This window comes from Fredinandcohnia onubensis (genome assembly GCF_002734215.1).
GTDB classification, from domain to species: Bacteria; Bacillota; Bacilli; order Bacillales; family Bacillaceae_L; genus Ferdinandcohnia; species Ferdinandcohnia onubensis.
The window spans coordinates 204748-259478 of the sequence record NZ_NSEB01000003.1; the positions used below are offsets into that span (position 1 = coordinate 204748).

The 54731-nt window shown below is 38.2% G+C and carries 55 protein-coding genes; 37 read left to right on the top strand and 18 right to left on the bottom strand.

What is annotated here, in order from left to right; genetic code table 11:
* Nucleotides 1-184: 184 nt before the first annotated feature.
* The 9 genes from CKK03_RS02850 (at nt 185) to CKK03_RS02890 (ending at nt 8538) form a co-directional block, all read left to right on the top strand.
* The gene (locus CKK03_RS02850; protein ID WP_099361116.1) at nt 185-772 is read left to right on the top strand and encodes a DNA-3-methyladenine glycosylase; all 588 of its coding nucleotides are present in this window, start codon (nt 185-187) and stop codon (nt 770-772) included.
* A gap of 145 nt (nt 773-917) precedes the next feature.
* Complete coding sequence (locus CKK03_RS02855) at nt 918-1265, top strand: lmo0954 family membrane protein (protein WP_099361117.1); 348 nt, start codon at nt 918-920, stop codon at nt 1263-1265.
* A gap of 43 nt (nt 1266-1308) precedes the next feature.
* Complete coding sequence (locus CKK03_RS02860) at nt 1309-1956, top strand: PspA/IM30 family protein (RefSeq protein ID WP_099361118.1); 648 nt, start codon at nt 1309-1311, stop codon at nt 1954-1956.
* A 107-nt stretch (nt 1957-2063) separates the two neighbouring features.
* A complete protein-coding gene (liaF, locus tag CKK03_RS02865; RefSeq protein WP_099361119.1) occupies nt 2064-2798 on the top strand; it encodes a cell wall-active antibiotics response protein LiaF in 735 nt (244 codons plus the stop codon).
* Nucleotides 2795-3835, top strand: a complete 1041-nt coding sequence (locus CKK03_RS02870) for a sensor histidine kinase (RefSeq protein WP_099361120.1) — start codon at nt 2795-2797, stop codon at nt 3833-3835. The genes liaF and CKK03_RS02870 overlap by 4 nt, the downstream gene beginning before the upstream one ends.
* Entirely contained in the window at nt 3828-4460 is a 633-nt protein-coding gene (locus CKK03_RS02875) for a response regulator (RefSeq protein WP_099361121.1), read from the top strand. The genes CKK03_RS02870 and CKK03_RS02875 overlap by 8 nt, the downstream gene beginning before the upstream one ends.
* A 293-nt stretch (nt 4461-4753) precedes the next feature.
* The gene (locus CKK03_RS02880; protein WP_099361122.1) at nt 4754-5899 is read left to right on the top strand and encodes an HD-GYP domain-containing protein; all 1146 of its coding nucleotides are present in this window, start codon (nt 4754-4756) and stop codon (nt 5897-5899) included.
* A 169-nt stretch (nt 5900-6068) separates the two neighbouring features.
* Nucleotides 6069-7271: a hypothetical protein gene (locus tag CKK03_RS02885; RefSeq protein ID WP_099361123.1), complete on the top strand. Its 1203-nt coding sequence runs from the start codon at nt 6069-6071 to the stop codon at nt 7269-7271.
* Between the two features lie 37 nt (nt 7272-7308).
* Entirely contained in the window at nt 7309-8538 is a 1230-nt protein-coding gene (locus CKK03_RS02890; RefSeq protein ID WP_099361124.1) for an ATP-binding protein, read from the top strand.
* Between the two features lie 63 nt (nt 8539-8601).
* Here CKK03_RS02890 and CKK03_RS02895 read toward each other — a convergent pair whose 3' ends face one another.
* Nucleotides 8602-9930 (bottom strand): helix-turn-helix domain-containing protein, encoded by a 1329-nt coding sequence (locus CKK03_RS02895; RefSeq protein WP_099361125.1) that lies wholly within the window; start codon nt 9928-9930, stop codon nt 8602-8604.
* Nucleotides 9931-10099: 169 nt separating this feature from the next.
* On the opposite strand from CKK03_RS02895, the gene CKK03_RS02900 reads away from it, so the two are divergent.
* The 3 genes from CKK03_RS02900 to CKK03_RS02910 all read left to right on the top strand — a co-directional run bounded on the left by CKK03_RS02900 (nt 10100) and on the right by CKK03_RS02910 (nt 14501).
* Entirely contained in the window at nt 10100-11641 is a 1542-nt protein-coding gene (locus CKK03_RS02900) for an AbgT family transporter (protein WP_099361126.1), read from the top strand.
* Between the two features lie 96 nt (nt 11642-11737).
* Nucleotides 11738-13051, top strand: a complete 1314-nt coding sequence (locus CKK03_RS02905; protein WP_099361127.1) for an amidohydrolase — start codon at nt 11738-11740, stop codon at nt 13049-13051.
* Between the two features lie 7 nt (nt 13052-13058).
* Complete coding sequence (locus CKK03_RS02910; protein WP_099361128.1) at nt 13059-14501, top strand: M20 family metallopeptidase; 1443 nt, start codon at nt 13059-13061, stop codon at nt 14499-14501.
* A gap of 59 nt (nt 14502-14560) precedes the next feature.
* Here CKK03_RS02910 and CKK03_RS02915 read toward each other — a convergent pair whose 3' ends face one another.
* Nucleotides 14561-14785 (bottom strand): hypothetical protein, encoded by a 225-nt coding sequence (locus CKK03_RS02915; protein ID WP_099361129.1) that lies wholly within the window; start codon nt 14783-14785, stop codon nt 14561-14563.
* Nucleotides 14786-15130: 345 nt separating this feature from the next.
* Between CKK03_RS02915 and helD the strand changes: the two genes are divergently transcribed.
* Nucleotides 15131-17437 carry an RNA polymerase recycling motor HelD gene (gene helD / locus CKK03_RS02920; RefSeq protein ID WP_180271127.1) on the top strand — a complete coding sequence of 769 codons (2307 nt, stop codon included), beginning with the start codon at nt 15131-15133 and terminating at the stop codon, nt 17435-17437.
* Between the two features lie 43 nt (nt 17438-17480).
* Here helD and CKK03_RS24100 read toward each other — a convergent pair whose 3' ends face one another.
* The 4 genes from CKK03_RS24100 to CKK03_RS02935 all read right to left on the bottom strand — a co-directional run bounded on the left by CKK03_RS24100 (nt 17481) and on the right by CKK03_RS02935 (nt 20799).
* Complete coding sequence (locus tag CKK03_RS24100; RefSeq protein ID WP_281254465.1) at nt 17481-17612, bottom strand: hypothetical protein; 132 nt, start codon at nt 17610-17612, stop codon at nt 17481-17483.
* A gap of 56 nt (nt 17613-17668) precedes the next feature.
* Complete coding sequence (locus tag CKK03_RS02925) at nt 17669-18535, bottom strand: permease (RefSeq protein ID WP_099361175.1); 867 nt, start codon at nt 18533-18535, stop codon at nt 17669-17671.
* A gap of 56 nt (nt 18536-18591) precedes the next feature.
* Nucleotides 18592-19047, bottom strand: coding sequence for a MarR family winged helix-turn-helix transcriptional regulator (locus CKK03_RS02930; RefSeq protein ID WP_099361131.1), 456 nt, complete (start codon nt 19045-19047; stop codon nt 18592-18594).
* 195 nt (nt 19048-19242) lie between these two features.
* Complete coding sequence (locus CKK03_RS02935) at nt 19243-20799, bottom strand: ABC-F family ATP-binding cassette domain-containing protein (RefSeq protein WP_099361132.1); 1557 nt, start codon at nt 20797-20799, stop codon at nt 19243-19245.
* A gap of 247 nt (nt 20800-21046) precedes the next feature.
* Here CKK03_RS02935 and CKK03_RS02940 point away from each other — a divergent pair, with 247 nt between their 5' ends.
* From CKK03_RS02940 to CKK03_RS02955, 4 genes are all read left to right on the top strand, one after another.
* A complete protein-coding gene (locus tag CKK03_RS02940; protein ID WP_099361133.1) occupies nt 21047-22375 on the top strand; it encodes a polysaccharide biosynthesis protein in 1329 nt (442 codons plus the stop codon).
* A 235-nt stretch (nt 22376-22610) separates the two neighbouring features.
* Nucleotides 22611-23300, top strand: coding sequence for a Na-translocating system protein MpsC family protein (locus CKK03_RS02945; protein WP_099361134.1), 690 nt, complete (start codon nt 22611-22613; stop codon nt 23298-23300).
* 141 nt (nt 23301-23441) lie between these two features.
* Nucleotides 23442-24122, top strand: a complete 681-nt coding sequence (locus tag CKK03_RS02950) for a Na-translocating system protein MpsC family protein (RefSeq protein ID WP_099361135.1) — start codon at nt 23442-23444, stop codon at nt 24120-24122.
* 118 nt (nt 24123-24240) lie between these two features.
* Nucleotides 24241-25449, top strand: coding sequence for an ATP-binding protein (locus CKK03_RS02955; RefSeq protein ID WP_099361136.1), 1209 nt, complete (start codon nt 24241-24243; stop codon nt 25447-25449).
* Nucleotides 25450-25777: 328 nt separating this feature from the next.
* On the opposite strand, the gene CKK03_RS02960 is transcribed toward CKK03_RS02955, so the two are convergent.
* Both CKK03_RS02960 and CKK03_RS02965 read right to left on the bottom strand, forming a co-directional pair.
* The gene (locus tag CKK03_RS02960) at nt 25778-26149 is read right to left on the bottom strand and encodes an ArsR/SmtB family transcription factor (protein WP_099361137.1); all 372 of its coding nucleotides are present in this window, start codon (nt 26147-26149) and stop codon (nt 25778-25780) included.
* The gene (locus tag CKK03_RS02965; RefSeq protein WP_099361138.1) at nt 26149-26565 is read right to left on the bottom strand and encodes an SRPBCC family protein; all 417 of its coding nucleotides are present in this window, start codon (nt 26563-26565) and stop codon (nt 26149-26151) included. Before CKK03_RS02965 ends, CKK03_RS02960 begins: the two co-directional genes overlap by 1 nt.
* A gap of 245 nt (nt 26566-26810) precedes the next feature.
* On the opposite strand from CKK03_RS02965, the gene CKK03_RS02970 reads away from it, so the two are divergent.
* On the top strand, nt 26811-27539 hold the full coding sequence (locus tag CKK03_RS02970; RefSeq protein WP_099361139.1) for a TerC family protein: 729 nt from the start codon (nt 26811-26813) through the stop codon (nt 27537-27539).
* A gap of 133 nt (nt 27540-27672) precedes the next feature.
* On the opposite strand, the gene mreBH is transcribed toward CKK03_RS02970, so the two are convergent.
* Nucleotides 27673-28680 (bottom strand): rod-share determining protein MreBH, encoded by a 1008-nt coding sequence (gene mreBH, locus CKK03_RS02975; RefSeq protein WP_099361140.1) that lies wholly within the window; start codon nt 28678-28680, stop codon nt 27673-27675.
* A 268-nt stretch (nt 28681-28948) separates the two neighbouring features.
* Here mreBH and CKK03_RS02980 point away from each other — a divergent pair, with 268 nt between their 5' ends.
* The 3 genes from CKK03_RS02980 to treC all read left to right on the top strand — a co-directional run bounded on the left by CKK03_RS02980 (nt 28949) and on the right by treC (nt 31787).
* Nucleotides 28949-29320, top strand: coding sequence for a DnaJ family domain-containing protein (locus CKK03_RS02980; RefSeq protein ID WP_099361141.1), 372 nt, complete (start codon nt 28949-28951; stop codon nt 29318-29320).
* 53 nt (nt 29321-29373) lie between these two features.
* Nucleotides 29374-29748, top strand: coding sequence for a DUF488 domain-containing protein (locus tag CKK03_RS02985; protein WP_099361142.1), 375 nt, complete (start codon nt 29374-29376; stop codon nt 29746-29748).
* Between the two features lie 353 nt (nt 29749-30101).
* Entirely contained in the window at nt 30102-31787 is a 1686-nt protein-coding gene (gene treC / locus CKK03_RS02990) for an alpha,alpha-phosphotrehalase (RefSeq protein ID WP_099361143.1), read from the top strand.
* Nucleotides 31788-31829: 42 nt separating this feature from the next.
* Here treC and CKK03_RS23570 read toward each other — a convergent pair whose 3' ends face one another.
* Nucleotides 31830-31970 (bottom strand): hypothetical protein, encoded by a 141-nt coding sequence (locus CKK03_RS23570; protein ID WP_180271128.1) that lies wholly within the window; start codon nt 31968-31970, stop codon nt 31830-31832.
* Between the two features lie 177 nt (nt 31971-32147).
* Nucleotides 32148-32375 carry a DUF1128 domain-containing protein gene (locus CKK03_RS02995; RefSeq protein WP_099361144.1) on the bottom strand — a complete coding sequence of 76 codons (228 nt, stop codon included), beginning with the start codon at nt 32373-32375 and terminating at the stop codon, nt 32148-32150.
* A gap of 107 nt (nt 32376-32482) precedes the next feature.
* On the opposite strand from CKK03_RS02995, the gene CKK03_RS03000 reads away from it, so the two are divergent.
* From CKK03_RS03000 to CKK03_RS03010, 3 genes are read left to right on the top strand one after another with little or no spacing between them, the layout of a single operon-like run.
* Nucleotides 32483-32962, top strand: coding sequence for a low molecular weight protein-tyrosine-phosphatase (locus CKK03_RS03000; protein ID WP_099361145.1), 480 nt, complete (start codon nt 32483-32485; stop codon nt 32960-32962).
* Between the two features lie 5 nt (nt 32963-32967).
* Nucleotides 32968-33321, top strand: a complete 354-nt coding sequence (locus tag CKK03_RS03005; protein WP_099361146.1) for a YtxH domain-containing protein — start codon at nt 32968-32970, stop codon at nt 33319-33321.
* Nucleotides 33322-33325: 4 nt separating this feature from the next.
* The gene (locus CKK03_RS03010) at nt 33326-34165 is read left to right on the top strand and encodes a YihY/virulence factor BrkB family protein (RefSeq protein ID WP_099361147.1); all 840 of its coding nucleotides are present in this window, start codon (nt 33326-33328) and stop codon (nt 34163-34165) included.
* Nucleotides 34166-34437: 272 nt separating this feature from the next.
* Here the strand turns inward: CKK03_RS03010 and CKK03_RS03015 are convergent, their stop codons facing one another.
* The 3 genes from CKK03_RS03015 to CKK03_RS03025 all read right to left on the bottom strand — a co-directional run bounded on the left by CKK03_RS03015 (nt 34438) and on the right by CKK03_RS03025 (nt 38141).
* Nucleotides 34438-36372, bottom strand: coding sequence for a heavy metal translocating P-type ATPase (locus tag CKK03_RS03015; protein WP_099361148.1), 1935 nt, complete (start codon nt 36370-36372; stop codon nt 34438-34440).
* 298 nt (nt 36373-36670) lie between these two features.
* Nucleotides 36671-36817, bottom strand: a complete 147-nt coding sequence (locus tag CKK03_RS03020; RefSeq protein ID WP_099355480.1) for a BH0509 family protein — start codon at nt 36815-36817, stop codon at nt 36671-36673.
* Nucleotides 36818-36977: 160 nt separating this feature from the next.
* Nucleotides 36978-38141, bottom strand: coding sequence for an MFS transporter (locus tag CKK03_RS03025; RefSeq protein WP_099361149.1), 1164 nt, complete (start codon nt 38139-38141; stop codon nt 36978-36980).
* 148 nt (nt 38142-38289) lie between these two features.
* Here CKK03_RS03025 and CKK03_RS03030 point away from each other — a divergent pair, with 148 nt between their 5' ends.
* The 4 genes from CKK03_RS03030 (at nt 38290) to CKK03_RS03045 (ending at nt 42381) form a co-directional block, all read left to right on the top strand.
* Nucleotides 38290-38676, top strand: a complete 387-nt coding sequence (locus CKK03_RS03030) for an OsmC family protein (protein WP_099361150.1) — start codon at nt 38290-38292, stop codon at nt 38674-38676.
* A 91-nt stretch (nt 38677-38767) separates the two neighbouring features.
* The gene (gene cax / locus CKK03_RS03035; protein ID WP_099361151.1) at nt 38768-39850 is read left to right on the top strand and encodes a calcium/proton exchanger; all 1083 of its coding nucleotides are present in this window, start codon (nt 38768-38770) and stop codon (nt 39848-39850) included.
* Between the two features lie 332 nt (nt 39851-40182).
* Nucleotides 40183-40812, top strand: a complete 630-nt coding sequence (locus CKK03_RS03040; protein ID WP_099361152.1) for a YczE/YyaS/YitT family protein — start codon at nt 40183-40185, stop codon at nt 40810-40812.
* Between the two features lie 750 nt (nt 40813-41562).
* On the top strand, nt 41563-42381 hold the full coding sequence (locus tag CKK03_RS03045; RefSeq protein WP_099361153.1) for a YfkD famly protein: 819 nt from the start codon (nt 41563-41565) through the stop codon (nt 42379-42381).
* Between the two features lie 53 nt (nt 42382-42434).
* Here CKK03_RS03045 and yfkAB read toward each other — a convergent pair whose 3' ends face one another.
* Nucleotides 42435-43556 (bottom strand): radical SAM/CxCxxxxC motif protein YfkAB, encoded by a 1122-nt coding sequence (gene yfkAB / locus CKK03_RS03050; protein WP_099361154.1) that lies wholly within the window; start codon nt 43554-43556, stop codon nt 42435-42437.
* A 133-nt stretch (nt 43557-43689) separates the two neighbouring features.
* On the opposite strand from yfkAB, the gene CKK03_RS03055 reads away from it, so the two are divergent.
* A complete protein-coding gene (locus CKK03_RS03055; RefSeq protein WP_099361155.1) occupies nt 43690-43878 on the top strand; it encodes an SE1561 family protein in 189 nt (62 codons plus the stop codon).
* Between the two features lie 206 nt (nt 43879-44084).
* Here CKK03_RS03055 and CKK03_RS03060 read toward each other — a convergent pair whose 3' ends face one another.
* The gene (locus CKK03_RS03060; protein ID WP_099361156.1) at nt 44085-45290 is read right to left on the bottom strand and encodes a DUF4317 domain-containing protein; all 1206 of its coding nucleotides are present in this window, start codon (nt 45288-45290) and stop codon (nt 44085-44087) included.
* Between the two features lie 136 nt (nt 45291-45426).
* On the opposite strand from CKK03_RS03060, the gene CKK03_RS03065 reads away from it, so the two are divergent.
* From CKK03_RS03065 to pdaA, 3 genes are all read left to right on the top strand, one after another.
* Entirely contained in the window at nt 45427-46656 is a 1230-nt protein-coding gene (locus CKK03_RS03065) for an MFS transporter (RefSeq protein ID WP_099361157.1), read from the top strand.
* Nucleotides 46657-46770: 114 nt separating this feature from the next.
* Nucleotides 46771-48306, top strand: coding sequence for a fumarate hydratase (locus CKK03_RS03070; protein WP_142353994.1), 1536 nt, complete (start codon nt 46771-46773; stop codon nt 48304-48306).
* A 645-nt stretch (nt 48307-48951) separates the two neighbouring features.
* Nucleotides 48952-49713 (top strand): delta-lactam-biosynthetic de-N-acetylase, encoded by a 762-nt coding sequence (pdaA, locus tag CKK03_RS03075; RefSeq protein WP_425432838.1) that lies wholly within the window; start codon nt 48952-48954, stop codon nt 49711-49713.
* A gap of 39 nt (nt 49714-49752) precedes the next feature.
* Here the strand turns inward: pdaA and CKK03_RS03080 are convergent, their stop codons facing one another.
* Both CKK03_RS03080 and CKK03_RS03085 read right to left on the bottom strand, forming a co-directional pair.
* The gene (locus CKK03_RS03080; RefSeq protein ID WP_099361158.1) at nt 49753-50346 is read right to left on the bottom strand and encodes a lysozyme inhibitor LprI family protein; all 594 of its coding nucleotides are present in this window, start codon (nt 50344-50346) and stop codon (nt 49753-49755) included.
* Nucleotides 50347-50447: 101 nt separating this feature from the next.
* Nucleotides 50448-50960, bottom strand: coding sequence for a DUF2269 domain-containing protein (locus CKK03_RS03085; protein WP_099361159.1), 513 nt, complete (start codon nt 50958-50960; stop codon nt 50448-50450).
* 173 nt (nt 50961-51133) lie between these two features.
* Here CKK03_RS03085 and CKK03_RS03090 point away from each other — a divergent pair, with 173 nt between their 5' ends.
* From CKK03_RS03090 to rlmD, 5 genes are all read left to right on the top strand, one after another.
* Nucleotides 51134-51457 carry a DMT family transporter gene (locus tag CKK03_RS03090; protein ID WP_099361160.1) on the top strand — a complete coding sequence of 108 codons (324 nt, stop codon included), beginning with the start codon at nt 51134-51136 and terminating at the stop codon, nt 51455-51457.
* Nucleotides 51458-51811: a DMT family transporter gene (locus CKK03_RS03095; protein WP_099361161.1), complete on the top strand. Its 354-nt coding sequence runs from the start codon at nt 51458-51460 to the stop codon at nt 51809-51811.
* A gap of 210 nt (nt 51812-52021) precedes the next feature.
* Nucleotides 52022-52333, top strand: coding sequence for a cupin domain-containing protein (locus tag CKK03_RS03105; protein ID WP_099355496.1), 312 nt, complete (start codon nt 52022-52024; stop codon nt 52331-52333).
* Between the two features lie 87 nt (nt 52334-52420).
* Nucleotides 52421-53287 (top strand): DNA-3-methyladenine glycosylase family protein, encoded by an 867-nt coding sequence (locus CKK03_RS03110; protein WP_099361162.1) that lies wholly within the window; start codon nt 52421-52423, stop codon nt 53285-53287.
* A gap of 13 nt (nt 53288-53300) precedes the next feature.
* The gene (gene rlmD, locus CKK03_RS03115; protein WP_099361163.1) at nt 53301-54698 is read left to right on the top strand and encodes a 23S rRNA (uracil(1939)-C(5))-methyltransferase RlmD; all 1398 of its coding nucleotides are present in this window, start codon (nt 53301-53303) and stop codon (nt 54696-54698) included.
* Nucleotides 54699-54731 lie beyond the last annotated feature (33 nt).

Below are 54731 nucleotides of genomic sequence, written 5' to 3' on the forward strand. Positions count from 1 at the left end.
CCCTCACATGCCAAAAGCCACCAAAGTGAAGGTGCGAATAAGGCGTAATCATACCCTCACCACCAACAAAGATCTCACACGAGGGTACAAACCGAAAACAACCATATTAACAACCCATACCAAGAATACACCCACCAACCCAATCCCATACTATACCTAAAAACCTAAACTAAAAGGAGCTGCCATGACGGAAATCCTACCTGAATCATTTTTTCATCAACCTACATTAGAACTAGCCAAAGCTCTCCTCGGATGTAAGCTTATAAAAGAAACCGAACAAGGCGTGGCATCAGGTTACATTGTAGAAACAGAAGCTTACAAAGGTCCACTTGATCGTGCGGCGCATTCTTTTAACAATCGAAGGACTAAGCGAACAGAGGTGATGTACGGCAAGCCGGGCTATGTCTATACATATCAGATGCACACTCATTGTCTCGTGAATGTGGTCAGTAACGAAATTGACGTACCGGAAGCAATTCTTATCCGAGCGGTTGAGCCTGACCGGGGAATGAGCCTTATGTATGAACGCCGCGGCCAAATGCCCGCCAAAAATCTAACAAATGGTCCAGGGAAACTAACGAAAGCATTAGGGATAACAATGGAGGACTACGGACGCCCATTTTTTGAACCACCCATTTACATCACAAAAGGCTATATTCCTAAAGACATCTCAATCGGCCCACGAATTGGAATTGAAAATACAGGAGAGGCAAAGGATTATCCGTGGCGATTTTGGATCACTGACAATCCGTTTGTTTCCCGCAAAAGATAAGGGTTTGCTCGTACCTGAGCAGACCCTTTTTTTCATAAAAACTTACGCCTACTAAGCCTCAGGTCCTAGTGAAAAATATAACTGGGGCTCATTATAGCAAATCGAAAATCAGGATAAGATTGAATCATGAAAGGAGGAAGTAAACATGAAAAAATTCGGATTGTTTATTCTTGGAGGTATTGCAGCAATTGTGCTTTTATCGCAGGTTGGACCACTAATTGGTTTAGCAATTAGCCTAGCCATTCTGTATTTTGCATTTAAACAGTTTATGAAGACTGACTCAACATTAGGTAAGGTACTATGGGCAGTTGTTGGGGTTATCGCTCTTATTGCGTCAGCTTCAAATGCACCCGCAATTCTAGGCGTCGTTGCAGCATACATTCTTTATGTTGTTATTAGAAACTGGAAAAAAGAAAAAAAAGAAGTCGTATCTGAATCAACTGACCCATTCACTAACTTTGAAAGACAATGGGCTGAATTGAACAAACGTTAATTTTTCGAAATAAGATTACTCATTAAAAAGGAGAATGATACAAATGGCAAACCTATTAACTCGTATAAAGGACACAATTTTAGCAGACTTTCATGGCGTGTTAGATGAAAAAGAAAAGAAAAACCCAATCGCATTGCTTAACCAGTATCTACGTCAATGTGAGGCAGAGGTTGAGAAGGTTCGCAAGCTTGTCGAACGTCAGCACTCATTAAAGGATCAATTTGCAAGAGAACATCGCGAAGCAGCGGATCTTGCAGAAAAGCGTAAATACCAAGCAGGTGTAGCACAGCAAGCTGGTGAAACAGAATTATATGAGTTCGCTGTTCAGGAACAAGTGTCATATGAAGAACGTGCGGCTAAGTTACAGGAAGCACTAAAAAATACAGCTACAGAACTTATTGGACTTGAGAAAAAGTATGAGGAAATGAAACATAAGCTTAAAGATATGCATATTAAGCGTATGGAATTAATGGGGCGTGAGAACATAGCACGTGCTAATCACCGCATGAACCAAGTGCTTGACACAAATGCATATACGAATAAGGCTTCAAGAACGTTTGAAGAAATGGAATCATATCTTGATCGTCTTGAACATCAAGTAAATTCCTCTTATCATCGCAATACAATCGATGCAAGAATTGCACAGCTTGAAAAAGAAGTGAAAAATGAAGAAACACATTCAATTTCATAGTGAAAACATGGTATTCTAAGAAGGCGTAGACAATCTACGTCTTCTTAGCCCCTATACCTTACGGGCGATAATCAATGCATTCAATGAGATGAAGGGAGGATCCGGACATGTTAAATAAAATCAAATCAGACAATCTAAATGCATTTTTTCTTCTTGGAATCATTTTATTAATCATTGAAGTTACGTTTTTTAATGGCGGAGTCCTTTTCTCTTTTGTAATATCGTTTGGATGTATTTATATTGGTCGTAAAAAATTGCCGCGAACATTTGGCAAAATCCTGTTTTGGTTTGGATGGATTAGTTTAGCTTTTACCATTTTAAATATGATGACAGTAAAATTTTTGATTCTTGCCGTTCTTATTTATTTACTTATTCAATTTTTACAATCTAAGAAAAAACCTCATTATATTAAACCTGAAATAAAAGAATCGGAAAAAACATCAAAACAAGAACCAATTCTTAGACGTCAGCCATTGTTTCAAAACATCGTCTTGGGTCAACAAAAAACACCAGAGTATGTGTATGAATGGAATGATGTAAACATTCAGTCTGGAATTGGCGATACGATTATTGATTTAAGCTACACGGTTTTACCTAAAGGTGAATCAGTAATTTTTATTCGAAATGTGATTGGGAATGTTCAAATCTTTGTCCCGTATGAGGTTGAAGTGAAGGTACATCACTCCGTCCTTTATGGAGCCACAACGATCTTTGAAAATCAGGACGCTAAAACGGTGAACCAAACACTTCATTATCAGACGGAACAATATGATCACACAGAACCCAAGCTTAAGATCGTCACTTCTATTGGAGTGGGGGACCTAGAGGTGAAACGAGCATGAGTACCGTAAAAAAACAAATCATTGTCGGTATTTGTGTCTCGGTGTTTTTATTTGTAATGGCTCATGTTATTGCATTCATGGCCTTTCCTTTAGCCAATTGGTCCGAACTCTGGCAAACAAAGCTAATGGATTTACCGTATATTATTTTAGCTTTAAGTATGAGCTTAATTACTGGGCTTGTTTTTGGGATATTGTCAGGGTATTTATGGAGAAAACAGCTACTCTCTGTCTCTAGCGCGATTTATCAAATGGAACAGGGAAGATCCATTTCTGACATCCCAGTAAACCAAACAGCTGAATTCAATACCATTTGGGAGCGGATTAAAAAGCTACAAACTCATATCGCTGAGCAAACGAAGCTTTCTCAAAAACTTGCAAATGAAAAGGCTGAGGATCAGGAAAAACGAATACAACAAATTGTTTCAGATGAGCGTAACCGGTTAGCGAGAGAACTCCATGATTCTGTTAGCCAACAACTCTTCGCTGCGTCGATGATGATGTCCGCTATCAACGAGTCTAAGCCACGAACAGATGAACGTGAGGCAAGGCAGTTTAAGCTTGTTGAGGAAATGATACATCAATCACAACTAGAAATGCGCGCACTCTTGCTCCATTTACGTCCAGTTGCATTAAAAGGAAAGACACTCCAAGAAGGAATTCAGGAGCTATTAGTTGAATTATCACAGAAGGTACCCGTTACAATTGAAACAAAGATTGAGGACTTTCAAATTGATAAAGGGGTCGAGGACCACTTATTTCGCATTCTTCAAGAGTCAGTTTCAAACACCCTCCGCCACGCAAAAGCAAATCAGTTAGAAGTCCTGTTAATTAAAAGGGATGAATTTATCATTTTACGAATCGTTGATGATGGAATTGGATTTGATGTGGAACAAGCGAAGACTGGTTCCTATGGTCTCCAGAATATGTATGAACGTGCAGTGGAAATAGGCGGTACAATGCGGACCGTTAGTCTTAAAGACAAAGGAACACGGATTGAAGTAAAAGTACCAGTGTTAGAGGGTGGAGAAAATGATTAAAGTATTATTTGTCGACGATCATGAAATGGTAAGGATAGGAGTTTCCTCCTATTTATCCGCACAGCCAGACATTGAAGTCGTTGGTGAAGCGGATGACGGAAAAATAGCGGTTGACTTAGCACTAGAGCTTCGACCTGACATTATATTAATGGACCTCGTAATGAAGGAAATGGATGGCATTGAGGCAACAAGAAGAATCATTGAGAGCTGGCCAGAAGCAAAAATCATCATCGTCACAAGCTTTATTGATGATGAAAAGGTATATCCTGCTTTAGAAGCGGGTGCAACGAGCTACATGTTAAAAACATCGAAGGCGAGTGAAATCGCTGAGGCCGTACGTAAAACCTATCATGGGCAGTCGGTATTAGAGCCAGAAGTAACGGGGAAAATGATGGTTCGAATGAGACAAAAGGAAAAACAGCTTCCACATGAAGAATTAACAAACCGTGAAATGGAAATCTTGCTTTTAATAGCGGATGGAAAAACGAATCAAGAGATCGCGGATGAACTTTTTATCGCACTAAAAACGGTAAAAGTACATGTAAGTAATATCTTAAGTAAGCTCGAGGTACAAGATCGAACACAAGCGGTCATATACGCATTCAAACATTCTCTAGTACAATAAAATAATTTTTCGACAAAAAACGCAGATTTCTTTCTGTGTTTTTATTTTTGTATTAAAATAAAAGAACGTTTTTTATCGAGTGGGCACAAGGGCTCATAAGCTAATTACCATATTTTATGGGATGAAGGAAGATTTTTATACCTAATTAACTATTTAGTTTGTAGGACAGATGGTTTATAATTGAAAAGTCGATATTTGACGAATTGCGTCTGTGACTTTTGTACCTTTTTTGTTATAAAAAAAGGATTATTGCATATATATCTAGAAATATAAGAGAAAATGGAGAAAAAGAGATGCAGAAGATGAATAAAAGATCGGTATTTTTGTATGAGGAGAAAAGGACTGCCGTTTGGTTTAGCCTTTTATTCCTAATTATAATGATAGGGTATGATTTATTTTATTATTTTATATATCCCAGTTATGTAACTAATGTACCATTCGGATTCCCTAATAAGTTTGGATACGTTATCCACATTATTATTGTGCTTTTAATACCTTTAATTTTTTATAATAATAATAAAGATAAGCAGTATTTAACCAAATACTATTTCTTTTTTACTTATACATTATTAAGTTTTATAAATGATTTAGTCACTTATTGGGATAAACCTGATTTATTCTCTAATGGAAATGCTGTGGAGCTTTTCCTAGTATTATTTTCTCCTATTTTTGTTAATAAAAAATATTTCTGGGTAGTTTCAACAGGTTTAACAATTAAATATCTTTTGATTGGTGCAATACTTGGAACAACATTAGTAGCTCTTCCAATTGTTTTAACCCTAGTTCTAGCTATCGTAGCATATATACTACTTACTAGATTCTATGGATATGTGAATGCGCTAAGCACTGCCTATGATCAACAAATGGAGGGTATTGTAAAAGGTGTAATTGCTGCCTTAGAATTAAAAGACCCTTATACAAGAGGTCATAGTGAAAGAGTAGCTAAATACGCAATGGTATTAGCGAAAGAGTTGGGAACATTTTCTCAGGATGAATTAAAATCTTTTAATTATGCTTGTTTGCTGCATGATATAGGTAAGGTCAATATTCCTGATTCTATACTTATGAAACCAGCAAAATTAACGAATGAAGAGTATGAAATTATAAAAACACATCCAGTCGTTGGAGAAGAAGCAGTTAAAAACGTGGAGGGGCTGGGTTCAAGTATAAGTATTATTAGATCACATCATGAAAGATGGGATGGTAAAGGTTATCCCGACCAGCTAAAAGGAAACGATATTCCTTTAAATGCACGAATTACGGCAATTGCGGATGCGTTTGATGCAATGACTTCGTCACGTTCATATCGAGGTGCACTACCTATAGAAGAGGCCTATAATCGAATTCTTCAAGGAGAAGGAACTCAATTTGACCCAAATCTAGTAGCAATGTTTAAAAAAGTTTATCCACAATGGATTGAGATACAGAAAGAGTCATAAACTATCAAAGCAGGAGGTGACGAAATGAAAATCAAAAAACTTAAAAAGATAAAAGCGACATGCTGGTGGTGTGCATGGTTACCAGGTGGCCGACCATAAAAATATTTTCGAAAGGATGCTTACAAAAAGTGGAGCATCCTTTTATTATGAAGAAAAGTAGGTGTGAAGATTGCAATTAACTGCTGATTCTATTTTATGTTTACACGAGTTAGAGATTCGCAAAGATAATAAGAATTACATTATTGAAGATAAAGTAACTCATGAATTTTATGAAATGCCAGTAGTCTGTATTGATGCAATTGAGTTGATTAACAACGGTTTATCGCTTGGTGAAATAGAACACCTACTCATTGAAAAATATCCAAATGAAGAAATTGATTTACTTGATTTTGGCCAACAATTGCTGGATTTAGATTTAGTAGAAATGGTAGGTGGTGCAAAAGTAAGTGTAGAAAAAACACGTACTCATGAAGAATTAGGGCTTAAATGGATATCACCGAAACTAGGGAAGATTTTCTTTAATCGGTTTACTCGTTTTTTCTATCCATTATTTTTGTTAGTGAATCTCTTTCTTTTTGTGAAAGATACCAATCTTTTTCCTCGCTATCAGGATCTATTTGTCTTTGATACAATGATGTTTAATATTCTTTTGTATGCCGGAATTTCAATTGTGTTAATCTTTATACATGAATGTGGACATATTTTGGCTATCCGCTCGTTTAATCTTCCAACACGATTACAAATTGGCAATCGATTGTTTTTTGTAGTATTCGAAACGGACCTTACACAAGGATGGAAGCTCTCTTCAAAGGATCGGAACCTATTATTTTTAGCAGGAATGTATTTTGATAGTTTCATACTTTTAGTTGCCTTAATCTTAAAAATGTCTAACCCATTTTCAAATGAGATTATGAATGGAATTATTGGTTTGATTATTTTCGATATTGTGATTCGAATCATCTATCAATGCTGTATTTATATGAAAACAGATCTTTATTATGTTTTTGAAAATAGTACGGGGAATTATAATCTGATGGAAAGTGGAATTGAATATATAAAAGGACTATTTAATGGAAAACAAGAAACAACATATAACAGAAAGATTGTCTTCTATTCCTTTTTCTTTTTAATAGGAGTTTTGTTGACCTTCTCTATGTTTGGCTTTTACTATTTACCTCAATTAGTATATATTATGATAAATGTTCTCCTTGGGTTTACTGAGTCATTATCATCAATAAAGTTCTGGGATGCTTTCGTTTTCAGTGCGCAGATGTTGATTTTCCTTTTACTTCTTTCGTACTCATTGTTTAAAAAATTCGAAAATAAGAGAGGATATAGGACTATATACTCAGGTGAAGAAAATAATATATAATGAAAAAGCATAATCATTTAACTAAGTGAGGATAGATATGTCTTATCTAAAACATAACTCTCTTCTTTTGCATGAAGAGAAGAAGGCGCTACGTTTATATTTAATATTGTTTTATAGCATTTTCGTGCTATATGATTTCTTCTATTATTTTATATACCCTATATTTATTCACGCAAAGATTGGCCTACCTACTGATTTTGCATATGTGGCCTATATATTAATAATAATCCTTATTCCAGTCTCATTCTATTTAAAGAAAATAGGTAAGCTGCATTTGATTAAATACTTTTATGTGTTGTCTTATCTTTTAGTCACTGGAATTGATGATGTAATCACTTATTGGGGAAGTAATGCAGAGTTTAAGAGTGGAAATGCAGCTGAAATTGCCTTTGTGCTATTCTCTCCTATCTTCATAAATAAGAGATTCTTTTTGACAGTTTCCATTGCGATTACAATGAAATATGGATTGATTGGTCTATTATTAGGAAATGGTGTTGTATTGGCACCAATCCTCCTAATTGGTATGTTTGGGCTTATTGCATACATCCTCCTAACCCGTTTCTACTCGTATATCGAAGCATTGTCGGAAACGCATGAGGAGCTCCGCAAGAAGGAGAAGCTTGCGTTTGTAGGGCAGATGGCGACGACGGTTGGACATGAAATTCGTAATCCGTTGGCGTCCTTAAAAGGGTTTACCCAGCTTCAGCGGGAAAAACATAAAGAGGATGAAGTACAATATATGATCATGGAGCAGGAAATTGATCGAATTAATTCAATCCTTAATGATTTACTGGTTATCGGCAAACCAAGGCAAATTAATGTGACGAAATGTAATCTAAAGGAACTTCTTGAATATGTCCTTTCGATCATTGAGCAATCTGAGAACGCGAGGAATGTTGTAATTGATCTGAAAATGGATGAGGTTGTTCTGGATATCGATTGTGATGAAAAACAAATGAAGCAGGTTTTCTTAAATCTCATTAAAAATGGTTTTGAGTCCATGCCAGAGGGCGGTAAGCTAACGGTTAATGGCAGCCAAACTGCCAATAACATGGTGTCAATTATCATTAGTGATGAGGGCTGTGGAATTCCTGTGGATGTACAAGAAAAGCTGTTCGAACCATTTTTTACAACAAAGGATTATGGAACGGGTCTAGGCTTAATGGTGTCTAAAAAAATCATCGAAGACCATCATGGGAAAATTAGCATTAATAGTAAACCTGCAAAAGGAACAAAGGTAGAGATTATATTACCGATTACGCAATAAAAAAGTCGACTCTGGGAGTCGGCTTTTGTTTTTAACTATAAAAATGTATTCATTTTTCAAAAATTAAGATAATTTTGCTAAGAAATCAATATGATAAACTTTCTTGGGCCTACCACGTAATTTTTTTTGTTTTTTATAAGAGACTTCAGCTACTCCCTTTTCCTCAAGCTTTTGTAAGATACGGTTTGCTGCTCTTTGAGATATTCCAAAATGAATGGCAAGATCATCTGAAACAATCTCATTTGTTTGAAGCTTTTCCAAAACGGCCATTATTTTTTGTATATTTAATGCAGACATGCCTATTTGGCTGCTAAACTTCTCAATTTGGATGTTCAGTTGATTGGGAATCTGTAAACATGTCTCATCACCAAGAGGTCCAATTAATTGTTCATCTTCGGTCATTATATAGGACGTCCCGCGATCGATTCTTCTTTCTTTGTTTGCATGTTCAGCATTGAGACGAGCCTCTTGTAACGAATTGCCAATTCCCCAACCAATATCTATTTCGTAAGGTAATGTTTGCTTAAGATAAGACAAGAGCGAACATTGTGTAAACTCATTTGTAATGTCTATCAATGCCTTATAGTTTGTAATGACCTCAAAATTAAGGAAGTTTCTCTGGATAATAAAGCCGTGTTGATTGTTACTATTGTAATCTAACAGTGCTTGATTCAACAGTAACATTTTCCGTTCAAGGTCATGATTCATATCAGGGCTTATTGTTATTTGTGAAATAGCAATATTACCGATAGCTACTTGATTTTCAGTTAAACGCATCATTTTAATTTGATTAATAAAATCATTCACTTTTTTAATCATTGATTCTAAGGAAGGATAAACAATAACATGTTTGATGCCGTTTTCAGTTAATTTTTTTGATATACTACTAACCCTCGTAAAAGAAAGATCGATTTTGCCAGCTTCAAATAAGCTTACATGCTGCTGAAACACGTCATCATATACTGTCTCTGTGTCAAATGACTCAATATCCTCGTTATGAAAATAGGGAAACTCTTCTTCTTCTAACCATTCCTTTAATCCTAGAAAATTATTTTGCTCAAAAATAAAATCAATTAATGTTCTTGAAATATCAAAATTCTTTTCTTTTAAAATTGTTTTGCATAATGTTTTATAAAAATCACTTTCATTTAAATCAAAGTAGATGGTAGGTTTTTCAAAGTACGTTAATTCCTTTTTCATATAAAAATAGGGGACCTGACCACTAAAGATGATTCCGTCCATAAATAGGGCGTTTTTTTCATACATTTCTTTAATTTCATTAAAGTTTTCGTATGGAAGAAACGTAAATTGACATTGATTTTCAAAAAAGTCTTCTAATTCTTGAATCCACGTTAATGAATTTTTTGCAGTGATGATTCCTATTTGAAACATCTATTAACTCCTTGTTTTTTCTTTTATTATACTATAGCAAAAATAGACATTATAGAAAATAGTCAGAATCTTACATTGTAATTATTTATTTTTTCTATTATGATAGAAACTATATTAGGAAGTGGACAAAAGGTGTCCGAAAATAAACCAAAATAAAAGAGGTGATGTGATGGCTCAACCAACAGTTGAAACTCAGAACAATCAAAATCAAAAAGGATATATGCGAATATTAAACTTTATTGAAGTGTTAGGTAACAAACTACCACATCCATTTATGTTATTCGTATATTTAGCAGGATTTATGATTCTGTTTTCTTGGGTCGTTAGTCTATTTGATGTAACTGTTATCCATCCAGGATCTGGAGAAGAACTAGAAATTAAAAGTTTAATTTCCGGTGAAGGGTTACAGTTTATGTTAACCACAATGTTGGATAACTTTACTGGCTTCAAACCATTAGGTCTTGTTTTAACAATGATGCTAGGGATTGGGTTAGCTCAGAAGGTTGGATTGCTTGAAAGTGCGATTAAACAATCCATCATGAAAGCGCATAAGTCCATTATTACCTATGCTGTGTTTTTTGTAGCGATTATGGGTAATATTGCATCTGATGCAGCATTTGTTATTATTCCTCCTCTTGCAGCAGTTATTTTCCATACAATGGGTAGACACCCGATTGCTGGTTTAGCCGCTGGATTCGCGGGTGCTGGAATTGGTTTTACTGCAAACATTCTTATTGCTGGTACAGATGCACTTCTATCTGGAATTTCAACAGAGGTTGCAAAAACAATTGATCCAAATGTAGTAGTTACGCCTATTGATAACTGGTTTTTCATGAGTGCTTCTGTATTTGTTCTTACCGTGGTTGGGGTATTTGTCAACGATAAAATAGTTGAACCAAGGCTTGGAAAATATGAAGGTGGCGCGATTAGCGAGAAATCAAAAGAAGTTGATCCGCTAGAAAAAAAGGCACTAAGAAACACATTGATTGCTGCACTTATTTATATTGGCGCAATTGTAACTCTAATTTATATTCCTAATTCTCCGTTAACAAATGAAGAGGGAGGGTTAATTCCTTCTCCATTCCTAAGTGGAATTATTCCAATTATTTTCCTATTCTTTGTTGTCGTCGGTATAACCTTTGGGGTGACAATGAAGAAAATCAAAACCACGTCTGATGTACCAAAGTATATGACTGAGGCCATTACCGAAATGGCTCCTTATATCGTACTCGTATTTGCGATTGGACAATTTATTGCGTATTTTAACTGGAGTAATCTCGCAACATGGATTGCTGTTAATAGTGCAGAATTCTTAAGTCATGCAAATATTTCGGGCTTAGCTGTCATTATTGGCTTTGTCATCTTAACCGCATTACTTAGTCTATTTGTAACGAGTGGTTCAGCATTATGGGCACTCGAAGCGCCTATTTTTGTTCCAATGATGATGCTAATGAACTATCATCCAGCATTTGTTCAGGTTGCTTATCGTATTGGTGAATCATCTACTAATATGCTAACACCACTTAACCCATATATTGCGATTATCCTCGCTTTTATGAATGAATATGATAAAAAAGCTGGAATTGGTACATTGATGGCACTGATGATTCCTTACTCTATTGCATTTTTAGCAATCTGGATTGTCATGCTACTCGTATTTGGCCTATTTGGTATTCCAATTGGACCAGGAATTCAAATGTACATGAATTAATTTGTTTTTATAAAAGCTTGTAGATTACTTGTTTTAGGAGGAGGGATTAAAGCCCTTCTCCTATAAACATTTCAACGTCTAAAAGGGGTGACCAAGATGTCAAGAAACTATGCACAAATGGTAGAAGAGATTTATCCAACAATGGTTGAATGGAGACGAGATTTTCATAAATACGCTGAATCTGGCTGGGTCGAATTTCGAACTGCTTCAATTGTTGCTTCAAGACTATCAGAATGGGGTTATGAGGTTAAGGTTGGTAAAGAGGTAGTCGATCATCACTCTCGAATGGGTGTACCACCGCAATCAGTACTTGAAATGCATGAAAAAAGAGCGTTAGAGCAAGGAGCAAAAGAAGAGTGGCTCCCATATTTATCTGGTGGATATACAGGAGTAGTTGGTGTATTAGACACAGGAAAACCAGGACCAACTGTTGGACTACGATTTGATATGGACGCACTAGATATTCAGGAATCTTATGCAGAAGATCATTTCCCTGTTAGCCAAGAATTCCAGTCTATTAATTCTGGGATGATGCATTCTTGTGGACATGATGCGCATACTTCAATTGGTCTAGGACTTGCCAAGCTTTTAACAGGAATGAAAGAGGAACTAACTGGAAAAATTAAGCTCATTTTTCAACCTGCTGAAGAAGGAGTACGTGGTGCAAAATCCATGGTTGAAGCAGGAGTCGTCGATGATGTTGATCTATTTATTGCAGCTCATGTTGGTACAGGAGTTCCATTAGGTGAGATTATTTGTGGTTCTAATGGATTCTTATCAACGACAAAATTAAATGTTGAGTTTTCTGGAAAAGCTGCACATGCTGGGGCAAAACCAGAAGAAGGAAAAAATGCTCTACTTGCTGCTGCTTCAGCGGTTTTAGGCTTACAAAGTATCCCTCGTCATAGTGGTGGGGCATCGAGAGTAAATGTCGGGGTACTTCAAGCTGGAAGTGGAAGAAATATCATCCCTCAACATGCTCACTTAAAGGTTGAAACTCGTGGAATTAATACAGAAGTTAATGAATTTATGTTAGAAAGTGCAAAAAATGTATTGAATGGCGCTGCTTCCATGTATGGAGTGGATGTTGAATATGACATCGTTGGGGAAGCCCGTACAAGTAATTCAAGTGAAGAATTAATCGAGTTTATGCATGATAGCATCGGGAATGTAACAGGCGTACATTCGATCGTAAAGTCGTCTTCTTTTGCTGCAGGTTCAGAAGATGCAACCTACATGATGGCTAGAGTGAAGGAAAATGGGGGGCTTGCAACCTATAGCATTCTAGGAACTACTTTAGCTGCAGGCCATCATAATGAAAAGTTCGATATCGATGAAACAGTCATGAAAATTGGAGTAGAATCATTTCTACACATCTTAACATCAGTTAAAAATCGACAATGGGGGTAAGTGAAAATTGAACTTTGTTGAAAAAATAAACGACTATATAGAGGCAAAAAGAGACACATATATCAAAATTAGCGATCAAATTTGGGACTTGGCTGAAACAAGATTTGAAGAGCATCAGTCTGCGAACGTTTTATGTCAGGCGCTTGAAAATGAAGGTTTTAAGGTTGAACGTGGAGTAGGTGGAGTCGAGACAGCATTTACTGGTACTTTTGGAAGTGGAAAGCCGGTTATTGGGATTTTAGGAGAATATGATGCACTTTCAGGTATGAGTCAAAAAGCAGGTTCTACCACATATGAACCTCTCGAAGAAAAAGGGAACGGTCACGGTTGTGGACATAATTTGCTAGGAACTGCTCCATTAGCAGCGGTTATTGCCGTTAAGCAATATATGGAGGAAAACAATGTATCTGGTACCATTAAATATTATGGATGCCCTGGTGAAGAAGGTGGTTCAGGAAAAACATTCATGGCAAGAGAAGGTGCGTTCGATGATATTGATTGTGCCCTCACATGGCATCCACATTCAACGAGCGGAGTATTTACGCTATCAACTCTAGCAAACTATCAAGTTTATTTTACATTCAAAGGAGTAGCTGCCCATGCTGCGAACTCCCCACATCTAGGCAGAAGTGCATTAGATGCGGTTGAACTAATGAATGTAGGTGTCAATTATTTACGTGAACACATTATACCAGAGGCACGGGTCCATTATTCCATTACCAATACAGGAGGATTTTCTCCGAATGTAGTCCAAAGTGAAGCACAAGTTCTCTATTTAATTCGAGCACCTCATATGAAGGATGTAAGAAGTATATATGAACGTGTTGTGAATATTGCTAAAGGTGCAGCCCTGATGACGGAAACAAAAGTCGAGGTCACTTTCGATAAAGCGTGCTCAAACTATATTCCAAATAATGCTCTAGGGCAAGTGTTACATAATCATTTGGAGAGTGTAGGTCTTGCGGAATATAATGAAGAAGAAATGAGTTATGCGGAAGAAATTAGAAAGCAAATTTCAGATGATGATGTTCGCAATGCCCTTAATGAAATGAAAAAAGTTGCAGGATCAAAGGCCAATTTAATTACAAGAGACTATGCAACAAAAACATTCAACGACCTTGTTGTCCCATATGAAGAATCAAATGGTATCTTGTTTGGTTCATCAGATGTTGGGGATGTAAGTTGGATTGTACCAACAGCACAATTCTTTGGGGAATGCTTTGTATTGGGAACACCACTTCATTCATGGCAGTTAGTTTCCCAAGGGAGAACATCCATTGCTCATAAAGGAATGCTTCAAGCAGGTAAGGTGTTAGCTAATACAGCGTTAGATTTATTCCTTCGTCCTGAGGTAATTGAAGATGCAAAAGTTGAATTAGAAGAAAAATTAGAAGGAAATCCATATGAATGCCCTATTCCAAAAGGGGTAGAGCCATCTCCATTAGCATAATAAGGTAGACACAAAAGTAGGCGCATGATTCATTCATGCGCCTACACTGTTTTTATCCATTATTTTACTTCGGCTTCAGATTCCTTAATGCCTTTGTTTTGATGCCACATTTTAATATGAGTTAATATAGTAAAGGTAAAAAAGAAATTCATCGCCAGCACGCTAACGAGTAGTTGTAAATCCCCAAAATAAATGCCAGTATACCCTTTTAATTTAATCACAATAAAGCCTTCAAAAAGTAATAAAAAGAAACTTAAAAAAGCGGCAATCCCTGTCCGAATCATCATTAGCTCCCCCTTATGTATGCTAAAATCTATTTATATTTCTAGTAATTGTGGATAATTTGTGAACTTACTTAAAATTATACACTACTCTTTAATGATTCGTAAGATGTAAGCGCTAAAAATTATTAGGCAAACATTTTTTCGCAGTTAAGGGTGCTGCAAGCAAAAGTTAATAATGAATATCCCATAAAAGGAAAATATAGGTTGCCTTCGTTAATGGTGTATACTATAATCAAAAATACGTCTTTTACATATTGTATCGGAAAATTTTGTTCTTTGTGCTTACTTACCATGGATTATCGGTTAATTCATGGTTTTTTCTTCTTGATAAATGGAGGTGGTTTGATGGTGGAGGAGAAACATCCTAACTTCGATGAGGAAACAGAACGGTTGGATTTTACGAAAAAGTACATGGATATTGTCATTCAGGCATCAGAGTCAACCGAGGAGAACTTTCGTGAAAATTTAAAGGGAGCCCTAGATGGTATTGATTTCAAAGACAGTAGCATGAGTTATCTTAATATGTTAACGAATTCAACCTTACTAAGAAGAACGCATGAAGAGGTGCGGAATCTGAAGAGAAACCGCAACAAACCATACTTCGCGAGAATTAACTTTAATCGGGAAGAAACGGGAAAAGAGGAGGTCCTCTACTTCGGGAAGGTCTCTCTCTTTGATAAGGAAACCCAACAGCCAATTATTGTGGATTGGCGTTCACCTGTTGCTAACCTCTATTATGACGGCCGCCTCGGGGATGTCTCGTATGAGGCAGAGGGGGAGGAGTTTAAAGGGTACTTGGCGTTAAAGCGCCAGTATATCATTGAGGATGGGGAGCTCGCAGAAATTCGGGATGTAGATTTAACAACTACCGATGAGCTTCTGCAAAAGTCATTGTCTGAAAGTGCAAGTAACCGCTTAACTGATATTGTCTCAACTATTCAGGAGGAGCAAAACAGTATCATTCGGGCGGATTTGAATAAACCAATCATTGTCCAAGGAGCCGCAGGAAGTGGAAAAACAACAATTGCCCTACACCGCATCTCTTATTTTATTTACACCTATGCAGAGTATTTTTCTCCTGACCAGCTGATGATTCTGGCACCGAACCGCCTTTTTATCGATTATATTTCTGAGGTGCTTCCAGAATTAGGTGTTGATCACATCCAGCAGACGACGTTTGTTGATTTTGTGAAAAAATGCCTTGGAAAACCGATTAAGCTCACGAAAGCAGATGCAAAGCTACTCGGATTCATCCATGATGAATATAACAATCCAGAAATGATTAAATGGATCTCAGCATTTAAAGGTTCTCTTGAGTACCGGGATATGCTGGAGCATTATGTGGAGGATATTTTAAGCTCCTTGCTACCAAAAGAGGACTTCTTTGTATCAAAGTTTCGGCTATATAAGGCGAGAGATATTCATCATTTAATGACCTATGAATATCGCTATCTTCCATATTATAAGCGGATTGAAAAAGTGAAAAAGGTGCTTCAAAACACGGTCCGGTTGGAAAAGAAAAAAATGCTTCATAAAGTGACAAAGTTTTATGATGAGAAACTTGATAACGTGTTGTTCAAAACACAAATCGACCCGGAAAAACGCCGTCGTTATGTGACAAAAGCGCTGGATAAAAAAGCGGAGCTTATTGAAGAAATCACAAAGCAATCCCGCACGGCAGTTAATACCTATATTAAAAAGCTTCCACATCACGATGTATTCTACTATTTTCAAAGGTTTGTGACCGAATTATTTCCAACCTATGCGTCAGGGATTCTGACCGATGAGCAAATACAATTCTTTATGGACTATCAAAAACAACTAAAAAAATCATATGAGATAGAGGATTTAGCTGGACTTTTGTATTTGAAGGCAAAGCTTTATGGGGTGAAAAAAGAGCTGAAGGCCCGCAATGTTGTCATTGATGAGGCACAAGATTATAGCTATTTTCAATTAGCCGCATTAAAAACAGCACTTGAAACAGACATGTTTACGATTGTAGGGGATTTAGCCCAAGGAATTCACTCTTACCGGGGCATTAACAATTGGGCAACAGTTAGGGATAACATCTTTCCGAGGGCAACCTATAAGACCCTACAAAAAAGCTACCGGACCACCATTGAAATTATGAATGCAGCAAACCAATTACTTGATCTACTGCATCTAAATCTACCTATGGTTGAGCCAGTTGTCCGCCACGGAGATAAGCCTGTTTTTCATCAAATTAGTGGGTCTGAGAAGGAAACCGTTCTCGCCATAACTGAGGTAATTAACACTCTTTATGATGATAATATGAAAACAGTCGCGATTATCGGCAAGACCAATAAAGAGTGCCAAAAACTAGCGAAAGCCTTTAATAAATATAGTGATCTTCCCGTGCAGCTTTTAAAAGAAAATGAGGAAATTAATAAGCAAGAGGTCGTCATTGTCAGTTCGAATCTGTCAAAAGGCTTGGAATTTGACGCGGTGTTGATTTATTCGAACGAGGAAGTATTCGATAATAATGAAATAGATATTAAGCTTCTTTATGTATCCATGACTCGTCCATTGCACCGGCTGCACTTTTTCGGAACGGATCTTACGAATTTTTTGCTGGATAAAGTGGATGATGAGTTATATCAAATAGAAGATAAAAAGGAGCTTGGCAACTAGGCTCCAAGTCAATGCCCCACTTCATCAGAAGAGGGGCATTACATTAGCTACAACAAGATTGCTGTTTATCACAGCATTCAGCTACATCTTTTTCATCCTTAACTTCTTCGATGGTAATGGAGCAGCAGTCTTCCTTGGAAAAACCTCTAAATTTGCTAATAAAACCTTTAAACATAATAATCTCCTCCTAATCGAAACATATTTATATCAATCTTTTAAAAGATTAATACCTTACATAAAGTAGAACAAGGTACCTGACAAAGTAGACATTGTAAAAACCGATAGTAAAAAGGCAACAACTAATCGTTTATGAAAAATGGAATTTAATAAAGCAACTTCTGGTAAACTGGCACCTGTTGAACTGATCATAATAGCCATCACAGGACCTAGAGCCATTCCTTTTGCAACCATAATTTGAGCGATTGGAATCATGGTGGATAGCCTTATATAGAGGGGAATCCCAATAATCGCTGCCACAGGTATTAACCACCATTCATTTCCACCAAAATACGTAGTAATAAAACCAGTCGGAACTGCACCGTGAATGAAAGATCCAATTAAAGCGCCGACAATGAGGTAGGGGTAGACAGTTTTCATAAGGGATAACGTCTCTGCCCAAGCCTTTTTCATATTGAATTTTGTGACTCCTTCGTTTAAGCCTTTGACGATAACGTTTTTAACAGCACGTTCGAATCCAAGTGCTTCAAGTGTAAATCCGATAATAATCGAAAAAACAGTCGTAAGAACTGTATATAAGACAGCGACTTTCCAACCTAAAAGTGCACCCATTAAAGTAAGTATGGTTGGATCAAGAACAGGCGATGCGAATAGGAACACCATGACAAAACCGAATCTCATCTTTTTCTGAAGCATTCCAACAACTATAGGGATGGTCGAACAGGAACAAAATGGTGTTATGAATGCTAATAAGATAGCGACAGTTGCTCCGACCACTCTATTAGAATGAACTAAATACTTCTCAAGTTTCTCGTATGGAATTAATCCCTGAAGCATGCTTATGACTAAAGAGATAAGAAAAAATAGCACGGTTAATTCAAGCGCAATTGATAAAAAGTCAAAAAATACGTCTTTCCACATTGTATTCACTCCTTTAATATTTGCAAAATGCAAGTATTGTTTCAAATAGTGTCCTCCTATTTAGGAGGACAACAATAGCTTTCTGATTTCTTCATTGCATCATTTAATAATTTTACAGATCTTATCACCGACTCTCGTTCATATTCGCTTAGGTGAGATAGGATTTGACTTAGATAATGATTCATTTCTTGATCGATATTAATCTCCATTGTTTCACCTTTTTCTGTAAGGGAAAGAATGTTGACTCTGTTATCATTTGGATGAGGCGTTTTCTTAACGATTTCTCTGTCTACTAGTGTTTTTATTTGTCGGCTAAATGTTGTTATATCAATACCTAAAGCCCCAGCAACTTCTTGCATGGAAGGGTTATTCTGTCTTTTTATTTCGTATAAAATATGACTTTGTAAAAGGCTAATTTCTTCTCCACAGCAGTTTTCACAGCACTGTTCATTTAGGAAACCAAATCGTCTTACAACCATTTGAAATAAGCTTCTCAAGTTATTATTTTCCATTATTTTCACCTCTGATTTATTTATACGATAAATATTTGCGGTTTGCAACTATTTTTATTATCATTTTGCAACTATTTTTATGGGAACCAGGGGGGGAACCAGGGGGACGGTTCCCCTGGTTCCCGTGGATGTAATTTAAAAATAGTGTCCATTGAGGACCAATAGAACCGTCCCTATGGTTCATAACATGTAATCCTAGAAAACTTTTGTTGTCCAAGATTCAACATTCCATACGTCTGTCACAACGTCATGATAAAATTCAGGTTCGTGGCAAATGAGGAGCATGCTTCCTTTATATTCTTTAAGGGCACGCTTTAGTTCATCTTTTGCGTCAACATCAAGATGGTTTGTCGGCTCGTCAAGAAGAAGGATGTTTGTATCTCGATTAATTAATTTACAGAGACGTACTTTTGCTTTTTCCCCACCGCTTAATACTTCAACTTTGCTCTCGATATGCTTTGTCGTCAAGCCACATTTTGCAAGTGCTGCACGAACTTCATACTGGTTGAAGGAAGGGAATTCACTCCAAATTTCTTCAATACAAGTATTATAGTTAGCTTCTTTAATTTCTTGTTCAAAATAGCCGATCTCTTGGTTCTCACCTAGCTCGACAGAACCAGATAGTGGTTTATTCATACCAAGGATGCTTCGTAATAGAGTGGTTTTTCCAATCCCGTTTGCCCCAACTAACGCAATCTTTTGACCTCTTTCCATGCGAAGATTAAGCGGTTTTGAAAGTGGATCATCATACCCAATCACAAGGTCCTTCGTTTCAAAAATAAGCTTACTTGACGTTTTACCTGTTCTAAAATTGAACTCTGGCTTCGGCTTTTCCTTTGCGAGCTCAATGACTTCCATCTTATCGAGTTTCTTTTGGCGAGACATTGCCATATTTCGTGTGGAAACACGGGCTTTGTTTCGAGCAACAAAGTCTTTAAGCTCAGAAATCTCTTGCTGTTGCTTTTTATAAGCTGACTCGAGCTGTTGTTTTTTCACTTCATAGACCTTCTGGAAGTTATCATAATCCCCAACATAGCGGTTAAGCTCTTGATTTTCCATATGATAAATCAGGTTGATTACACTATTTAAAAATGGAATATCATGCGAAATCAGGATAAATGCATTTTCATATTCTTGAAGATAACGTCTAAGCCAGATAATGTGCTGCTCATCCAAATAGTTGGTAGGCTCATCGAGTAATAGAATATCTGGCTTTTCAAGTAAAAGCTTCGCAAGCAATACCTTTGTACGCTGACCACCACTTAAATCTTGAACATCACGCTCAAGACCGATATCCTCTAAGCCCAGTCCACGGGCAATTTCGTCTACCTTCGCATCAATAACATAGAAGTCATTGTTTGTAAGGGTATCCTGGATAGTTCCAACGTCCTCAAGCATTTTTTCAAGTTCTTCAGGAGTTGCGTCACCCATTTTTCCGTATATTTCATTCATTTCCGCTTCCATATCAAATAGATATTTAAAGGCATTATTTAATACATCGCGGATGGTCATTCCTTTTTCAAGCACCGTATGCTGGTCAAGGTATCCAACGCGAACGTTTTTTGACCATTCAATTTTCCCTGCATCAGGCTCAATCTTGCCAGTGATGATATTCATAAATGTTGATTTACCTTCACCATTTGCTCCAATCAACCCGATGTGTTCACCTTTTAAAAGACGAAATGAAACATCATTAAAGATTGCACGATCACCAAAACCATGGCTCACATTTGAAACTGTTAAAATACTCATCTATTTACACCTTTTTCTAGGGACCAGGGGGACGGTTCCACTGATCCCGTGTTTTCAAAAAATTAAAACAAATAGGGACCAGTAGAACCGTCCCTATGGTTTACATATACCGATTATAAACGAGAAATTAAGCGGTTGGAAAGGGTACTTTATTAGAAGTACAGTAAAAATTTTCTTTTCGTTAAATAATTTATGGACTTGTCTCATATCTATTTAGTACTGAATAAAATAAATAAGGGGCTACAGGATGAATACATTCTTTAAAGGAACATTGTTACTGATTATCGCAGCATTTATTGGTGAATGTGTGGAGTTCTTAATCAATCTCGTTCTGGCTAAAGAGCTCGGTGGGCATGGAATGGGATTATATATGACCATTTTGCCTTCAATCTTTCTAGTTGTCATTTTGGCAAGTTTGGAGCTACCTATTTCCATTTCTAAATTTGTTGCCGAAAAAGAGGACAGGTATCACAAGAGTATGCTAAAGCATGCCACCGTTTTAACAACGGTATTTACAGCGATTATTATTTCGCTCGCATTTGTAATTCTACCAGTTATCCCTGTTTTCGATGATTACCATCCATTTGTTAGATGGCTCGTCATCTTGTTTATTCCCATCGTTTCGTTTCTATCAATTGCCAGGGGCTATTTTATGGGCATACAATCGATGGGGCGAATTGCATTTGCGAATTTCCTTCGTAAAGCAGTCCAGTTAATCTTATTAGTGTTTATTTATCAATTGCTTGAATTTGAGATTCATACTTCAATCCTTATCGCCTTATGTACACTTGTTGCAAGTGATTTAATCGTATTTGGTTATTTAGGATATGAATATCTCATCCATTATCGTAGATTAGGCCATCGGCCGACATCATCATTAAGTGGAAAAGCTGTACGCAAAAACCTGCTAGCTGTTTCCTTACCGACAACCGGAATGCGAATTTTTCATGCGATTTCACATGCGGTTCAACCATTTTTAATTAAAGCAGCTCTTTTAAAAGCAGGCATGCCCGCAGCGGTCGCAACGGAGCATTTTGGTTTGATGACTGGAGTCGCATTAACAATAGGCTTTTTCCCAGCTTTTATCGCTCATTCATTGCTGATCGTGTTAATTCCAACCGTATCAGAAGCCTACTCAAAGAGAGATATGTCAATGTTGCAAAACCTTCTCAAACAGGTAATGAGATTGACCTTCCTATACGGGGTTCCAGCCTGTGTGATTTTTTACTATTTCGCTGAGCCACTTACACATATATTCTTTGAATCATCTTCAGCCACTGTGTATTTGCAAATGTTATGGCCATACTTCTTATTCCATTTCTTCTTAATCCCGATGCAAGCCTATTTAATCGGGTTAGGGTTGGTAAAGGATGCATTTATCCATAATGTTTGGTCAACTGTCGTATCCTTTGGGATTATGTTTGCCTTAGGATCCCTTCAAACTTTGCAAATGGAGGGAATTATCATTGGTATGAATATGGGTGCTGTTTTACTTGCACTTCTGCATTACGTAACAATCTGCAGGAAAATTGGTGTCTCCATATTTTCAATCAAGTTTTTACACACGGCAACATAGTTCATTTTGTTTGTCTTTATAGTAACTTCGTGATACAATGAGCAAGATTAATGTCTAGCAGTCATTAGTCTCAATATTTGCAACTAATAAAGTAGTATTTATTAAAATATTAAAATTCATTTTTCAAAAAGATTGGTAAATGGTAGAATACGAATAAGTCTAACCATGGCCTAACTTCTATTTTGTGTAGAGGTTAGGCCATTTTTTATTGCGTTTTAGGAGGATAATAGATCGCATGTCGAGGAGTTACATTACAAAACAGGAAGAATTAACACAAATCAGCAGCTATGTGAGTAAACAAATAAAATCAAAATTCGGAAAAGGTCCAGAAACTTGCTTTACGTCGATTTCTGAACAATACATTGTGGTACACATAAAAAAGTTTATGACAAAAATTGAATATGAACTCGTTGTAAAAGAGGATATTGAAACCGCCGAGAGAATACGAAAAAATATAACGGAAGACCTTTTTGAGCCTATTCAGGATACGTTAGAGGAGGTATTGTGTGTAAGGATCAACCATTTATATCAAGACTGGAACTTCCAAAAAAACACGGGTGTGCTTCTGGCGGAAGTGGTTCAGGAAGAGAGGAAATCAACGGAAAATTCGCTTGAATTTATGATGCTACGAAACGAGATTAGCAGACAAAGCGAATTTTATCAATATCAGCCAAAAGAGCTTGATATGACGAAAATTGGTTCAGCAGTTTATATCATTAGATGTGCAGGCTATTTACTGCCAATTGAAAGGTTGTTAATTGAAAAAGGTATGCACATTCTATCAGAAAGAGAAGATAGAGTTCGCAAAAATTACAATGCGAATATAAAGAGATTCAACAAAATTACAAACAAAGAAATAGATGATATCTTTATGATTTGGAATTATGACAAAGATGTAAGCTATAAGGTTTTTTATTGTAAGTAATGATTTCCTAATAATTCCTACCAAAATTGACAAACTAAGTAGTGTACATGGAAATGAAAGGGAAACAATGCTACAATAATAAAGGCTGATGAATAGAAGGTCATTGGTTATTGTAGTGAATTCCCTAAAGGTGGGAATCACATGGATTTACAGGGAAAATTAAAATACATAAGTAGTTACACAAGCAAGCTTCTCCGAAATAAATTTGGACGGGGACCTGAGTCCTGTTTTGCGGTTACGGCTAATCATTTTTTAGTTTTGCAAATCCGTGGTTTCATATCTCCAATGGAAGAGGTTCTTTTACAGGAGAATCAGCGTATTCAAGTGGATCATGCAAGGGATGTTGTAATCAAAAGTATTTTAGCAGAATTAAAAGGTGTATTTCAGGTAACCCTTGAAACGGAAGTAAAAACATTTTTTCATGATTGGAACTTTCCGAATAACACGGGTGTTATTATCGCAGAATTAGAAAGTCCGTTAAATCAAATGGAAAAGGATAAAGCAATTGATTTTGCACTTCTTGAATCCGAAATCGATAGGATTAGTAAACTAGTCCAAAAGATACCTGAGAAAACATCTAGTTTTCAAATTTCCCCAAGGATTTTTATTGTGAAACGAGATGGAATCTTGGTACCCATTGAAAAGGCGTTATTAAAAAGAGGCTTTGAGAAGGAACTTCTTTTTACAAAGGACAATCTTGAAAAAAGCTATCTACATCGACATGGAAAGTATGAACAAATATTTTCGCAGCCAGTCGCTGATATATTTGTTGATTGGGACTTTAAAGAAGACAACAGTTTAATCTGTTTTATATTGAAATAAAAAATGGTAAATGCGAGGATGTCTTATTTGGACAAGCCTTCGTCATGGCCTAACTTCTTTATGAGGTTAGGCCTTTTTTCTTTTTTTTAGAAATAAATAGGGAAAAGGTTGGGGAGAAATGGGAAAGAGAAGATGGAAGGCATTAAATTTTTCGATATTTCTGTGTAGTTTGATTTTAATTTTGGGTCAAATCTTTTATGTAGGAATCATGAATCGTTGGGAAGTGTATCTTTTACTAATTGTGATCACAGCATCATTATTTTCCGTTTATGAATCTCGAAAAAATCGAGAGTTTCGCTTTTTAGTGGAAAATGCTCCATATGCGATTATCCTGATGCGCCAAGAGGAAATTTTCTATATAAATGATACGGGTAAATTTCTTATAGGAGCTTCAGATGACAAATCGGTCGTTGGCCATTCGTTGAAAGATTTTATCAAATATGACTCCAAAAAGACAACAAGAAAAATAGAAAAAGGAAATAAGTTTAAAAAGATAACGGAAGGGATAATTGACCATCCGTCATTAGGCGAAATCTCTGTTGAACTCAAAGTAATGCCGATTACCTACCAAGGAGATTTTTTCCAATATATTGTCGTACGGGACATTACGGAAGTGAAAAAGAGCCAAGAACTTATTCAACAAACTGATAAACTTTCATTGATTGGTGAAATGGCAGCGGGGATTGCACACGAAATTCGAAATCCTCTTACAAGCTTAAAGGGGTTTGCGCAACTTTTGCAGGATGAAAAAGCTACAAAGATGATTAACAGTTACTCCGAAATCATGGTATCCGAAATAGACCGGATTAACACCATTGTTGATGAAATGCTATTACTCGCAAAGCCGAAAAAACTTGAGCTTAAGAAACGAAGGCTCACAACAATCTTGAATGAAGTGGTGTTTCTCTTAGATACACAGGCAATTCTTCATAATATCAGAATCAAAACAGCCTATGATGATGAACTAAAAAATGCGTTTATCAATTGTGAGGAAAATAAACTGAAGCAAGTCTTTATTAATATTTTGAAAAATAGTATCGAGGCAATCGATGATGGAGGAATCATCGATATTACGTTATACCCAAAAGGAAACAATGCGATCCTTCGCTTTGCTGACGATGGATGTGGAATTCCTAAGGACAAGCTTGATAGAATCGGCAAAGCGTTTTTCACAACAAAAGAAAAAGGCACCGGCCTTGGCTTAATGATCTGCCAAACAATTATCCAAGAGCACGGCGGCCAACTAACGATCGATAGCGAGGAAAACAAAGGCACAACCATAGAAATTTCATTGCCGCTAATAGCTGAAGGTCTTCATCTGGGATGAAGACCTTTTTGTTTGGGGATTGTTGGGAGGTTGGGGGATGAAAGATCGAACAATCGCTGAGTCCGGGCGTAAAATCCTTCATGGCAGTGGTGAAGTCCCGTGCACCAGCTGATTCCGGGGGTAAAGTCCTTCATGGCGTTGATGAAGTCCCGCGGACAAGCTGAGTCTGCCCGTGGAGTCCTTCATGGTGTTGATGAAGTCCCGCACAATAGCTGAGTCCGCGCAGAAAGTCCTTCATCGCATCGATAAGCTCGTTAAGCTTGCTCTCATTAAAAAGTTAAGGTCTTCATCAACGGATGAAGACCTTAACACAAGACACATAATGAACTTAGTAATCCGAATCCGACGGCTTTACAACTTTTAATCCACTACCACCATCTGGACCGTTCTCGGCAATATGTTTTAACACTGACAGCTTATTATTCCAAAACTGATCGAAGTAAGCCAACCACTCGTGCAGCTCTGATAATGATTCGGGCTGAAGGCGATAGCGTTTTTCTCTACCAACCTTTTTGCCGCTCACTAAATTCGCCTCAGCGAGTATGTGTAGATGCTTTGCCACGGCTGTCCGACTCATCGAAAAATGACTTGTGATCTCTGAAATAGGGAGTTCCTTATTTGAAAGTAAACGGAGCACCTCTCTACGTGTTGGATCAGCAATCGCTTGAAATACATCATATTTCCCGGCCGACTCTGCCACTAATTAGTCGCCACCTGACGAAGTTTTTGCACGATACCTGCCCAACCGCCATTCATTGTTTCGCGGACCTCTGAAGCTTTACGATTTGCTTTACCAATGATTTCTTCAGAATCTTTCCAACCGCCATGTATAAGGGTGAACTCTGTTTTTCCATCGACTTCTTTTAAAAGAAACTCCACAACCCAGCCTTCCGTGTCCCAGGCAAAAGTAAGAAGATGTGGCGCCTCTACTTTTAAAACTTTACAAGGAGAGGGGCCAAATGGAGATTGGATATGAAATTCATGGCCTTCCTCTGCTACTAAATCATTGGGCATGAACCAAGTTCCGATTCCTTCCCCGTTTGATACAAGGTCCCATACTTTTTCAATAGGTGCTTCAATTAAAACAGTTTGTTTTATATCAGGTGTTTTTGCCATAATAAATCTCCTTTACGATTATATATAAAACCATTTGGTTTTGTATTTTGATTATATGAAACCAAATGGTGTTATGTCAATAGAATTTCATATGTAGTATGAACATCAATGATGTGGATAATTCTGGTGGTTTTGCATGTAAGATTTCATACCAATATATTGAATGTGACAAAAAATAGGAGTATGCTAGAATATGTAATTTAAATTATGCTATTTTACTATATTAATTGAGGGGGAATTACCCTATGGATATGCTATCGATTCTTGGACTAGCTATCTCTTCTGGAGCAACAATCGCTCTATTAAAAATTATCGCTATTGATATTATATTATCTGGAGACAATGCTGTTGTAATTGCGATGGCTACGAGAAATCTTCCAAAAGATCAACAAAACAAAGCCATCTTTTGGGGAACAGCAGGGGCAGTTATTTTACGTATTTTATTTGCAGCCATCATTGTTTACTTGTTAAAAATTCCTTATGTGAATGTGATTGGTGGAGTCTTACTCCTTTTCATCGCCTACAAGGTATTAGTTGAAGAAGAAGGAGAAGCTCATGTGAAGTCTACATCTGGCATAATGTCAGCTATTGGTACAATTATCATGGCAGATGCTGTCATGAGTCTTGATAATGTAGTTGCGGTTGCAGGTGCTGCTGATGGTCACATTGGTATGATTGCACTAGGTGTTTTCATAAGTATTCCAATTATGATCTTCGGTTCAAAGTTCATTGTAAAAGCAATGGACAAATATGCTTGGATTTCATACGTCGGTGCTGGTATTCTTGCTTGGACAGCGGGTGAAATGGTAATGAAGGATAAGGGATTTATTAATTTCCTTCACATCGAACATGGTCCAGTTTCATACCTAATCGCAGCAGTATTAACAGTTCTTATATTAGGACTTGGATACTTGAAAAACAAAAAGATTGCTGCCAAAAAGAAGTTTCAAAAAACAACTTCAAAAACAGCATAATAAAAAGTAGTATGAAAAGGCCGAATCGTATAGGATTCGGCCTTTTCTATTTGTGTAAGGTAACCGTAGGGACGGTTCTAGTGGTTCCTATGATTATGGAACTGGGGGACCAGGAGAACCGTCCCCCTGGTTTTTATTTTGCAATTTTATGAAGCTTTGTGATGATGCTTAAAGAGCGTCCTGTTCCGATAGCAACTGATTCGAGTGGATTTGGAGCAAGGTGTACCGGAACGACGATTTCTTGGCTGAGCCAATCTTGCATGCCATTTAATAACGCTCCGCCTCCTGTTAAAATAACTCCACGATCGACAATATCACCACTTAATTCTGGTGGGCAATCCTCTAGGGTTGCGCGGATGGCTTCTAAAATATGAAGTAACGATTCTTTTAGCGTTTCTTGAATTTCGGTTGAACGCAATGAAATGGTCTTTGGTAGACCAGTGACAAGGTCACGTCCGCGAATATCCATTGTTTTTGTTTCGTGATCAACAAGTGCATAGCCGATTTCAAATTTAACTTGTTCAGCAGTATGTTCCCCGATAAGAACGTTGTATCTTTTTCTTACGTATTGAATAATATCTTCATCAAACTGGTCTCCGCCAATTCGAACTGAGTTGCACGTTACCACACCACCAAAGGAAATAATCGCAACCTCGGTATTACCTCCACCGATATCAACGATTACGTTCGCAACCGGCTCATCAACCGGTAAATCAGAGCCAACTGCTGCCGCAACTGGTTCTTCAATTAAATAAACCTGCTTGGCTCCACATAGTCTAACTGCGTCCTGGATCGCACGTCGCTCGACAGATGTAGACCCAGAAGGTGTACAAACGACCACATTTGGTTTGCGAATGGAGTAACCAATTTTTTGACTCACTTTTCTCATAATATGACGAAGCATGTCTGCAGTCATATTGAAGTCAGCAATGACACCTTGACGTAAAGGGCGAATCGCTACGATCTTTTCAGGCGTCTTACCAATCATTCTTTTCGCTTCTGCCCCAACAGCAATGACTCTGTTACTTTCAGTGTCAACCGCCACTACGGATGGCTCATTAATGATGATACCTTTATTTTTTGTATATACAAGAATATTTGCAGTTCCTAAATCAATTCCAATTTCCACGTTTGAAAACATTGTTATCTCCATCCTTTATAAAGTTTGGGGTTCTATTTCTAAGACTAAAACTGGTTTTCCGAAACACTTTTAGTCCTCATTTTATTTATAAAAGTAGTCATTTCAACCCACTTACTCTATAGTGTTCACGAAAAAATGTCGATTTTTGGGGGTTGTTGTCATATTGTAAAAATTGAAATATAGGAGAAATATATGAGGGGAATGGCAAAATGTTCAAAAAACACGTAAAATAGTAGTAGAAGAAACACTCCAAGAAGGAGGCGTTAATATGGATTTTTCACGTATTGTATCAGAGGATAAAATTCGTAAGGCCTATAAAGAAGGGGAGTTTGATAACTTACCTGGATTTGGCAAACCACTAAAGCTTGATGACGATTCTGCGATTCCAGAGGACCTCCGTATGGCTTATCGCGTCATGAAAAATTCAGGGTTTATCAATGAAGAAACGGAAATAAAAAAAGAGCTGCTCACGATTGAGAATCTCATTGATAACTGTGAGGATGAAGTTCAGCGGCAAATCTACCAGAAAAGACTTAACGAAAAACAATTTCGTTTAAACCAAATTCTAAAAAACAGAAAGACTTCACATTCATCCGTTTTTAAAGACTACCAAATGAAATTGCATAATAAATTCAAATAGTGAAAAGGGGGTAAAACATCGCGTTTTGCCTTTTTTTTGGAAGGAAGAGAAAAATGTTTGTATTAAAACGTATTTATGAGCCTTTTAGTACGGAAGATGGAAAAAGAATATTAGTGGATGGAATTTGGCCACGAGGAATTTCAAAGGACAAGGCTCAACTTGACAAGTGGATGAAAGAAATCGCCCCAAGTACTGAGCTGCGCAAAGAATTCAACCACAAGCCCGAAAGATTTGAAGAATTTAAGGAACATTACATAAAAGAACTGCAAGAGACTGAGGAGAAAAAAGTGGCATTGGATCAGTTGCTAGAGATGGCGAAGGAAGAAAAAGTTACTCTTCTTTTTGGTGCAAAGGATGAAGTGCATAACCAGGCGGTAGTGCTGAAGGAAGTATTGGCACGTGCAATGGACGAGCACCAAAATGATTAGTCGCAGTATTTTTAGGATAGTGGAAGTATTATCGAAATAACAGCAGTATTTTTGAGTTAGTGGCAGTATTCTCGGAATAGCGGCAGTATTTTTGCTTAGTGACAGTATTTTCGAGATAGTGACAGTAATTTTGGAACAGTGACAGTATTTCACTGATAGTGACATTAGTTTTGAAATAACGCCAGTTTTTCACAGTCATTGACTCCACCAAATCATGGTACTTCCGCCCGCCAAATCAGTGGTAGCAATTATTTGACTAACTTGTATATACAAGTTAAACTACAACTACAAATAAGTTTGTTTCCTTTATGAAATACTACAAACATGAATTATTTATATGGTGGTGTAGCAATTTGAAGCAGCCTTGGTGGAAGAAGTCTGTCGTTTATCAAATTTATCCGAAGAGTTTTAATGATACAACTGGAAACGGTGTCGGTGATCTTCAAGGGATCATCGAAAAGCTTGATTACCTGAAAGCCCTTGGTGTGGACGTCGTTTGGCTAACGCCGATTTACAAATCTCCACAGCGGGATAACGGGTACGATATTAGCGATTATTTTGCGATTCAAGAAGAATATGGCACGATGGAGGATTTTGATCGCTTGCTAGAGGAAGCTCATTCCCGCGGCATCAAGATCATCATGGACATCGTTGTGAATCATACCTCGACTGAAAACGAATGGTTCAAGCAATCCCGAGAGTCTAAAGACAACCCGTATCGAGATTTCTATATTTGGAAAGACCCTAAAGACGGTCACGAGCCAACTAACTGGGAATCTAAATTCGGCGGTAATGCTTGGGAGTATGATGAAAAAACAGGGCAGTACTACCTTCATCTTTTTGACGTAACCCAAGCGGATCTTAATTGGGAAAATGATGAGGTTCGTAAAAAAGTCTATGACATGATGACTTTCTGGTTTGAAAAAGGGGTAGATGGTTTCCGTCTTGATGTAATCAATCTCATCTCAAAAGACCAAAGCTTCCCGGATGATGACGGTTCTGTCCCTCCAGGTGACGGACGTAAGTTTTATACAGATGGTCCACGCGTCCATGAGTTCATGCACGAAATGAATCAGAATGTTTTTTCGAAATACGATAGTATGACGGTTGGGGAAATGTCATCTACGACAATTGAAGATTGTATTAAATATTCAAACCCTGAACGTGAAGAACTTAGTATGACTTTTAATTTTCATCATTTAAAGGTGGATTATCCGAACGGTGATAAGTGGACGGTTGCCGATTTTGATTTCCAAGCATTGAAAAAAATCCTCTCAACTTGGCAGGTTGAAATGCATAAGGGTGGTGGCTGGAATGCACTGTTCTGGTGCAACCATGATCAACCGCGGATTGTTTCAAGATATGGGAATGATGGTGAGTATTTAACGGAATCAGCGAAAATGCTTGCGACAACCATTCATATGATGCAAGGTACGCCTTATATTTACCAAGGTGAAGAGTTTGGAATGACCAATCCGAAATTCAATGACATCTCTGAGTATCGTGATGTTGAGTCCATCAATATCTACAATATTAAAAAAGAACAAGGAATGAGCAACGACGAAATTATCGAGATTCTTAAACATAAATCACGTGATAATTCTCGTACACCTGTGCAGTGGGATGCAAGTGAACATGCTGGTTTCACAAGCGGAACTCCATGGATTAATGTTGCTTCAAATTATAAAACAATTAATGCGCAAGAAGCGTTAGAAGATAAAGACTCAGTCTTCTATCATTACCAAAAATTGATTAGGCTCCGTAAGGATTTCGACATTATTACGTATGGAGATTATGAATTATTGCATGAGGACCATCCGGAAATCTTTGCGTATGTTCGTAATGGTGAGAATGAGAAACTTCTAGTCGTAAACAATTTCTACGGAAGAGAAACAACGTTTGAGATTCCTGCAGACTTAAATGTAAGTGAATATATCAGTGACTTACTCATTTCCAACTATGAGAATTCGCAACTTGATCTTTCAAAAGGAATCAAATTACGTCCATACGAGTCTGTTGTCTACCATTTGACAAAATAAACAATGAGCCATACCTAAGGGTGTGGCTCATTTTCATACCTTTTATTCTTTTTCATCAGGTAGTGGGTCAATTTTTTTTGAATCATCGATATCCATCGAAGTGGCGACAAAGTAAAACCAGAATCCAGCGGAGATAAAATACAACACAGACATGCCAATAAGCGTTAGCCAAAGTCCTAGCAAATGTAATCCCCCCTTTAGATGGGACACAGGGACAGGTTCATTGTCCCAAAGTTACAATGCCCTCTCTATAGATATATGCAAGGGTGAATAGTTATTGACTTAATATTCTGATTTTGTGTCGTGCCACAATAAAAAAAACCCGCCATAGGCGAGTTTCAAAAAGGTTGGTTCTATGTATTATTTATTTTTGCGTAAGCTCCCGAGTTCTTCGACAAGTGCCTGCATTTCGTTCGGGCTAAATGAGTTCTTTTTCATGGTAAGGTCGTAAATATCCTTTAATTCTTCGTACATTTCTTCGTCAAAATGGGAAGGCTTAATGGCACCAATGTTTAGCACTTTCAGTTTTTCTTTAATTTTTTCTATCATAAACTCTACGTTTTCGACTGACTTTTGTGAGAGATCCAATGTTTTCATCCTTTCAATTTTCAGTGTATTCTTATTGTATCACGTTTCTGCTATTATTTAATATGGCGAGGTACGGAAAAATATGACATGAAGGAGAATGGACAAAAATGATAAAGGTATTATTCGTATGCTTAGGGAATATCTGTAGATCACCGATGGCGGAGGCCATTTTTCGTGATTTAGTACAAAAGGAAGGGCTTGCGGATCGAATCCAAGTTGACTCAGCAGGAACGGGAGACTGGCATATCGGACATCCGCCGCATAAAGGCACGCAAACCATTTTAACAAAATATAATATCTCATTTGAAGGGATTAAGGCACGTCAAGTATTACCGGAAGATCTTGGACAATTTGATTATATTATTGCAATGGACTCAGACAATTTAGGAAACCTTCAAAAAATGATAACCGGTGAAAAAACAGGTCGGATTCAACGGCTCCTTGATTTTGTCGATGAGAGCAAAATTACAGATGTACCTGACCCGTACTACACCGGGAATTTTGATGAGGTGTACGAACTGGTGACCAACGGCTGCAAACGTCTATTAGACGTCATCAAAAAGGAAAACCTAGTCGGAAAGGAGTGATACGAATGGCGAAACGTAATAAAATGGTCGAAGGCATGTTCATAGGCGCTGCCATTGGTGCAGCAATTTCTTTACTCGATAAGGAAACAAGAGAGCAATTTTTACATACTAGTAAAAGAGTGAGCAAAAAGGCAGTTGAAGTGATGAAAAATCCACAGCGTTATACAGAGCTTGTAAGGGACCAGTTCAATACTGTTCGTACAACAGTTGAACAGGTCGCAGAGGATGTTCGTATCGTAACCTCAAAGGTGAATGAAATCGTTGAAACTACACCAGAAATTGTCGAAGCTGTCAAAGAAACAAAGGATGCAATTGCTAATAAAACGGAAGGTATGAGGGACGATAATATAGAGAGGTGAAGAAATGACCGAAGTTCGAACCTTAGATTTGCGGTTTATTAAGGAATTGATTTTGCGATATAAGGAAGATGAAGTAGGGAGTATGTCTGCAGAATTAGCCTACTTTTTCTTGCTTTCATTATTCCCATTTTTAATCTTTCTCGTGACACTCATTGGATATCTGCCAATATCCCATATAGATGTCTTGGCGTTTGTGAGACAGTATGCACCTGTAGGTACTGTTGATTTGATTGAAGAAAACTTAAATTTTATAGTCAATTCAAATAAAGGCGGGCTCTTATCAATAGGGATCATTGGTACCTTGTGGTCGTCATCCAATGGAATCAACGCGGTCGTTAGGTCGTTCAATAAAGCCTATGATGTAAAAGAAACCCGGAATTTTTTTATCACACGAGGGATTTCAATACTCCTCACATTCGGGATGATTTTTGTCATTATCGTCGCTTTATTATTACCCGTCTTCGGAAAGCAAATTGGGATATTTATGTTTTCGTCTTTTGGCTTGTCTGATGAATTTTTAGATGTTTGGAATGGAATTCGTTGGATTGTGAGTGCGGCTATCCTGTTTATTGTATTTACGTTTTTGTACTGGGTGGCACCAAACCGCCCGTTAAAATTTAAAGAAATCATTTCAGGATCCTTTTTTGCAACTTTCGGATGGATGTTCGTTTCCCTCGCGTTTTCCTATTATGTAAACAGCTTTGGCCATTATTCTACGACATATGGCAGCCTAGGTGCCATTATAGTACTAATGATTTGGTTCTATTTATCAGCGATGATCATCATCATCGGAGGAGAAATCAACGCCATTTTGAACTGTCACCGGATTAGGGATGGCCGATAATTTTACCGTAAGTTACCTTCATGGAAAGTGAGGTGGCGAGAGATAATAAAGGGTGTAAGTACAGTACAAGGAGGCCTTTATTATGTCTAAAAAAGACGGTGGAACAAAGCAAAAGGGAAAGAAAAATAGCCCAAAACAAAAAACTAGCAGTTCTGCAAACGGCAGCAACGGCTATCACTAGAACCAGAGGAACCAGAGGGACGGTTCTATTGGTCCCCAATACTTGGATATTTAACAAAAGAGGACTTGACCGATGGGGTCAAGTCCTTATTTTATGACTTCAACAAGCGAAGTCCATTTAAAATAACGAGAATAGTGCTTCCTTCATGGCCAATGACGCCAAATGGGAGGTCAATGATTTGAAAGAAGTTTGACAGGATTAACAGCATAATCACACTAATAGAAAAAATAATATTTTGTTTGATGATCCGGTTCATGCGTTTTGAAAGCTTTACGGCTTCCGCAATTCGTGGAAGGTCATTTTTCATCAGTACGACATCTGCAGTTTCAAGCGCAACATCCGTTCCTTGACCCATCGCAATCCCAACATTCGCAGTTGCTAAAGCAGGTGCATCATTGATTCCGTCCCCAACCATGGCAACAGTGTCGTATTTTGAAATAAGGCCTTTGATGTGGTTCACCTTTGTTTCTGGCAAACATTCAGCAATATGTTGGTCAACATGACTTTCAGCCGCAATGGCTTCAGCTGTTTTTTCACCGTCTCCGGTTAGCATAACTGTATAAATTCCAAGGTCTTTTAGGTCAGAAATAGCTGAAACTGTATCATTACGGACAACGTCTTTGAGAGCGAGAATCCCAGCAATATCGGTACCTGCTTTTACATAAACAATTGTTTTACCTTCAGAAGCCAGTTGTTTCGCAACACCATTTTTAAAAGTAACTGCAGCATCTTTTCCAACAAGATCTGCTTTACCAATTAACCAATGATTCTCACCGACAGTTGCTTTAACCCCATATCCAGGCATATCCTCAATACCATCTATAGTTATTAGGTCCTGACCATTTGACTTAGCATGATTCACGATTGATTGTGCTAATGGATGTGTAGATTGATTTTCTATGGAAGATACAATTTGTAAAAATTCATTTTGATCAATTGAATCAGAAACAATCATATCGGTTACGACAGGTTTTCCTTTTGTCAGTGTCCCTGTTTTATCAAATGCTATAGCTTTTAAATTACCTAACTGCTCAAGGTGAACACCACCTTTAAACAGGATCCCACGTCTTGCTCCATTTGAAATCGCCGATAATGTTGCTGGCATAATGGAGGCAACTAGGGCACAAGGGGATGCAACGACTAATAAAATCATGGCACGGTAGAAGGATTCAGTCCATGTCCACCCTAACAGGAAGTGTGGAAGGAACATCATTAAACCTACCGCAATTAGAACAAACTTCACATACGTACCTTCAAATTTTTCAATAAATTGCTGGGAAGGGGACTTTTCACTTTGAGCTGATTGTACAAGCTTAATGATTTTTTGGAACAACGAATCCTCATTTGGCTTTGTCACTTCAACAGTGATGGACCCACGAAGGTTAACGGTCCCCGCAAAAACATCATCACCTAGGGATTTACGTACAGGAATCGACTCACCTGTAATGGCCGCTTGGTCCACGTTTGTGTCACCTTTTAAAAGCTTACCGTCGGCTGGAATGCGTTCACCTGGTTTGACTAAAATCGCATCGCCAATTTGAAGAGAAGAAACATGGACAATTCTCTCAATGCCATTTGCAACAAGAGTAGCTTCTTCAGGCTGAAGGCCCATAAGTGAAGAGATTTCCTTATGACTTTTATTCATCGTATAGGTTTCAAGAGCACCACTTAATGCGAAAATAAAGATTAAAATCGCACCCTCATTCCAGTACCCAATGATCGCAGAGCCAATTGCGGCAAATATCATCAACATCTCTACATTTAATTCTTTTTCCGCAATCGTATCAGAAATACCTTCCTTTGCTTTTGCATAACCACCAATAACAAACGCGAGAAGATACATAACAATTGAAGTGGTGTTGTGTTCGAAATGCCCTAATGTCCAGGCAATCGCAATTAAAACACCACTCGTTAACGCTGCAATTAATTCACCGTGAAGCTGTACTTTTTCAAGGAGCGGAGAAGATTCATTATCTGTTTTATATACTTGCTGTCGTCTTGGAGCAGTCTTTACTTCAGTATTCATTTCGTTCGCCTCCATTTTCTAATTGAGAAAAACATTCAATTATACATATCTAATTGAGAATAAAAATCAACTTGATATTGCTAATTGAGAAAGGGAATCACAATCAATAAGCCGTTTAAACAAGAAAACTGCAATCTTTACGATAGCAGTTGCTAATTTAATTGATTTTTACTTTATAATTATTATTAATTATAACACATTACCCGATTTTTAAAAGTGTTTTTTATAATAATTTTAAATAAGCTTGTAAGTTCATAAAAAAACAACTCGCCAACGAATGACGAGTTGTTCTTCTTCTTTATTCTGCAATTTCCTCAAAGTGAAAATAGGTGGTGTTATAGATATGCTCGATATCTGCATCGGTCATATACATAAGCTCCATTTTAGTAATGCCTTTAAACTTCTCAATAAACTCCATCATGTTTTTGCGTTCTTGCCTACTCATTACAATCATCCCCTTAAGTTTTTTTCGTCCTACACATCTGTTTTAATACAGTGTATTAATCTTTAATGTATTATATAACAGATTTTCAAAAAACGTCAATCGGATTCTTAAAAATAGGCAGAAAATCATAGAAAATAAGAAAGACTTCCTAAAAAGGAAGTCAATTTTCAACTGTCTTAGTTGCCGTTCTCGTGCCAAAGACAGATAGAATGATAAATATTAAAAACAGAATCGTTCCAATGACATTGAAAAAGCTAATGTTTTCAAAGTATTGGATAAACAGTCCACCGAAAAACGGTCCGACAAGGCTTCCGACGCTAAAGAAAACGCCACATAGAAGGTTTCCGGTCGGCAATAAATTCCTTGGCATTAAGTCTGTCATATAAGAGATTCCGAGAGAGAAAGTCGATCCAACTGCCATTCCCGCAAACGTAATGCAGAGCCAGAGTCCGACATGAGAGTGCTCAAGGAAGCTTGCAACGGTAAAACTTAAAAATCCTAAAAACAGTACAATCATTAAAATATTTCTTCGACCAAATTTATCACTTAGAATACCCAATGGAAGTTGGGTGATGATGCTGCCTAGTGCAAATGAAGTTAATAGAATTGAAACAAATCCCACATTTAAATCAATGCGTAATCCATAAACCGGGAAACTTCCGTTAAGAGAAGACTCAAGAAAGCCATAGGCCAGCGGCGGTAGAAAGGCAACCCATGCATACTTCCAGGCTTTTGAAAAACGATTGAATGTCTCCCTAAATGAGTTCACCCCTAAATCTTGTTCCGGAAACTCATTTTTTAATAGGAATAAAAAGAACCAACCAATTAAACAAAGGACAGAAGATAGAATAAATGGCAGGGTTTCATCAATGTTAACCAAAGGTGTCATTAACGGCCCAGTGGCAAAGCCAAGCCCAAAGAATAATCCGTATAAGGAAATGTTTCTTCCACGCTTATTCTCAGGAGAAAATGATGTAATCCATGTTTGTGTTCCAAAGTGCAAGGAGTGATCCCCAATTCCGATCAAGAGTCTTAGGACAAACCAAAACCAAAATGATTTCCATAATGGGAACATGGCTAGTGACACGACAACGAGCAATCCCCCAAATAGAATGACAGGTTTGTAGCCATATTTCCTTAGCGGGTACTCCATAAATGGTGAAACAAGTAATATACCGATATATAGGGCAGTTGCATGTAATCCGTTTAAGGTAGATGACATTCCGTTATTTTCAAAAATAACCGCAATTAAAGGAAGTAGCATACCCTGGCTAAAACCAGAAACTGCAACAATACTAACTAATATCCAAAACCGTAATCTCATGTTGTTTTTCCCCCAGTTTCATTTCACAATCTAATGATACAAAATTAATGAGGGGTTGAAAATGGAAAAGAATGATTCTCTTTTCTTTTCATTCTATGGAGAATTTGAGTAAACTGAAGATATCAGTCAAAGACAGGGGGCATTTTTCATGATTTTTAAAATGCAAGAAGTGGGCTTTTACACAGATGTAGAATTTGGTAAGTTGCAGGTTGCTGGCGACGAAGCTCATGGATTCAGACCTTATCAGCTTTTAGTTTCGTCTATCGCAGTTTGTAGTGGGGGCACACTTCGTAAGGTTCTAGAAAAGAAGAGAATGGAGGTAGAGGACATCACCATTAAGACTGAAGTGGAGCGAAATGAGGCACATGCGAACCGGGTCGAGAAAGTTTACATTCACTATGTGATAAAAGGAAAAGATTTAGCTGAACAAAAAATCCAACGTTCGATTGAAGTTGCTCATCGGAATTGTCCGATCGCCCAATCAGTAAAGGGAAGCATCGACATTATTGAAACTTTTGAGATTGTGGATGCATAAAAACATTTGAATAGAACATAATCTATATAGATAAAAACTACGCTAACGATGGGCGTAGTTTTTTTAGATTTCGTCCATTTCGTATAGGTCAATGAAAGGGAGTGTTCCTTTGAATCGAATTTTCTTGATTATGGTGATAATCGGCTTACCTCTTTCTATCATTGGAAGTCTGCTTCACTGGCCAGCCGTTATCATGTTTATTGTGTACTGTTTAACTATTATCGCTTTAGCTGGATTTATGGGAAGAGCGACGGAGAGCCTTGCCATTATTGCGGGCCCGAGAATTGGTGGTTTGTTAAACGCAACCTTTGGAAATGCAGTTGAACTTATTATTTCTATCTTTGCTTTAAAAGCGGGACTTGTCACGGTTGTGCTTGCATCACTAACGGGTTCTGTCCTTGGTAACCTTTTACTAGTAGGGGGTCTTTCCTTTTTAGTCGGAGGTATTAAGTTTAAAAGGCAGAAATTTAGTGTACATGATGCGCGACACAATTCGGGTCTATTAATTTTTTCTGTCATTCTAGCCTTTGTTATTCCAGAAGTTTTTTCAATGGACATGAATGATACAGATACATTTACATTAAGCGTTGGAATTTCAGTTATTTTAATCATGTTATACTTAGCTGGGCTTTTCTTTAAGCTCGTTTCACATCGAGGCATTTATCAGGAAGATTCGGAACAGGTCGAAAAAGAAAGTGAAGAGCATGAAGAACCTGAGTGGGGGAAATGGAAGGCGTTTATTATCTTGGCGCTGTCAACGGTTGCGGTAGGGTATGTGTCTGAAAATCTCGTTCATACCTTCGAAGTCGTGGCGGAAGCATTCGGCTGGAGTGAGATTTTTATTGGAATTATTATTGTGGCGATTGTCGGAAATGCAGCTGAACATGCATCAGCCGTTATGATGGCTTATAAGAATAAAATGAATGTGGCCATTGAGATTGCAATTGGTTCGACGTTACAGGTAGCGATGTTTGTTGCGCCGCTACTGGTTTTGATATCATTATTCCTAGACACACAAATGTCGCTAGTTTTCTCTATGCCAGAACTTATTTCTATGATAACAGCAGTGTTTTTAACCATTGCACTAACAAATGATGGAGAAACGAACTGGTTCGAAGGTGGCACTCTATTAGCCGCATACGCCATCATGGGAATTGGATTTTATTTATTATAAGAATAAAACGACTCTGTGTAGACAACATCCACACAGAGTCGTTTGGTGTTTTAATCTTCTAAGTACTTTTTAAGGGATAACTTAACTTTTTTTCATTGGTGTTCTCTTCGTCAGGCAACTCGATAGCATACCCCCTCCATTAAGGTATGGTCTCCTTATCCCTCCTTTAAGTAAGGTATACTTAATAATATTTGCACAACATTAAAAATATTCAATTTAATTTTAAAAAGTGAAAAAATATCGATTAATCTTTTTAAGTTGATTATAATAAAATCCAATGTTTAAACTAATTGTTACTTTTAAAAAAAATTTAATCTTTAGGGAGCACTTCTATGATCACACGTCGAATCATATTTTTTTGCGTTGGATTGTTTGTTTTAGCACTGGGAATCAGTTTAATGATCATTGCAGATATCGGGGCTGGGGCATGGGACGCACTCAATGTTGGACTCTCAGAGTCAATTGGTCTTACTGTAGGGAATTGGGTTATTATTGTGGGTATTTGTGTCATGCTTTTAAATGCATTTTTACTCAAGGAACGGCCAGCATTCTTATCAATTGGAACCATCATTTTAATTGGCTTTTTTATAGATTTTTGGTTATTAATTGCACTAGATGAACTGAATTTAGAAGGATTTGTCGTGAAGGCCCTTGTTTTACTTGGGGGATTAGTGATCGCATCACTTGGAATTGCCATATACCTTCAAGCAAAGTTTCCACTCTCACCGCTCGATAATCTAATGCTCGCGATCAGTAAGCGATTCAAGTTAAGATTTGGGATTTCGAAAACAATTGCTGAGGCGACAGGCTTGGTGTTGGCTCTTTTGTTTGGAGGACCAATTGGCATTGGAACCTTGGTTGTAACATTCGGAATCGGACCGATTATTCAATTCTTCTATCCACATTGTGAAAGGTTGATGGAAAATGGCCTCGGCTCCAGGGCAAAACCGAAAACTAATTAGTCGGCCTTCCGGGTGAACCGGAAGACTTTTTGTGATGGAGTAGAACCTGGATTGTCCGATAAATTGCGGTTTATGTCCGATATAATTAGATTAATGTCCGATAAATTGTGGTTTATGTCCGATAAAATTAGATTAATGTCCGATAAAATGCACGTAATGTCCGATATCCGCCTAACTTTGTCCGATATATTCAAATGTGTGTCCGATATCCAGATCGAGGGCAAAGAACATTAGTCGGCTTTCCGGGTGAACCGGAAGGCTTTTATAATGGAGTAGAACCTGAATTGTCCGATAAATTGTGGTTTATGTCCGATATAATTAGATTAATGTCCGATAAAATACACGCAATGTCCGATATCCGCCTAACTTTGTCCGATATATTCAAATATATGTCCGATATCCAGATCGGAAGTAAAGATTAGTTAGTCGGCCTTCCGGGAGCGGAAGGCTTTTATGATGTAGTAGAACCTGGATTGTCCGATAAATTGTGGTTTATGTCCGATATAATTAGATTAATGTCCGATAAAATGCACGCAAGGTCCGATATGCGCCCAACTTGTCCGCGATATATTCAAATGTGTGTCCGATATCCAGATCGAGAGCAAAGAAAATTAGTCGGCCTTCCGGGTGAACCGGAAGGCTTTTTGTATGTCAGTTTCGTGCTACTAGAAATTTTCTAATAAAAGGATGGATAATCCGCAAAAACTTCGAAAACACTAAGCACAAAGCCAAGGAAAGGAGTACCGACCTATGAAACGATATTTTCATTTTATAGTTGCCGCCATGTTTATGTTTAGTTTTGTTACAGGAACAGCGATGGCGGAAGGTACCGAAAAAGCAAAGGGTAATAAAGCAGATAAATTCAAGATTCCTAGTTCTGTTTTAGACATATCACAAGATAATACGTACCCGAACCCGACGCAGGATTTGCCATATCTACAGCCAAGTAAGCTTACAAAAGAGCTTATTAATAGTGCTGATGTAGAAATAGAAAATCCAGATCTCATTCGTATTTTAAATGAGTCGGCTATTCAAACGACACCTTTAGCGCTTGGGTATCGCGCAACCATTTATTTAGGGCAATGGCCACTGAGTTATGAATCGTCTGAAACAAGCACGAATTGGGAATATGAAAAAATCAATACAAATTATTATGACAATCGTGGTGGAAAGACTCCATATAAAATCCACTACAAACAGGAAATGCAGAAGATTGTCAAAGGCGGACTAACAGCGGAGATTCAAGATGCTGAAGATGTAAAGAAAATGATGCTGATTGAAGCTGCGAAAAAGTCGAAGCTTCCACTTTCCTTCAAAACGATTATTGGTGGAGGAACGAAAAAAGATCAAATCTATAATGTACCACCGAAAAAGCTAGGATACTTATATGCCTATGCGCCAGCAGTTAACGAAAAAGGTAAGGTTACATACGGTGAGGTTTATTTGGTTCTAAAAGGAAGCAAAAAATCGATCGTCGTTAAAAATGTAACCCACCAAGGAATCGGCGCATGGATTCCAGTCCAAGACCACGTTTCATACGGATTCCTCGTATCAGATACCCCAAGATAAACCCGCTAATACGGGATAAAAGAAATTCGGGCGACACTCAGCGCCCGAATTTTTTATAGATTTGAACTCCGTTTTGTAAAGTCATCCTCTTTGTAATACGCGTTTTTCACAAGAATATTAGGCCCAAGGCATTTCACTGCCGGGCAGTGGCAACTAATTTCTTTCGCGATCTTTGTTTTTGACCAGTTGTCATATGCGTCTTGAAGCGAGGTTGTTTGGATATTACCTAGTGGTGGCGTGTCTCCGAAATCAGTCACGATAATATCTCCGTTGAAAATATTCACATTCAATCGAGAGCGACCATCTGGGTCATTACGCACTGTTACATTTTTACTTGAATAAAGTCTCTTTAGTAAAGCAAGATCATCCTCATTGTGGCTGCACGGATAAAATGGCAAAGTGCCAAACAACATCCACACATCGTCATTACGAATATCAAGGAGTTGATGGATGGCGCTCCTAATTTCTACAAGCGACAATACCTCTAGATTGCTAGCAAAATCGCTCGGGTACATAGGATGTACCTCATGTCGGCCGCACTCCATTTCCTCCACAATTTGTTTGTGAATTGTTTCTAAATGTGGAAGAGTGCGTTTATTTAACATGGTTTCCGCAGCAACCATTACTCCAGCTCTTGATAAGGCTTTGCTATTTTCAATCATGCGCTGAAAATAACGTTCGCGCTGTTCAAATGATGGCTTTTTCTCCATCATCGCAAATCCACCTTCAACAAAATCATCGACCGTTCCCCAGTTATGTGAAATATGAAGCACATCTAAATAAGGAATAATTTTTTCATACCGCGCGAGATCCAATGTGAGATTCGAATTGATTTGAGTACGAACGCCTCTTTCATGGGCATACTTAAAAAGAGGAACCACATAATTCGCAACAGATTTCGTTGACAGCATTGGCTCGCCACCTGTGATACTTAAGGAACGAAGCTTTGGAATTTCATCTAGGCGTTTTAATAATAGATCAATTGGTAAAGCATTTGGATCCTTAGGCTGTAATGTGTAGCCAACCGCACAATGCTCGCATCTCATGTTACAGAGATACGTCGTTGTAAATTCAATGTTGGTAAGCTGCATTGAGCCGTATTGCTCAACATCTAAATAAGCCTCCCACGGGTCATGTGCGGGAGAAATTCGAATAGAAGACTGTAATTTTGACATATGTAACTCCTTTTTACGGATTTGTTAAAACACAAATCGCCTTAGGCATTGTATTGAAAAGAATAATAGTTGTCAATGCAAACATCTTTTACTAAGATAAAAAGATACCGGAAAATGAAAGGAACGTTGTCACTTGGGAAACGCAATTCAAGATAAGGACTTACAAATAACCTATTTAAAAAATCGATTAAATATGTTCTTAGAGGTGATTGATTCATTAGACCCTGAATCAACTGAACTAGAAGATATAGACCGTCTGATCGGGATGCTCGATGACTTGGAAGGAAAATACGAACGATTTAAAAAGGATTGGAAAGAATAAAAACTTGGAGGACGCTCAGCGTTTGTGCTGGGCGTTTGATTGTTTTTGAAAGGGCTAGGCTTAAGAAAAGTGTCTGAATCGTGCCCGATTGACGTCGGAGAAGAGGAAAAGGGTAACGCAAGCGAACAGCCGAATTACAAAAGGTTTGCCTTTATTTTTCGCAATAAAAAAACAGTGGATCCAGAACAAAATCCACTGTTTTTCGTTTAGAAGGAACCAGTAGAACCGTCCCCCTGGTCCTCGGGCCCTTGGTTCTTCGTCTCCAAGGTCAATCCTTCGACAACGACGTCCTCATCGATTTCCAATAACAAGCAGCGCTTGCCTTGGTACATGATGTATTTGACGTATTTGAGCTCTTTTGGATCTAGCGTAAGTTTGGCAACCTTGGTGTTGATTTTGATTGATTTTGGAATTAAGTTACTTGCTTTAAATTCATGTCGTTCGTCATCAATTACACTTTTAAAGGCATGCTCTACTTTAGCGGTATCCACATTTTCAACGCCACTGACCTTCAAGATACGCTCTACGTCTTGGTAGTTGATCATCGGTGGTTCGCTCTCTTCTTCTTCTTCTTCTTCTTTTTCTTGAACAAAGCGATCGATTTCATCATATACGTTTGAAATAACCTCAGATTCTACCTTGTCGCCGATGACATTTTTCAAGATCATTTCAAAGCCAATCCTGTCATCTTCCGCGGTCATGATATCTTCGCAATTCAACACATCGGAAATGAAACTATAGCTAGGCTCATTCGCTTTTCCGGAAGCATAAAGAATATGATTTACGTCTGCTGCATTGTCGTTAAAGGCAGGAAAAAGAAAACCAGTTAACGGAGCAGTTATATTAATAATCGGGTCCAGTTCAGTATTTGGTTTGAATGTTCTTTCAATATAGTCAAAAACCAATGTCTTTTTCGGCTGGTCAATTTTATTCAATGTGCAAAGAATGAGTGGACTGAAATAAACCTCATCAGATCCGCCTAATTCAGATTCAGGGTCGCGTTTTCGAGTTGGTTTTCGGTATTCGGCACGGATGAATGTCACCACGGTGTCAAACTCATAAACCTTAGTAGCATACATTTTCTCGACAATTTGCAGCATTTGCTCTAACCATTCCTCGGTGTCTTCCAGATGTAGCCCATCATACAGAAGGTCGCGTGTGCTATTCTCCACATCATGCATAAACTTCAATTCAAACAACTTCGTATCAAGTTGCCCAGATAATGTCTTTTTAAAGTTATCTAAAAATAATTCCTGCGCTTCTTGTTCTAACAGCTCAAATGGCTGACAAATGTGGTGATAAATCTCACCGGATTCTTTTTTGACATACACATTAAAAATTTCGTTTATTTTTAAGTATTGGTTTTCTAGTTTAAATTGTTTACGGATGTTTGCGATGTCTTTTTTATTCACTAATCTCAACTCCCATTTTTTGATTATACATGTTGGCATCAAAAATTGTAATGATTGATTTTTTCGTGTATGTATGCGCACTACCGGTATGAAAACCCATATATATAAGGTAAAAAGCAAACAGGGGAAGATAGTATTGGGCATGCAATCAAGTAAATTTAGATGGGTTATTTTTGCTTCTGTTTTGTTTACGTATGTAGTCATGTCAAGTCAGCGAACCGCACCTGGATTAATTACAGACCAATTAATGACGGATTTTCAAGTAACAGCAACCACGATTGGACTTCTCACGAGTATCCAATTTTTTGTATACACAGGTCTACAAATGCCAATGGGAATCTTGGCTGATCGATACGGACCTAACTTTTTCCTGATACTAGGTGCCATCCTTACAGGCGTTGGAACCATCATTTACAGCTTGGGAACCCATGAAGTAATCCTCTTTTTTGCAAGAATCCTAACAGGAATAGGGGATGCAACCATTTGGGTGAACTTAGTGCTGATTTTAAGCAGATGGTTTAATGAAAGAGAATTTGCCCGGCTAATTGGTATCGCAGGCATGACCGGTAGCCTTGGTTTCCTGATGGCAACTGTCCCTTTTTCAGCATTAATTGTTTTACTAGGTTGGCGAGGCGCTTTTCTTTCAGGGGGAATTCTACTTTGTTTGTGTGGAACTTTTCTTTATATTGTACTTGTCAAAAAGCCGGGCCATCCGATGATTGAGAAAAAAGAAGTTCAACGTGAAAAAACATCGGTGTTACTCCGTCGAATTTTTACCAATCGGCAGGCATGGGCGTTGTTCTTATGTCACTTTGGACTTGTTGGAGGGTATTTAGGTTTTATCGGTTCGTGGGCAGTACCTTATGGAATGGATATGTATGGCTTGACCCGATTGGAAGCAAGCCAGCTTATTATGTTTAGTCTGATTGGTGCGTTAATGGGTGCACCGTTAATCGGCTGGATTTCAAGTCGATTAGGGTTAATCAAACGACCTTATATCATTTTTCATATTGTCACGGTGTTATGTTGGTCTACTTTTCTTGTTTTCAGAGAAGGACCCCCATTATTCTTGCTCATTTCCCTTTTCTTTATTATCGGATTTTCGTTCGGTTCAAATTCTCTAACCTTTGCCGTTGTTCGCCAAACGTTCCCAACAAGTGAATCCGGAATGGTATCAGGATTTGCAAACACAGGTGGATTTTTAAGTGCTGTATTGCTTCCAGCTATTTTCGGGGGTGTATTAGACCATGTTACCGCTGGATACTATTATGGCTTTATCATTCCCTTGATTTTTTCAATCTTTGGTTTGATAGGAGTGAACCTCATAAAAGAAAAACCTCAAGTTGCGACGATTCCCGTAAGATAAAATCTGGAATCGTTTGCAAATCCCTTTCCGAAAAAAATAGATAGGAGTATAATGAAAATTGTGATTATAAATAACATGTATAAAAACGGGGATATAAGGGAAAGGGGAATACAGATGGATAAGCTACAACAAAGTATGTACAAGTTAATTGTAGAGACATCAACAAGACTTCCAAAGGATGTACGTAGAGCGGTTGCTCGCGCAAAAGCGAGTGAAAGTGCGGGTACTCGTGCTGCTATGTCTCTTTCAACCATCACCAATAATATTTCAATGGCGGACGTGAACGTATCTCCAATTTGCCAAGATACAGGTCTACCAACTTTCAAAGTGAAAACTCCTGTTGGAGTGAACCAATTAAAAATCAAAGCTGCGATCCGTGCAGCAATTGTAGAAGCAACAAAAGACGGAAAGCTTCGTCCAAACTCCGTGGATTCATTAACAGGTAAAAACAGCGGGGACAACCTTGGTGAAGGTGTTCCAGTTATTAAGTTTGAGCAATGGGAAAAAGATTACATCGATGTTCGCCTTATTTTAAAAGGTGGCGGGTGTGAAAATAAAAACATCCAATACAGCTTACCTTGTGAATTAGATGGACTTGGTCGTGCGGGCCGTGACTTAGACGGTATTCGTAAGTGTATTATGCACTCTGTGTACCAAGCACAAGGACAAGGCTGTAGTGCTGGATTCATCGGCGTTGGAATCGGTGGAGACCGTACTTCAGGCTATGAGTTAGCAAAAGAACAACTTTTCCGTTCTGTTGAAGATGAAAATCCAAACGAAGATCTTCGCAAACTTGAAGAATACGTAATGGAAAATGCAAACAAACTAGGCATTGGAACAATGGGCTTCGGCGGCGAAACCACTCTACTTGGTTGTAAAGTTGGCGTTATGCACCGTATTCCAGCAAGCTTCTTCGTATCTGTTGCGTACAACTGTTGGGCATATCGCCGTCTAGGTATCACTCTTGATGCTGAAACTGGTGATATCAAAGATTGGTTATACAATGAGGGAGAGGAAATTGACTTCTCTAAAGAACAAGAAGAGGTAGAAGAAGTAAAATCAGAAACTCGCGAAGTTGTGCTACAAGCTCCAATCACTGAAGAGCAAATTCGTGAATTAAAAGTAGGTGACGTGGTTAAAATCAATGGCCGTATGTTCACAGGTCGTGACGCAATCCACAAACATCTATCTGAAAACGATGCACCTGTTGATCTAGACGGACAAGTTATTTACCACTGTGGTCCGGTAATGCTTAAGGATGAAGATGGAAAATGGCATGTAAAAGCTGCTGGCCCAACGACAAGTATTCGTGAGGAACCTTACCAAGGGGACATCATGAAAAAATTCGGCATCCGTGCTGTAATCGGTAAAGGCGGAATGGGACCAAAAACACTCGCTGCACTTAAGGAGCATGGCGGAGTTTATCTAAATGCAATCGGTGGAGCTGCGCAATATTATGCAGACTGCATCAAGTCAGTTGACGGCGTTGACTTAATGGAATTCGGTATTCCAGAAGCAATGTGGCATCTATCTGTTGAAGGCTTCACTGCCGTTGTAACCATGGATTCACACGGCAACAGCTTACACGCGGATGTTGACAAATCATCATTAGAAAAACTAGAACAATTCAAAGAGCGTGTATTTGCTTAATTTGAAATGGGCCCGTTACGTAATGTGCGTAGCGGGTTTTTTGTTGCTGTTTGGGGGTTAGGGCACAAATAATTGGAATCTGGTCACAAATGTTGAAGGTTAGGGAACAATAAATCAGAGCTAGGGCAGAAATAATGAAAGATAGGGCACAATTATTCAAGTATAGGGAACAAATCTCAATTGATATCAGTCAGCCAGAGCTCAAAACAGTGCATTTTCCGAAAAACGATCATTAAAAATTAAAAATAACTATCATAAATGTTTTGTAGAGCATGCTCACTTCAAATAAGGAAGAGCATGATAGTTAAGATCATTTTAAAAGTACAAGCTAAGAGTGACATGTATGGCAAGATGAGGTTCGCGGTACACGCTCAAACCGAAAATGTTCTAGCATGTCCCGAAAGACAATCTCACGCTACAAGCTCGGCAAAAAGTACACTCTACCATGCCCTGCAACCCCAACCAACAACACACCACCAACCCACAAATTTTATACATCCACCCAACAAAATCTTTTTGGTAATGGATTCGTGCATGAACTCCCTAAATGTGGTAAAAACTAACTCTACTACTAACGGAGTTTGGGAGGTTTTACTTTTGAAAAGGCTTTTGGGCTTACTTCTTCTTTTAACTGTTACCTTTTCATTGGTTGGTGCCCACCAGGCAGCAGCAGCTTATTCAAATGCACCCATCCATTGGGGTTTCAAAAAAAGCAAGAACCATGAACCGGCATCAGCGGGTGAGGAGTATGATAAACTACTCGCAAAATATGGCGCATTTTATATTGGAGACACAACCAAAAAAGACATCTACCTAACCTTTGACAATGGCTATGAAAATGGCTATACCGAAAAAGTTCTCGATGTATTAAAGGAGAAAAAGGTACCTGCAACCTTCTTTGTAACCGGACACTATCTAAAAGATCAGTCCGACCTTGTTAAACGAATGGCAAAGGAAGGTCATATTGTTGGCAATCATTCATGGTATCATCCGGATTTAACAAGTGTGAGTGACGAGCGACTCCGAAAAGAATTAGATTCAGTAAGGGAGGAAACGAAAAGGCTGACGGGGCAGGATGTCACCTATCTTCGACCACCGCGAGGTATTTTCAGTGAACGCACCCTAGGATTATCAAGGGATTTGGGTTATCAAAATGTGTTTTGGTCACTCGCATTCGTTGATTGGCATATCAATAACCAAAGAGGTTGGGAGTATGCCTACAACAACATCATGAAACAAATTCATCCAGGTGCAATTCTGTTGCTGCATACTGTATCAAGGGACAATGCGGAAGCGCTTGGTAAAGCCATCGATGATTTACGAGAGGAAGGGTATACCTTCCGAAGCTTAGATCACCTAATGGCGGAAAAATCCATTAAAGAAGAGCTCCTATTCAATATGAACTAGATAGGAAAAGGACTTAGAATCTCCTAAGTCCTTTTTAACTTACATATATTTTTCAACTAATTCATAGCATCTTTCTTTGGTGACCTGTGCTTGTGTGTTTGTTTTTACTAAAGACTCCATTGTGCCACCTTTGTACTGTTCTGCTTCTTCACTTGCCGCCTTATATTTCTCTTTGATCCAACGGCGTTGTTCTTCTCGTAACTCATCCATTTCTTCAGTCGGAAGTTGTTTCTCAAGTTCTTTCCAGATTTTATTTAGGGCATCGTCCCAGGCTTTAAAGTTTGCCGCCGCAATTTCATCCATCTCAAGTTGTGTTTCACCCTCAGGCTGGCTTTCGATTTCCTTTTCAATCGCTTCGAGTTCACTTAAATATTGGATCTTAAGAGGACTGTCTTCTGTCGCCCCTTCGACGTTAGTGTCTGTAGACTCTGTATCGACATTTTCATTAGTAGAATCTTCTTCTTGAGTAGATTCAGAAACTTCAACAGTCTCATTTGAATCAACTTTTTCTGAGTCAGAAGTATTTTCTTCGTTTCTAGTTGGTTCTTCTGGTGTTAAACTAGTCTCCTTATCTGTATTTGAACAGGCAGCCAACAAACCTAATATGACAATTAACAGTAAAAACTTCTTCATTGCAAAAACTCCTTGTATAATTTGTTCTATGTAAACTACTTTAACAAAAATGCATGTATCGTCAAATTATATCGTAAAAACGATAAAAGAGCTGTAAGTTTTCAGCTCTTTTTCTGTGGTACTTTTTTCTTCCGCCAAGGTTTAAGGTATGAAATAATAAAAATAAAAATGGTAACTGCCACTTGAAAATAGACGGCATATTGTCTCATTAAGTGGTTTTGAATGAACACGGGGTTGGTCAAAGCTAATTCCCGTTGAGTTTCAAGGAGTTCCATATTGGTGATCATTAGCTTGTCTATAATAAAAATCCCAACAATCGTTTGAATTACATATAGTACGAATTTCACGCAAACCCAACGATGCTTGAAAAAGCCCCAGTTTGTAAAGAACCCATAGGTCAGCCCCACTAATAGTGTGCCAATTGCACCCCAGCGAACAATGTTATCACTAATGATTACGATATTTTTATATCCCAAATAGGACTCATCAAATTTAGTAAAATCAAGATGAATATTAAGGGCAAGGGAACTTAATATTCCTCCGAAAAAGACTACGACTAGAAAGACGTGAATGATTTTTAACCATTTCATCCCTTTAGGTCCGATTTTTTTCATCTTCCAATACCTCCCGTGTTTTCTTGAACAACATCATCCATTTTACGCCGAGGAGGAAAGTTTAAAAATATGCCTCAGACGTAACTTTCACTACAACTGAGGTCCTATATTTTCTAAACTTGACCGAGGATGTAAAATGGAGAAAGAGACTTTTTAAGGTAGGAGGAATCACAATGAATGCATACATCCTTTTAATTTTTGCGATTATTAGTGAAGTGTTCGGCAGTTCGATGCTTAAAGCAACAGACGGGTTCAAAAAGTTCCTGCCTTCTTTAGGAGTCATGATTGGATACGGTCTAGCATTCTACGGTTTATCACTTTCTTTAACAACTTTACCACTCGGAATGGCATATGCGATTTGGGCAGGAGTAGGGACAGCACTAACCGCATTAGTCGGAATCATCGTCTATAAAGAACATGTTGATCGGAAAAAAATCCTTGGATTCTTCTTAATCATCGGTGGAGTCATTTTACTAAATGTCGGAGGGGGTCATTAAATGAGAGGATATTTTGCATTATCTATTTCAATAATTTGTGAGATTTTTGCAACCGCCATGCTAAAAATGTCAGAGGGCTTTACTGTTCTTTTTCCGTCGGTCGGTGTCATTATTGGTTATGGACTTGCTTTTTATTGCTTATCCTTATGTTTAAAAACCCTTCCATTAAGTTTGGCGTATGCGATTTGGTCTGGTGTTGGAACAGCATTAACAGCAGTCATTGGTGCGCTTGTGTGGGGAGAGGTTTTTAGCACGCTTAAACTAGCAGGTATCATCTTAATTATCGGTGGAGTGATTTTATTAAATTCTTCGAAAAGCGAAGAAATTGAGAATTCAGAAGCTAAAGCACTTTAATAAAAGAGCATATCCTCTTATCCCACACTTAACGGGCAGTAAAACTCCCACTTCAACATTCTAAGGAATAAAAGAAGATAGGGTAGAAATCAACTGCCCGTAAAGGTCCGATTGGTTCAACTAACCATCAGTGTGGGATGAAAAAAATCCCCCACTGATGGAAGTTTCACTTTATAATGAAAGGGAATACATAATAAGGGGGACAAGGAAATGGTTGGAGAATGGGAAAACGCAGAACCAGGGGTAAAACGTAAAATTTTCCCTCCAGGTGAATCAGTAATGATGATGGAGGTGCACTTTGAAAAAGGTGCGGAAGGCTACCAACATAGTCATCCTCATGAACAGTTCACGTACGTCATGAAGGGAAGCTTCCAGTTCACAATCGAAGGTGAACAAACAACGGTATCCCAAGGAGAAACGATTTTTATTCCAGGGAACCATAAACATGGAGTTGTGGCACTAGAAGAAGGTATTTTACTAGATACATTTACACCGCTTCGTGAAGACCTACTTAATAGATAATCAGTGAATCCTCTTGCTTGCAAGGGGATTTTTTTTATGCGTAAATGGTATAATGTGTACTAACACTTAAGAATTGAGGTTGGTTCTATGTGGGAGAAAACAGTGCATGTACAGCCGCCATATAATTTCGATCGCGTCCTAGACCGGCTATCGATAAATCCACTTATCGATTTAAATAAAGATGAACGCTTAGTGAAGGTATCATTTTATATTAAAAATGAACCTGTGGTTGTCACCGTAAAAGCAACTGGAACAACAGAGATCCCAACTTTCGTAGTCACGGGTACTCAAACTGATTTAATGGAACAGGCTTTGCAGCAAGTTTCTCACGTTTTTCAATGGGATGTACCATTAGATAAAGTCCAGAACCATTTTTTACAAACAGACCTCAGTGATATTTTCATAGAACATCGCGGGACACCATTAGTCTTGGATTTTGATCCGTATTATTGTTTGATGAAGTGTATCATCCATCAGCAGCTCAATATGACGTTTGCGCATACACTGACATCACGGTTTGTCACGACATTTGGCGAAGAGCTTGAGGGAACATGGGTGCATCCTCGACCTGAAAAAATAGCCAAGTTAACGGTTGAAGATCTGAGAGAGTTGCAGTTTAGTGGTCGGAAGGCTGAATATGTGATCGACACATCAAAACTGATTGCAGCAGGAGATCTAACACTAAGTGACCTCCAATCGAAAACAGATAATGAAGTCATAGAGACTCTTGTAAAAGTCCGTGGAATTGGAAAATGGACCGCAGAAAATTTTCTTTTATTCGCGTTGGGACGGCCCAATCTATTCCCGATGGCAGATATCGGAATCCAAAATGCCATCAAAAAATTATACAAACTTGAGAAAAAGCCATCCTATGAACAGATGGAAGAATACAGCAAGCCATGGGAACCATACTTAAGCTATGCCTCCTTGTACTTATGGCGGAGCATCGAATAGAAAGTTGTGTGTAATGATGAAACAACAAAAAGAAAACCAAGCAAAATTACAGGTGGGACAAACATTTCCCCTTACAATAAAACGACTCGGAATTAACGGAGAAGGTGTCGGATATTTTAAAAGGCAGGTCGTCTTTGTTCCAGGAGCGCTACCAGGTGAAGAGGTAGTCGTTGAAGCAACAAAGGTCCATCCGAAATTCTCTGAAGGAAAGATTAAAAAAATCCGCAAAAAATCAGAACATCGGGTAAAGCCACCATGTCCAATCTACGAACTATGTGGCGGTTGCCAGCTGCAGCACTTAGATTATCGTCAACAATTGAATGAGAAGCGGGACATTGTTGTTCAAGCTTTTGAACGCTATGGCAAAACGCCGATTGAAAAGCTCAATATAAAAGACACAATTGGCATGGACAACCCGTGGAACTATCGAAATAAAAGTCAGTTTCAGGTTGGACTTGATAAGCAAAAGGTGATTGCGGGACTCTATGGCCTTAATTCTCATAAGTTAATCGACATTGCGGACTGTATGATTCAACATCCTGCAACAAGCAAGGTCACTCAAACTGTAAAAATGATCCTACAAGATTTAAAAATATCAATTTATAATGAACGAAATCGAAAAGGTCTTGTCCGAACAATCGTCACAAGAGTAGGCGTCCAATCGGGAGAGGTTCAGGTTGTCTTAATTACAGCCCAAAAAGAAATCCCACGTAAACAATTATTAATAGAAGAGATCACGAAACGCTTGCCAGAAGTGAAATCAATCATCCAAAACATCAACGGCCAAAAGACTTCACTCATTTTTGGAGACGAATCGATTCATTTACACGGAAGCGAGGTTATTCAAGAAACCCTTGGAGATCTTTCGTTCGAATTGTCAGCCCGTGCATTCTTCCAGTTGAACCCTGAGCAAACCGTCAAACTATATGATGAAGTAAAAAAGGCAGCACAGCTAACAGGCAAGGAAAAAATCGTTGATGCCTACTGTGGAGTCGGAACAATTGGATTGTGGCTAGCAGATGGAGCCGCTGAAATCCGCGGAATCGAAATCATCCCAGAAGCGATCGAAGACGCAAGAAAAAATGCAAAAAAACACGGCTTTGAGAATGCAACCTATGCCGTAGGAAAAGCAGAAAAGCTCCTACCAAAATGGGTAAACGAAGGCTGGCGCCCAAACGTCATCGTCGTCGACCCACCGCGCACAGGCTGCGACGATCAATTCTTACAAACTGTGTTAAAAGTGAAACCGAAGAAGATGGTGTACGTTTCTTGTAATCCGTCTACATTGGCGAAGGATATTCAAGTATTGTCGAAGCTTTATAAAGTGGAATACGTGCAGCCAGTGGATATGTTTCCGCATACGGCGCACGTGGAATGTATCTCGCAACTCATTTTAAAAGAAGGCAACTAACCCTTGTAAAATGTACCCTATAGAGTAGACACA

Bases quoted from the DNA above. Each gene is read 5' to 3' on its own strand.
- CKK03_RS02850 (WP_099361116.1), top strand. From the start codon at position 185: ATGACGGAAATCCTACCTGAATCATTTTTTCATCAACCTACATTAGAA.
- CKK03_RS02855 (WP_099361117.1), top strand. From the start codon at position 918: ATGAAAAAATTCGGATTGTTTATTCTTGGAGGTATTGCAGCAATTGTG.
- CKK03_RS02860 (WP_099361118.1), top strand. From the start codon at position 1,309: ATGGCAAACCTATTAACTCGTATAAAGGACACAATTTTAGCAGACTTT.
- liaF (WP_099361119.1), top strand. From the start codon at position 2,064: ATGTTAAATAAAATCAAATCAGACAATCTAAATGCATTTTTTCTTCTT.
- CKK03_RS02870 (WP_099361120.1), top strand. From the start codon at position 2,795: ATGAGTACCGTAAAAAAACAAATCATTGTCGGTATTTGTGTCTCGGTG.
- CKK03_RS02875 (WP_099361121.1), top strand. From the start codon at position 3,828: ATGATTAAAGTATTATTTGTCGACGATCATGAAATGGTAAGGATAGGA.
- CKK03_RS02880 (WP_099361122.1), top strand. From the start codon at position 4,754: ATGCAGAAGATGAATAAAAGATCGGTATTTTTGTATGAGGAGAAAAGG.
- CKK03_RS02890 (WP_099361124.1), top strand. From the start codon at position 7,309: ATGTCTTATCTAAAACATAACTCTCTTCTTTTGCATGAAGAGAAGAAG.
- CKK03_RS02895 (WP_099361125.1), bottom strand. From the start codon at position 9,930: ATGTTTCAAATAGGAATCATCACTGCAAAAAATTCATTAACGTGGATT.
- CKK03_RS02900 (WP_099361126.1), top strand. From the start codon at position 10,100: ATGGCTCAACCAACAGTTGAAACTCAGAACAATCAAAATCAAAAAGGA.
- CKK03_RS02905 (WP_099361127.1), top strand. From the start codon at position 11,738: ATGTCAAGAAACTATGCACAAATGGTAGAAGAGATTTATCCAACAATG.
- CKK03_RS02915 (WP_099361129.1), bottom strand. From the start codon at position 14,785: ATGATTCGGACAGGGATTGCCGCTTTTTTAAGTTTCTTTTTATTACTT.
- helD (WP_180271127.1), top strand. From the start codon at position 15,131: ATGGTGGAGGAGAAACATCCTAACTTCGATGAGGAAACAGAACGGTTG.
- CKK03_RS24100 (WP_281254465.1), bottom strand. From the start codon at position 17,612: ATGTTTAAAGGTTTTATTAGCAAATTTAGAGGTTTTTCCAAGGAAGAC.
- CKK03_RS02925 (WP_099361175.1), bottom strand. From the start codon at position 18,535: ATGTGGAAAGACGTATTTTTTGACTTTTTATCAATTGCGCTTGAATTA.
- CKK03_RS02930 (WP_099361131.1), bottom strand. From the start codon at position 19,047: ATGGAAAATAATAACTTGAGAAGCTTATTTCAAATGGTTGTAAGACGA.
- CKK03_RS02935 (WP_099361132.1), bottom strand. From the start codon at position 20,799: ATGAGTATTTTAACAGTTTCAAATGTGAGCCATGGTTTTGGTGATCGT.
- CKK03_RS02940 (WP_099361133.1), top strand. From the start codon at position 21,047: ATGAATACATTCTTTAAAGGAACATTGTTACTGATTATCGCAGCATTT.
- CKK03_RS02945 (WP_099361134.1), top strand. From the start codon at position 22,611: ATGTCGAGGAGTTACATTACAAAACAGGAAGAATTAACACAAATCAGC.
- CKK03_RS02950 (WP_099361135.1), top strand. From the start codon at position 23,442: ATGGATTTACAGGGAAAATTAAAATACATAAGTAGTTACACAAGCAAG.
- CKK03_RS02955 (WP_099361136.1), top strand. From the start codon at position 24,241: ATGGGAAAGAGAAGATGGAAGGCATTAAATTTTTCGATATTTCTGTGT.
- CKK03_RS02965 (WP_099361138.1), bottom strand. From the start codon at position 26,565: ATGGCAAAAACACCTGATATAAAACAAACTGTTTTAATTGAAGCACCT.
- CKK03_RS02970 (WP_099361139.1), top strand. From the start codon at position 26,811: ATGGATATGCTATCGATTCTTGGACTAGCTATCTCTTCTGGAGCAACA.
- mreBH (WP_099361140.1), bottom strand. From the start codon at position 28,680: ATGTTTTCAAACGTGGAAATTGGAATTGATTTAGGAACTGCAAATATT.
- CKK03_RS02980 (WP_099361141.1), top strand. From the start codon at position 28,949: ATGGATTTTTCACGTATTGTATCAGAGGATAAAATTCGTAAGGCCTAT.
- CKK03_RS02985 (WP_099361142.1), top strand. From the start codon at position 29,374: ATGTTTGTATTAAAACGTATTTATGAGCCTTTTAGTACGGAAGATGGA.
- CKK03_RS03000 (WP_099361145.1), top strand. From the start codon at position 32,483: ATGATAAAGGTATTATTCGTATGCTTAGGGAATATCTGTAGATCACCG.
- CKK03_RS03005 (WP_099361146.1), top strand. From the start codon at position 32,968: ATGGCGAAACGTAATAAAATGGTCGAAGGCATGTTCATAGGCGCTGCC.
- CKK03_RS03010 (WP_099361147.1), top strand. From the start codon at position 33,326: ATGACCGAAGTTCGAACCTTAGATTTGCGGTTTATTAAGGAATTGATT.
- CKK03_RS03015 (WP_099361148.1), bottom strand. From the start codon at position 36,372: ATGAATACTGAAGTAAAGACTGCTCCAAGACGACAGCAAGTATATAAA.
- CKK03_RS03020 (WP_099355480.1), bottom strand. From the start codon at position 36,817: ATGAGTAGGCAAGAACGCAAAAACATGATGGAGTTTATTGAGAAGTTT.
- CKK03_RS03025 (WP_099361149.1), bottom strand. From the start codon at position 38,141: ATGAGATTACGGTTTTGGATATTAGTTAGTATTGTTGCAGTTTCTGGT.
- CKK03_RS03030 (WP_099361150.1), top strand. From the start codon at position 38,290: ATGATTTTTAAAATGCAAGAAGTGGGCTTTTACACAGATGTAGAATTT.
- cax (WP_099361151.1), top strand. From the start codon at position 38,768: ATGAAAGGGAGTGTTCCTTTGAATCGAATTTTCTTGATTATGGTGATA.
- CKK03_RS03040 (WP_099361152.1), top strand. From the start codon at position 40,183: ATGATCACACGTCGAATCATATTTTTTTGCGTTGGATTGTTTGTTTTA.
- CKK03_RS03045 (WP_099361153.1), top strand. From the start codon at position 41,563: ATGAAACGATATTTTCATTTTATAGTTGCCGCCATGTTTATGTTTAGT.
- yfkAB (WP_099361154.1), bottom strand. From the start codon at position 43,556: ATGTCAAAATTACAGTCTTCTATTCGAATTTCTCCCGCACATGACCCG.
- CKK03_RS03070 (WP_142353994.1), top strand. From the start codon at position 46,771: ATGGATAAGCTACAACAAAGTATGTACAAGTTAATTGTAGAGACATCA.
- CKK03_RS03080 (WP_099361158.1), bottom strand. From the start codon at position 50,346: ATGAAGAAGTTTTTACTGTTAATTGTCATATTAGGTTTGTTGGCTGCC.
- CKK03_RS03085 (WP_099361159.1), bottom strand. From the start codon at position 50,960: ATGAAAAAAATCGGACCTAAAGGGATGAAATGGTTAAAAATCATTCAC.
- CKK03_RS03090 (WP_099361160.1), top strand. From the start codon at position 51,134: ATGAATGCATACATCCTTTTAATTTTTGCGATTATTAGTGAAGTGTTC.
- CKK03_RS03095 (WP_099361161.1), top strand. From the start codon at position 51,458: ATGAGAGGATATTTTGCATTATCTATTTCAATAATTTGTGAGATTTTT.
- CKK03_RS03105 (WP_099355496.1), top strand. From the start codon at position 52,022: ATGGTTGGAGAATGGGAAAACGCAGAACCAGGGGTAAAACGTAAAATT.
- CKK03_RS03110 (WP_099361162.1), top strand. From the start codon at position 52,421: ATGTGGGAGAAAACAGTGCATGTACAGCCGCCATATAATTTCGATCGC.
- rlmD (WP_099361163.1), top strand. From the start codon at position 53,301: ATGATGAAACAACAAAAAGAAAACCAAGCAAAATTACAGGTGGGACAA.